This is a genomic window from Dactylosporangium sp. NPDC049742, assembly GCF_040674675.1.
Lineage (GTDB): Bacteria > Actinomycetota > Actinomycetes > Mycobacteriales > Micromonosporaceae > Dactylosporangium > Dactylosporangium maewongense.
Genome location: NZ_JBFANF010000063.1, coordinates 1 through 54,063 on the forward strand (window position 1 = coordinate 1; position 54,063 = coordinate 54,063).

Here is a 54,063-nt window from a genome sequence, read left to right on the forward strand (position 1 = left end):
GACGTCGCGGACCCGACGTACCTCAGCTTCGAGTACACCCGCCGGATCGCGGCGACCTCCGCGAACGCGGCGGCGAGCAGCTCGGCGGCGCCCGGCTCCAGGGCACCGACCGGGTGCCGGAAGGTCAGGTCGGCGCCGCCGTCGGGCCGCGGGACCGCCTCGACGATGAGGTCGAGGCCATGGCCGCCGGGCTCGTGGTGCCACACCTCGGCGGTCAGGCCGGGCCAGTCGCCGAGGGTCGCGCGGTGCGCGTGCAGGTGCAGGGCGACCTGGAACAGCGGGTGGACGCCGGGCCGGCGGACCGGGTTGACCGCCGCGACCAGGTCCTCGAACGGCACCTCGTGCGCGAACGCCGCCGCCACGGTCCGCCCGACGCGCCGCATCACCTCGCCGAGGTCGTCCGCGCCGGTGAGGTCGGTGCGCAGCGCGACCGGGTTGAGGAAGCACCCGACGACCGGCGCGAGGTCGGTGCGTTCCCGCCCTGATGACACGGTGCCGACCGTGATGTCGTCGTGTCGCGTGTACTGGCGCAGCACGCTCGCGAGCACCGACAGCAGCACGACGAACGGGGTCTGCCGCCCGCCGCCGGCCGTCCGGAGCCGGTCGATCGTGCCGGGGGCGAGGGTGGTGCGGACGCTGACGGTCCGGTCCCCGGGCGGGCCGGCGCGGAACGGCAGGTCCAGGTCGGTGAACGGCTGGACCCGCGGGGTGCGGCGCGGCCGGCCCTCGGCCCAGACTGCGTAGTCGGCGTACTGGACGGCGGGTGCGGCGGCGCCCGTCTGCCCTCGCGCGTCCTCGCCGGCGTGCGCCCGCGCGTAGTGGGCGGCCAGGTCCTGCATGACGATCTCGATGGAGCGCTCGTCGAAGGCGATGTGGTGGCCGGCGAAGAGCAGCACGTGGTCGTCCTCGGCGGCGCGCAGCACGGTCAGCCGGGCGAGCGGGCCGGTGGCCAGGTCGAAGCGCTCGCCGGTCAGCGCCTGCGGGTCGGTGGTGGCGTCGGTGACGTCGAGCGGCACGCCGGCCGACGGCAGGACGCGCTGCCGTGGTTGGCCGTCGACCTCCTCGTACACCGTGCGCATGGCCTCGTGACGGGACACGACCGCGTCGAGGGCGGCGCGCAGGGCGTCGATGCGCAGCGGGCCGCGCAGCCGCAGCCCGAAGGTGGCGTTGGGGACCGGGTTGCCGCTCTGCTCGGCCAGCCAGATCCTCCGCTGGGCGGGCGTGCACGGGAAGGTGCGCCCGTCACGCGGCTGCACTGGAATTCCAACGCCCGCCGGATTCCCACCGGCCGCCGCGTCCCGTGCGGCGAGCAGCTTGACCAGGGCGGCGCGGCGTTGCCGGTCCAGCGTTGATCCGATCACGGACGACTCCCCCGTCGATGTCCGTCCGCCCCCGAACAACTTCGGGAGCGCTCCCACGCCTGCCGCACGGTACTGAGAGGGATCGCCGAGCGTCAAGGTCTTTCGTCACTTTGCCGTCACAGGACCGACGCTCGCCGGAAATCGCACCCCGGTGCCATACTGCGCACCCATGTCCGCCTTCCTGCTCGTCACCCACGGCTCGGCCGGCGACGTCCTGCCCTTCGTGCGGATCGGCGCCGAGCTCCGCGCCCGCGGACACGACGTCACGCTGCTGACCCACGCCCCGTTCGCCACCCTCGGTGAGCGCGGCGACCTCGAGTTCGTGGCGATCGACACCGCCGCGCAGCACGAGCTGACGCAGCGGGACTCCGCGGCCCTGCTGTCCGCGCACCGCCCGGCCGACCTGCGCGACTACTACGAGCGGCACGGCCTCTTCGACCAGCTCCGCTTCGAGGTGTCCGCCCTCGCCGACCGGCACCGCCCCGGCGGGACGGTCCTGGTCGGCCGGCACACCTCGGCCCTGTCGGTCCTCGTCGCCGCGGAGCTGCTCGGCGCGCCCGCCGCCTGGGTCGCGGTCGCCCCGGTGCAGCTGATGGTCGCCCCGATCGCCCGGGCCCACGTCCGGCGCGGCCTCGCCCCCGGCATCGAGGCGGTCCGTGGAAGTTTCAGGCTGCCCCCGGTCACGGACTGGCCGGCGTGGCTGACCTCGGCCCCGCTCACCCTCGGCCTGTGGCCCTCATGGTTCGACCGCGCCGGCGTGCCCGCCCCCGCGACGGTCCGGCTGACCGACTTCGTCACCGGCGACGGCTCCGCCACGGGCGCCGCCGTCGCCGCCGACCCCCGCCCGCTGCTGGTCACCGGGGGCACCGGCGAGCTGCTGCACCCGCGCTTCTACCCCGTCGCCATCGAGGCGGCGGCGGCGCTCGACCGCCCGGTCCTGGCCGTCGCGCCGCGCCGCGACCTGCTCCCGGCGCGCCTGCCGTCCACTGTGGAGTGGCACGCCCGCCTGCCGTTCGCCGAGGTCGTGCCGCGGATGGCGGCGATCCTGCACCACGGCGGCATCGGCACGGCCGTCCGCGCCATGCGGGCCGGCACCCCACAGGTCGTCATGGCCCACGGTGCCGACCGCCCCGACAACGCCGCCCGGCTCGCCGCCCACGGCCTCGCCCGCTGGCACCCCGAGCAGGACTGGGACCCGGCCGTCGTGGCCGCCTCCCTGCACGCCGCCGCGACCGGCCCGCGCCCGCCCGCCGGCGGCACCGACGATTCCAGGGGCCCCCGCCTGGCCGCCGAGGCCCTCACGGCCCTGCTGCCGCTTCCCACAGCAACAGCTGCCGGTGGTGGCTGAACCCGTTGCGCGCGTAGAAGTCGACCGCCCGCCGTCCTGAGTGGACGGTCACGTGCAGCAGCCCCCGCGCCTCGGCCTCGGCCAGGATCGCCGCCATCAGCGCGCCGCCGACACCCCGGTTCCGGTGCTCCTCGCGGACCATCACCGACTGCACGTCCCCGAACCGCCGCTCCGGCGCCCCGCTGCCGGGGACGCGCTCCGCGACGCACAGGAAGGCGCACCCGACCACGGCCCCGTCGATCTCGGCGACGAACGGCAGGTGTGTCTCCGTGTGCGCGGCCACCCACCCGGCGAACTCGTCGAACTGGTCCGGCCCGATTCCCCGCAGCTCCGCGAGCGCCGCCACGTCTGCCGGTCCCGCCATCCGCACGATCACCCGGCGGAGTCTATGCGGGCACCGGCGGCACCGGCAGCAGGGCCGGCGCCGCCGGCGCGACCGTGTCGTCAGCAGGGGGTGAAGAACACCTGCCTGATGCCCGAGGTGACGCCCCAGCTGCCGGACGGCTGGCCGCAGCCGGTCCACGACTGCCCGATGACCTGGGTCTTCGCGGCGTCGGCGTAGTAGGCGAAGACGATGAGGAGGTCACCGCCGGGCGGGGGTGGCGGGATCGCCCCGGCGGGGGTGGCGGCGCCGGCGACCACGGCACCGGTGACCAGCAGCGCGAGCATCGTACGACGGATCATGTCCATCCCTTCGACAATGGTCTATGTCGTGACCATCATCGGCGCTCGCGGCCGGCACCACAATGCGTCAGCGCGGGGTGGCGCCCGCGGCGCCGGTCAGCCGGGCGCAGCCCGTCCGGCTTGTCGATGTCCGCGACCGGTGTCGCCAGCACCTCCTCGAAGCACCGCAGCTGGGCGGCGCGGGCGAAGAAGCTGTACCCGACGCGCTCCTCCCACAGGTTGGTCGTGGGCTCCTGGTACACGGTGAGCAGGAACGCCACGTTGGCGTTGACGAGCGCCACCGCGGTCTTCTGGACGCCCGGGTCCAGCTGGTCGTAGGCGCCTGCGGATCGCTGAAGGTGAAGCCGTCGCTGGCGATGTTGCGGAACATCAGCGCGTGCATCAACGGCACGAGTGACTGCAGGTCGACGGTCCCCGGCGCCAGTGAGTTCTGCACGTGCCACCGGCCCGGCGCGTCGAGCGACCCGGTGCCGGCGACGCCGACGGCTCCGGTCGCCCGCCCCTCCGGTGCACCGCTCCACCTGAAACGTGCTTCCCGTCCCGGTTTCCGGGCTCGGGGGCGACCAACCCATCTTCCCAGTTCAGGGGCGTCTTCTCGGTGATTTGACGACATCCCCGCTCCGCGCCCCGCGGAGCGGGCCGCCTACCGGTCCGCGGTCAGCCGGGTCTCGAAGCCGATCCGGTCGCCGCGGTACAGCGAACGGACCCGCTCGATGGGCGTGCCGGTCGGGTCGCGGCTGACCCGCTGCATGAGCAGCATCGGCAGCGCCGGGTTGGTCTGCAGCAGCAGCGCCTCGCGCGGGCTGGCCAGGGCGGTCTCGATCCGCTCGGTCGCCTCGGCCCAGACGACGCCGAGCTCGTCCTGCATGCAGCGGTACAGCGAGCCGCTGGGATCGAGCACGTCCAGCAGGGTCGGGTAGCGCTCGGCCGGCAGGCAGGTGCTCTCCAGGCCGAGCGGTTCGCCGTCGGCGAGCAGCACCCGCTCCAGATGGATGACCGGCGCGGCCGGCGCGATCTCCAGCGTGGCGGCCAGCTCGTCGTCGGCCGGGACCTCGCCGATCGTGACGACGATGCGGGACGGCGTCCGGCCCATGGCCCGCAGCGCCTCGGTGTAGCTGGCGAGGGACAGCGGATGGATGAGCTTGGGCCCGGCGACGAACGTCCCGCGCCCCTGCCGCGCGCCGAGCCGGCCCTCGATGACCAGCTCCGAGATCGCCTGGCGGACCGTGGACCGGGCGACGCCGAACCGGGCGGCGAGGTCACGCTCCGGCGGGAGCAGCGCCCCGACGCCGAGCTCGGCGATCTCGTCGAGGATCCGCGCCTTGACGGCGTAGTACTTCGGGACCCGGCCGTGCGCGGGGATGCCTGAGTGATGCAGGGAGACCGACACGGGGCAACCTTACGGGGCGCCCGCTTCATAACGGAACCATAACAGGTGCGAACCTTTGTGGCTCGTTCGCTGCGAACTACGGCTCGTTGGCGGCCCGTTCACCTGTGCTCCCTACGTTGACGCCGCTGATGAGGAATCCGAACGAACGACTGAACCCGCAGGTCAAGAAGGGTTGAACATGAAGGTCTCCACCCGGGTCGCCCTCGGCGTCGCCGCCGTGGCGGTGCTGCTCGCCGGCACCACCGCGTGCTCCTCCTCCGACGACACCAGCTCCACCGCCGCCGGCGCGTCGGCCGCGGCCGGCAAGTTCGCCAAGGACTCCGGCACGCTCGTGTTCGGCGTCGTGCCGGACACCGCCGCCACGCAGCAGAACTACAAGCCGCTCGAGGACTACATCGCCAAGATCTCCGGGCTCAAGGTCGAGTACCGGGAGTCGTCGGACTACGCCGCCCTCATCGAGGCCGCGGTCTCCGGCAAGGTCGACATCGCGAGCTTCTCCGGCTTCACGTACGTGACGGCGAAGAACAACGGCGCCAAGATCACGCCGTTCGCCTCCATCATCACCAAGAAGGGCCAGGAGCCCGGCTACTACTCCGAGGCGATCGCCCCCGAGGGCTCCTCCATCAGCAAGATCGAGGACTTCAAGGGCAAGAAGGTCTGCTTCGTCAGCCAGACCTCGACCTCCGGCTACCTGTACCCCAGCTACAACCTGCTCAAGGCCGGCATCGACCCGACCAAGGACGTGACGCCGGTCTTCGCCGGCAAGCACGACGCGTCGGCGCTCAAGGTCTCCCAGGGCTCCGAGTGCGAGGCCGGCTTCGCCGAGGACGTCGCCGTCGAGGCCCAGAAGGGCCTGAAGGTCATCAACAAGACCTTCGTCATCGGCGCGCCGATGACCCTCGCCGACGGGCTGCCGGCCGACCTCAAGACCAAGCTGGTCTCGGGCCTGCAGAACGTCACGATCGAGCAGATCCAGGCCGCCGGTGTCGCCGGCGCGGACAGCGACGCCTTCAAGAAGACCTTCTACGCCCTCGCGCCGGTCGACGACGCGAAGTACGACATCATCCGCGATCTGTGCAAGCAGACCAAGGCCGCGGCCTGCGGCAACTGAGGTAGGGACGATGACTGTCAGCGACGCGCCCGCTGTCGAGGTGCACGGGCTCAGCAAGACCTACGGGCAGGTCACCGCGCTGCGGGACGTGTCGCTGACGGTCACCCGCGGGGAGATCGTCGTCCTGCTCGGGCTCTCGGGCTCGGGCAAGACGACCCTCCTGCGCCACATGAACGGCCTCGAGACGCCGACCGCGGGCGACCTGCGCGTCCTCGGCGAGGACCTCACCCGCCTGCGCGGCCGCGACCTGCGCCGGCTGCGCGGCCGCATCGGCATGGTCTTCCAGCAGTTCCACCTGGTCGGCCGGCTCACGGTGCTGGAGAACGTCCTCACCGGCGCCCTCGCCGGGCTGCGCGGCCCGCGGATCGGCGTCGCGTCCTACCCGCGGGAGCAGCGCCGGCGGGCGCTGACCCAGCTCGACCGGGTCGGCCTGCTCGACAAGGCCTACCAGCGGGCCGACACGCTCTCCGGCGGCCAGCAGCAGCGCGTCGCCATCGCCCGGGCGCTGATGCAGCGGCCCGAGATCCTGCTCGCCGACGAGCCTGTCGCGTCGCTGGACCCCGAGTCCAGCGACCAGGTGATGGCCCTGCTGCGCGACATCGCCGCCGAGGACAAGCTGACCGTGATCTGCAGCCTGCACCAGGTGGAGCTCGCGCTCGCCTGGGGCCAGCGCATCGTCGGCATGCGCAGCGGCAGCGTCGTGCTCGACACGCCCGCCGCCGGTCTCACCCGCGAGACGGCGATGCGCATCTACGGCCGGATGACGGCGTCGCTGGCGGAGGTGCAGTGAGCGCCGCCGACCTGCCCGAGATGCCGGTGCTGGACCTGGACTGGGCCGTGAAGCGCCCCGCACCGGCCCCGTCCACGATCGTCGCGGCCGGCCTGCTCGTCGCGCTGCTGGGGTTCGCGGTCTGGTCGCTGAACGAGATCGGCTTCACGGCCGAGACGTTCACCGAGAGCGCCGACAAGGTCGGGCCGTTCCTCGACCGGATGCTGCCGCTGCGCTTCCCGCCGGTTCAGGAGCTGCTGCGCTCGATCGGCGTCACCCTCGGCGTCGTGCTGTGCGGGACCGCGATCTCCGCGCTGCTGTCGGTGCCGGTCGCGTACATCTCGGCCCGCAACACCAGCCCGCTGCCGTGGCTGGTCCCGATCGGCCGGGCGATCGGCGTCGTGGCCCGCGCCGTGCCGGACGTCGTGCTGGCCATGCTGTTCGTGCTGCTCTTCACGCTCGGCTCGCTGCCCGGCATCCTCGCGATCGCGCTGCACTCGATCGGCATGATCTCGAAGCTCTTCGCCGACGCCATCGAGCAGATCGACGAGGGCCCGCGCCAGGCGATCCGCGCGACCGGCGCCTCCCGGGCCCAGGAGTTCTGGTCCGGCATCTTCCCGCAGGTGCTGCCCTCCTGGATCGCCACGACGCTGCACCGCAGCGACATCAACCTGCGCGGGTCGGTCCTGCTCGGCTACGCCGGCATCATCGGCCTCGGCTACGACCTGCGCCTGTCCCTGGAGTCGCTGAACTACCACAAGGCGATGGCGTTCGCCCTGGTCATCTTCGGCCTGTGCGTGCTGTTCGAGATCGTCTCGACCGTGATCCGGGCCCAGCTGCTCGGCGCGGCGCCGACCGGCCGCAGCCTCGGCTCCCGGCTCGCCCGCCGGCTGCCGGCGCCGGACCTCCCCGTCACCGCCACCATCCCTACGACCCATGACCGGGACGCGGCGGTGGCGGCCGCGATGCGCCGCCCGTGGAACGCGGACCGCGTCAGGTCCACGGCGGCCGTCGCCGCCACGGTGGCCGTCATCGTGGCGGCGGTCGTCGGGTCCGAGGCGAAGTGGCTGGACCTGTTCCGCTTCTGGGGACAGATCCCGTTCCTCATCGACCGGACCTGGCCACCCTCGATCGAGCCGCGCACCTGGGCGGACGTCTTCGACGCGCTGCTGGTGACGCTGGAGATCGCGGCGGCGGCCACGCTGCTGAGCGTCGTGTTGTCGCTGCTCGTCGGCCCCCTCGCGGCCCGCAACGCCGCCCCGAACGGCCCGACGCGGGCGGCCGCCCGGCTGCTGCTGCTGGTGATCCGCTCGGTCCCGGAGCTCATCCTGGCCATCGTGCTGATCATCGTCACCGGGCTCGGCCCGCAGGCCGGCACCCTCGCCCTCGGCTTCGTCGGCGTCGGCCTGCTCGGCAAGCTCATCGCGGACTCCCTCGAAGAGGCGGCGCCGGGCCCGCAGGTCGCCGTCCGCTCCGTCGGCGCGAGCCGCACCCAGGTGTTCTTCTCCTCCACCGCGCGGCTGAGCGTGCCCGCGTTCGTCGGCCACACGCTCTACCTGCTCGACTCCAACATCCGCTCGGCGACCGTGCTCGGCATCGTCGCGGCCGGCGGCATCGGCTACTACCTCGTCGACGCCACCCGGGTGTCCCGCTACGACCAGGTCACCGCGTTCGTCATCATCCTGGTAGCCGTCGTGCTGGTGGTCGAGGCCGTCTCCGCCGTCATCCGCCGGGCGCTGCGGTGAGCGCCGCCCCCGCCTTCGACCTCGCCGTCGTCGGCGCCGGGATCGTCGGGCTCGGCCACGCCGCCGCGGCGCACGCGCGCGGGCTGCGGGTCGTCGTCGTCGAACGGTCCACCGCGATCCACGGCGCCAGCGTGCGCAACTTCGGGCACGTCTGCATCACCGCGCAGAGCGGGCAGGCGCGCGAATACGCCGAGCGGGCCCGCGAGCTCTGGCTGCGCTACGCGCGGCGGGCCGGCTTCTGGGCGCGCGAGTCCGGCACCGTGATCGTCGCCCGGGCCGCCGACGAGCTGGCCGTCCTCGAGCAGTGGCGCGAGGACGAACCGGCCATGACCCTGCTGCGCCCGGACGAGGTCACCGACCGGGCGCCGGTGACGGGCGCGGTCGGCGGCGCCTGGCTGCCCCGGGACCTGCAGGTCGACCCGCGGCAGGCCGCCCCGGCGCTCGCCCGGCACCTGGCCGGGGCCGGCGTCGAGTTCCGCTGGCGCACCTCGGCCCTCGGCGTCGACGGCGGCGTGCTGCACACGTCCCGCGGCCCGATCCGCGCCGGCGCGGTCGTCGTCGCCGTCGGGCACGACGTCGACCAGCTGTTCCCGCACGTCGCGGAGGCCGCCGGCGTCGTACGCTGCGGCCTGGACATGCTCCTGGTCGACGCCGGGGTCCTGCCGTCGCCGCTGAGCGCCCCGGTCCTCACCGGATGGTCGCTGCTGCGCTACTCGGCCACCAACGCGACCCCTGCCGCCGCGGCCCTGCGCGAACGGCTCTCGGCCGAGCACCCGGACCTGTACGCGCTGGACCTCAACCAGATGTACACACAGCGCCCCGACGGCACCCTCATCGTCGGCGACACCCACTACCGGGACACCGCGGTCGCGCCGTTCCAGGCGGAGTCGTCCTTCGCCGCGCTCGCCGGCGTCACCCGCGACCTGTTCGGCCTGCCCGGACTGCCGGTCCGCGAACGGTGGCAGGGCGTCTACGCGTCGGCGCCGGAGGAGTTCCTCGTCGCGGCGCCCGCGGACGGGCTGCGGGTCGTGTCGGTCACCACCGGCATCGGCATGACCACCGGCCTCGGCCTGGGCGACGCGACCGTCGCCGACCTGTTCGGAACCACCTCATAGATGGGAAACGAGAACATGCGATTCGAGACCGTGGTGCTGGACCTCGCCGGGACGACCGTCGTGGACGACGGCCTGGTCGAGCTGGGCTTCGAGCGGGCCTTCGACCGGGTGCTGCCCGGCGACCCGGGCCGCGCGGCCGCCGTCGAGCACGTGCGGGCGACGATGGGGCAGTCCAAGATCGAGGTCTTCCGCGCCCTCGCCGACGAGGCCACGGCGCAGCGCCTCAACCAGGCCTTCGAGCAGGCCTACGGCGAGCTGGTCGAAGAGGGCCGGTGCGCCCCCATTCCCGGCGCCGAGAAGGCGGTCCGCGAGCTGCGCGAGCGCGGCCTGGCCGTGGTCTTCACCACCGGCTTCGGCCGCGCCACGGCGGACGCCGTCGTCGGCACCCTCGGCTGGCGGGACCTGGCCGACGCCGTGCTCACCCCCGCCGACGCGGGCCGCGGCCGCCCGGCCCCGGACCTCAACCTGACCGCGCTGCTGCGGACCGGCGCCGGGTCCGTCGACGCCCTCGTCGTGGTCGGTGACACCGAGTCGGACGCCGCCTCCGGCGTCGCCGCCGGGGCCGGCCTGGTCGTCGGCGTGCTCACCGGCGGCCGCGCCGAGCCGGCGCTGCGGGCCGCCGGCGCGCAGCACGTGCTCGGCAGCGTCGTCGAGCTCCCCGCCCTCATCGACGCCGTCATCGACGGCCGGCGCTGACGTGGGCGGCGACGCGGGCGCTGACGTGGGCGGCGACGCGGGCGCTGACGTGGGCGGCGACGCGGGCGCTGACGTGGGCGGCGACGCGGGCGCTGACGTGGGCGGGGACGCGGTGCGGTTCGCCCGCTGGGACGGCGCCGGATCGCCCTTCCGCGTCGTCAGCACCGCGCTGCCGGCGCGGCTGGACGCCGGCGAGGTGCTGGTCGAGGTCGAGCTGGCCACGATCTGCGGCAGCGACCTGCACACCGTCGCCGGCCACCGCCCCACCCCGACGCCGACCGTCCTCGGCCACGAGCAGGTCGGCCGGGTCGTCGCCGCGGCCCCCGGCGCCCAGGTCCGCCCGGGCGACCGGGTGGTCTGGTCGGTGACCGTCTCCTGCGGCGCGTGCCCCCGCTGTACGGGCGGCCTGGAGCACAAGTGCGTGCGGCTGCGCAAGTTCGGCCACGAGCCCGTCGCCGCCGGCTGGACCCTCAGCGGCGGCTTCGCCACCCACGCGGTCCTGCCGGCCGGGACCACGATCGTGCCGGTCCCGGAGGACCTGCCCGACGTCGTGGCCGCGCCGGCGTCCTGCGCGACCGCGACGGTGGCCGCGATGCTGGACGCCGCACCGCCGCTGCCCGGCCGCCGCGTGCTCGTCACCGGCGCCGGCCTGCTGGGCGTCACGGCCGCCGCGATGTGCGCCACGGCGGGCGCCGAGGTCACGGTCAGCGACCCGGATCCGGCCCGGCGCCGGCTCGCCACCCGCTTCGGGGCCGACCGCGTGGCCGCCCCCGGCGAGCCGCTGACCGGCTTCGACGTCGCCCTGGAGCTGTCCGGCTCGGCCACCGCGGTCGAGGGCTGCCTGGCCGCCCTGGACGTCGGCGGCCACGCGGTCCTCGCCGGCTCGGTCTCCCCCGGCCCGCCGGTCACGATCGCGCCGGAGCGCTTCGTGCGCAACCTGCTGACCGTGACGGGCGTGCACAACTACCGCCCCGGCCACCTGCGCCGGGCCGTCGCGTTCCTCACCGGGCACGCCGGCCGCTTCCCGTTCGCCGAGCTGGTCGGCGAACGCTTCGGCCTGGCCGACCTCGACCGCGCCTTCGCGGCGGCCGGCCGGTCACCGGCGCTGCGCCAGGCCGTCGACCCCCGTCGCTGACCACCCGCGCCACCGGACCGGCCTTTCGCCGGACGGGTCGCCACGCCCGCCACGGCAGGCGCTCGCCGGACGCCCGCCGGCCTGCTGCCGGACCGGTCGCGTCGCGATCGCGCCGGGACGCGGCCGGCCCGATGGGTGCCGCGTCAGGCGGCGCGGTCGACCGGGAACACCAGGTGGGTGACCCGGTCGCCCTGGATGCAGACGGTCGGGTCGCCGAGCAGGGCGTCCCCGGCGGCGAGGTCGCCGAAGAACGGCCGGCCCTTGCCCATCACCACGGGCACCAGGTCGACCGCGACCTCGTCGAGCAGGCCGAGCTCCAGGCACTGCCCGGCGATCGTGCCGGCGGTGACCGCCACGATCCGGTCGCCGGCGATCTCCTGGGCCTTCGCGACCGCCGCCGCGACGCCGTCGGTGACGAAGTGGAACGGGGCACCAGGATGCGCCGCCACCCATTCGGCGGGCACCTGATGGGTGACCACCACGACCGGCATGCCCATCGTGTGCTGCCCGCCCCACCCGTCGGTGAAGTCGAAGAGCGTCCGCCCGCAGACCAGCGCACCGATCCGTGAGACCCACTGCGTCCAGTAGTCGGCGCTCGGCCGGCTCACGTGGAACGTGAAGTGCCCGGCCACGGTGGGCAGCTCCACGTCCCCGTTCTGAAACCAGTCGAAGAGACGGCCGATCGTGTTGTCGTCCTTCGCGATGTACCCGTCCAGCGACATCGACGCCGATGCGACGACCTTGCCCATGCATCCTCCTTCGTCCCGGACGCCACCCGAGGACCCAGCATGCACGACGGCCGGCCCGCACCGGCGGCGATCAGCAGGACGATCAGCAGGACAGGGTGCCGCTGCGCAGGGCGTGGCCGTTGTCGTTGCTGTCGTCGGCCCACAGGACCTGCTTCGTGCCGGCCGAGCAGGCGGGGCTGAAGGCGAGGCCCTCGTTGTTGTAGTTCGACATGCCCGAGGGGCGGTTGTAGGTGGCGGTCGGGGTGAAGGTGCCCTGCGCGTTGATGGTCAGGGTGGTGGAGCGGCCGGAGCAGGTGTCGTCGCAGGCGGCCCACAGGCGGCCGGTCGACGGCTCGTACTCGCTCTTGGAGTTGTCCCGCTCGGTCACCACCATGATCCCGTCGGGGGTGACGACGACACCCTCGGCGTCCGGGTCGCCGCTGCCGTTGGCGTAGCGCAGCGTGTACGTGGCGGCCTTCTGCCACGTCGTGCCGTTCGGCGTCAGCCGGTACAGCGTGCCGGCGCCGTTGCGGACCGCCCAGACGACGGACGCGGACTCGTACGACAGGCCGCTGAGGTTCTCCCCGAAGGCGTTGCTCGCGTCGGCGTTGGCGACCGCCGACCCGCCGGGCCAGGCCGCCGGGGGCGGCGGCGGGCACGCGTTCGCGGTACCCTTCGTGGCGGCGCTCGTGGTGACGAAGCTGCCCGTGCCGTTCGGGCAGCGGCCGTACGTGCTGCTCGCGTGGCTCGACCAGGTGTAGGAGTCGGCGAGGGTGCCGCCGGACTCGTACAGGCGGACGCTGTCGGCGCTGCCGAGGCCGAACGCGCTCTCGACGTCGACGGCGAGGTACGCGCCGGGGGCCAGGCTCACGCCGCCGCCGATGACGTACTGGTGGGCGTCGTCGTTGTCCTTGACGACCCATCCGGCGAGGCTGACCGCGGTGGTGCCGGTGTTGGTCAGCTCGACCCAGTCGCCCGGGCTGCCGCCGCTGGACTCGACCTCGTTGATCCGCACGCCGGTCGCCGCCGCGTGCGCCGCGGGGGCGGGCAGCAGCGGGACGGTCAGCGCGGCGACGATGACAGCTGCGAGGGACTGGCGAACACGCACGAAGGACGCTTCAGACATGGACGGGTGTCGAAGTCCGCAGCCTTCCTGACGGCGACGTCGGCCCGTTGAACACGTTGCGAACAGCGCCCGTCACGCCGACAGCTTCTTCGCCGGACTGCCGCCGCGGGTCCCCCAGGGGTGACGGAGGAGATCAGCCGGCCGGGAGCTCCACCGTCAGGTGCGTGCCGCTGCCGGCGGGGCTGTCGAGGTGCAGCAGGCCGCCGAGCGCCGCGACCCGGGCGGCGACCATGACGATCCCGCCGCCGATGACCGGTTGTGCGCCGCCGACGCCGTCGTCCGCCACCGCCACCTGCACCGTCCGGCCGTGCCGCCGGACCGTGACGACCGCCCGCCGGGCCTGCGCGTGCCCGGCGACGTTGGCGAGGGCCTCGCAGATCACCGCGTACGCCGTCGTGGCCACCGCGGGCGCCGGCGCGACGTCCACGGTCACGACGACGCGGAACGGCATGGCCGCGGCGAGCCCGCGCACCGACGCCCCGAGGTCGGGCCCGGCCATGCCGTCGGCGAGCACCAGGTCGCACAGCCCCCGCAGCGCGTGCCGCAGCTCGGTCCCGGCCCGCGCCCGCGCTTCGGGGTCGGTCGCCGCGCGGGCGGCCGCGGCCAGGTCCCGCACCCGGCGGTGAGCGGCGTCGTCCCGCCCGCCACCGGTGCCGTCCGGAGAACGGCCGGTGCGGTCGGGGTCGGCGCCGCCGCCGGAGGTCTCGCCGCGTCCGGCGGCCGCGGACCGCTCGCGCCGCCGGCGCGGTCCGGGCGCGCTGAGCCACAGGCCGAACATTCCCACGCCGTCTCACCCCTCCGCCGGGCGGACAACACCCGTACAGACAAGGGGCGTATCGCCGGCCTGCCGCGTTACCGGCACGGGCGGCCCGGGAGACCCGGGCCGCCCGCGGCGCCGCTCAGCTCAGGCGGCCGGCAGCGTCGTCGTCCACAGCACCGCGCCGTCGAGGTCGCGGAGGCGGACGGTCAGCGCCCGGGTGTGCGGGTCGATGTCGACCTGCCCGAAGTGCTGGAACCCCTCCATCGGCGAGGCGTTCGCGCGCGGCGGGGCGTGCACGAACGCGGCCTGCGGCCCGAACGTCGCGTCGAGGGCGTTCGGCCCGAACGCACCCGCGTTCGCCGGCCCGGACACGAACTCCCAGAACGGCGTGAAGTCCTGGATCGCCGCCCGGGCGGGGTCGTAGTGGTGGGCGGCGGTGTAGTGCACGTCCGCGGTGAGGAAGACGATGCCCCGTACACCGTGACGGTGCGCGGCCTGTAGCACCGACGCGAACTCGAGCTCCCGCCCCAGCGGCGCGCCCGGGTCGCCCTGCGCGACACCCTCCTGCGCCGCGGCGCCGTCGGGGACGACCAGGCCCAGCGGCAGGTCGATCGCGATGACCTTCCACGTCGCCCGCGAGCTGAGCAGCTCCCGGGTCAGCCAGGCCCGCTGCTGCGCGCCGAGCAGGCCGCGGGACCGGTCGGCGTAGGTGTTGCCGTCGTTGGCGTCCTTGAAGGTGCGCATGTCGAGCTTGAACAGGTCCAGCAGCGGGCCGTAGGACACCTTGCGGTACACGGGCCCGGGGCTGATCGGCTGCCACTCGTAGAACGCCTGCCGGGCGCGGGCGGCGAGCACGTCGACGCGCTTCTCGGTGTACCGCGCGTCGTCGAGGATCTGGCCGGGGAACCAGTTGTTGCGGACCTCGTGGTCGTCCCACTGGTTGAGCTGCGGCACCTCCGCGGTGAAGGCGCGCAGGTTGGCGTCGAGGAGGTTGTACGCGTACTGGCCGCGGTACTCCCGCAGCGTCTCGGCGACCTTGCTCTTCGCCTCGGTCGTCACGTTGCGCCACACCCGCCCGTCGGGCAGCGCGACGGTCTCCGGCACCGGCCCGTCGGCGTAGACGGTGTCGCCGCTGCACAGGAAGAAGTCGGGGCGCACGTCCCGCATCGCGCGGAAGATGCGCATGCCGCCGACGTCGGGGTTGATGCCGTAGCCCTGGCCGGCGATGTCACCGGTCCACACGAACCGAACGCCCTCGTGCCGGGCCGGGATGCGCAGCGAGCCGCTGACCGGCTCGCTCACCCGGCCGTGCCCGGCGTCGGCGCGGACGCGGTAGTAGGTGCGGCGCCCCGGCACCAGGCCGTGGATCCGCAGGCTGCCGGTGAAGTCGCTGCCGGCCGCGAGCACGGGGCCGCGCAGCGTCCGCGCGTGCCGGAAGTCGGGGCGGTCGCTGAGCTCCACGAGCATCCGCCCGGCCCGGTCGGCCCGGGTCCAGATGTTCGCCGCCGCGCCGAACGCGTCGCCGCTCTGCACGCCGTGGGTCAGCACCGGCCGCCCGTCGGGCACGAACGCGACGGACGGCGTGGCCGGCAGCGCCGACGCCGTGACGGCACCGGCCGCGACTGCCGCCGAGGTGCCCAGCACCCGCCGGCGGTTCCAGGTTCCAGAAGTCATGCCCTTGGTCTACGCGAGCGGGCCGATCGACCGATGCCATCGACGTGAACGGCTCCGGACCACTTCCCAGCCGCTGCGTTACCGGCGCCGCGGGCGGCCTGCCGCCGAACGGCGCTCGTCAGCGACCCGTGAGGAGCGCCGCGAGGTCGGTCGGGTGGGTCATCGGGGCGTCGTGGTCGCTGTCGATGAGGTGGTACGGGGTGCCGGCGGCGTCGAGGCGGGCGCGGGTGACGGCGGCCGGGTAGCCGGGTGGGGTCGCGGTGCAGAAGATGTGCGTGCGCGGTACCGACGCCGACGCCGCCGTGGGAGCGGGCATGGGGTCCAGGGAGGGGGCGAGCGGGGTCGGGCAGAGGCGGGCGTTCATCCAGGCGGCGGTCTCCTCGTCGAGGCCGGCGCCGGCCTGGAGGGGCTTCGGTTGCAGCCACAGGTCGCGGGGCAGGTCGGGCACGGGCCCGAGGAGGGCGGCGGCGCGCTCGCCCGGCAGGGGCTCGGGCGCGTCGACGAAGACCAGCCGGGCCAGGCGGTCGGCGCACCTGGGCGCCGCGGCGGCGATCGCGATGCCGCCCTGGCTGTGGCCGGCGAGGACGACGTCGTGCAGGTCCTCCTCGGTCAGGAGGTTGGCGACGTCGAGGGCCCAGGTGTCCAGGGAGGGCGGCTCGGCGGTGAGGTGGCGGCGGTCGCCCATGCCGGTCAGCGACGGCGTGTGCACCTCGTGACCGGCGGCCGTCAGCAGGCGGCGGACCCGCGACCACGACCACGCGCCCCGGAAGGCGCCATGGACCAGGACGAACACGGTCACGGCCGGTCCTCCAGCACGACCTCGCCGGTCATGCGGGGATAGGTGTCGTACGGGCGGAGGTGCTCGTACATGGCCTCGGTGTGCTCGACGTAGCCGGGTGTGCGGGTCGCCTCGGCGTAGGACTCCGCCGTGTCGAAGAGGCGGATGTGGGTGAAGTGCGTCGGGTCGTCGGCGTCGCGGACCAGCCAGCGGCCCCGGAAGCCGGGGTGGGCGGCGAAGTAGTCGGCGAACCGCGCGGACAGCGCGACGTACGCGTCGGCGTGGCCCTCCGCGTCACGGGTCCAGGCCTGGCTGACGACGACGTGCATGGGGCTCCCTTCGTTCCGCTGTGAGAACCGATGTTTCCATCTGGACGCGGCGGGCGGAAGCCCCCGGGCTACTCGATGACGTCGGACGGCGGGCGGCGGTTCGTGAAGCACGTCGACGGTGCGTAGCCGAAGCGGAGCACCAGCTGCGGGTCGTGGGACCGGCGCAGGGCGAGCCGCACCTGCTCGCGCACGGCCGGCACCTCGATCGGCTGGGAGAACAGCGCGGCGGTCAGGCCGAGGTCGGCGGCGAGCAGCAGCAGCCGCTGCAGCACGATGCCGGCCCGCAGCTCGTCGGCGGGCCGGTCGCCGGGCACGCCGAGCACGGCGACGACCGGGCCGCGGCCGGGGTCGCGGGTGTCCTCGTGGCCGGGGCCGCCGAAGTCCCGGCGGGTCAGCAGCTCCCCCGGGTGTGGCGTGGCGCCGGCCGCCTGCGGCCCCACACCCTCCACGTCCTGGTCGGCGCCGGAGCTCCAGGCGCGCAGTTCGGCCAGGTACCGGGGGTCCGCGCGCAGCTCCGTGTCGGCCTCATGGGTGAGCGCCGCCAGGGCGTGCAGGGCCGGTCCGTCCTCGACCAGGTCCAGCCAGCCGCCGTCCTGCTCGACCTGCCGCACGAGCTGCGTGGCGATGCCGGCGTCGACGGCGGTGTCGGCGAACGGGGACCGGTTGGTGTGCCGGCGCCAGATCTGCCAGTGCAGGCGGCGCTCCAGCGGCGTCGGCGGCCGCGGTACGGCCGGCGTCAGGTGCACCACACCCGCATGGGTCGCGACGTCCGCGGGCGCCTCGGCGACCGCGAGCGACAGGGCGAGGTTGGCCGCCGCGGCGCCGCACGACACGCGCGCGGCCCGGCCGTCCGGATCCGTGGCCGGCAGCGCCCTCGCCGGGTCGACGCGCACCTCGATGCCGCCCTCCGTGCGGCGGAAGCGCCACGGCTGGCTGTTGTGGATCGACGGCGCCCGCACGGCGTCGCCGACCGCGGAGACGAACGTGTCCTGGTCCCACATGGATGCCCCCGGCGGGTGTGCGCGGTATCTGCCGGATACGACGCTTCCCCGGGACGCCGGGCGACCGCCAGAGGCGAAGGTCCCGTCCACCCGCTCCGCGAGGTCTGGCGGGTGTCAGGCGGGCTTCGGCTGCCCGTGCAGGATCGTCAGGAGCATCGGCTCGGTGTTCAGCGTGACCTGCAGCGTGTGCAGCGGCGTCGTGCCGGGCCACACGATCTTCGCCCGGCCGACCACGACCTGCGGCAGCGACAGGTGACTGGGCTTCGGCAGCAGGCTCTTCACGTTGCCGGCGAGGATGTTGACCAGCTCGCCGAGCGCGTCGGCGCAGTCGTCGGCGTTGGCGCTCGCGGGGTCGACGTCGAGCATCGCGCCGGCGACCACCCCCGCCACCGGCAGCCCGCAGCGCAGCACGGCCAGGCCGTTCCACGCGCCGGCGAGGCCGATGCTGGCCGTCACGTCCGCGGTGTCCGCCGGCGGCTCCGGGGCGGGCGTCACCTCCGGCGCGCAGTTCAGGTACGCCGTCCACACCTGCCAGACGATGCCCCGCACGTCGTCCTCGGACAGCGACGGCTCCGGGTCCACGAGACCACCCCCGGTGGTCCCATCGGCAGGCCTGCGCCCGGCTTGAGGTCCCCCGAACACGGGACTTCCGGCCCGTTCGCACCGGCGCCGCGGCGACAACACTGAAGTCGTCAAGGAAACCGACTGGAGGCCCGAAATGAGCGCCGCATCCGTCCACCACACCCCCGTCAGCCACCTCGAGCGGGTCGAAGCCCCCGGCAGCATGCTCACCAAGACCGCCGCGAAGGCGCTCGCGGTGCTGCGGATCGGCACCGGGTTCGTGTTCCTCTGGGCGTTCCTCGACAAGACGTTCGGCCTCGGCTACGCGACCCCGTCGGCGAAGGCCTGGATCAACGGCGGCTCGCCCACGAAGGGCTTCCTGAGCTCCGTCGACGTCGGCCCGCTGCAGTCGGCGTTCCACGCCATGGCCGGCACCTGGTGGGCGAACTGGCTGTTCATGCTCGGCATGCTCGGCGTTGGCCTGGCCCTCATCGCCGGGATCGGCCTGCGGGTCGCCGCCGCGGCGGGCGCGCTCATCATGTCGATGATGTGGCTGGCGGAGTTCCCGATCGCGCAGCACACCGCGGCCGGCGCCGCGAGCGGCTCGACCAACCCGTTCGCCGACTACCACCTGGTCTACGCGGTGGTGCTGGTCGTCCTCGCCGCCGCGTACGCCGGCCACACCTGGGGCCTCGGCCGCCTCTGGGCCAAGCTCCCCTTCGTCCAGCGCAACCGCTGGCTCATCTGACCACCCTTCGGCGAACGGCCCGGGACCACGCGTCCCGGGCCGTTCGTGTGCCCCGGACATGCCGCCCGGGCTGCACCCGTTCAGGCCCGGCGGATCGGCATGTGCGTCGGCGCCGGTGGCCCGCCGAGGAACGCCGCGACCAGGCCGGTGCACAGCTGCGGCCGCTCGATCAGCAGCGTGTGCGAGGCATGTGGCACCACGGCGAGCTCGGCGCCGGGCAGCCCGCGGTAGAGCTCCAGCGTGTGCTCCAGGGAGACGGCGTCGTCGTCGCCGACGAGCACCAGCGTGCGGCAGCCGACCGCACCCAGGTCGGCCGCGGTCAGCGCCAGGTCTCCCGCCTCGGCCGACTCGGCGATCCGCGCGATGACGGACGCCAGCCGCCCCGGCCCGTCCGGCGACACGCCGGCGTGCTGGTCGTAGATGATCTGCGGGATGTCCGCCGGCGAGGCGGGCGGCAGCACCCAGCCGTCCTGGTGGAACGCGGTGCTGATCAGCACCAGCCGGGACACCAGGTCCGGGCGGGCCAGCGCCGTCAGCAGCGCCACCACCCCGCCCGCGCTGTACCCGACCAGGGCGGCCGCCCCACCCACCACGGTCTCCAGGAACGCGATCATGTCCGCGGCCATCACCTGCGGGCTGAGCGAGCCACCCGGGTCCGCGGTGTGCCCGTGGCCGCGCCGCTCCGGAAGGTAGAGCCGGAACGATCCCGCCAGCGCGTCCAGGTTGCCGGCGAAGCAGCGCGAGTCGACGATCGCGCCGTGCAGCAGCACCACCGGCTCGCCCGAGCCGCGCTCGTCGTGCCACATGCGCATGCCGTCGCCGTCGGCGTATCGCCGCACCAGTCGCTGCACCAGGACCTCCCCCGCCCGTCCGCCCGCGACCGATCATGCCGCACCCCGGCCGATCCCGCGGCCCCGTGCCCCCACCGCCGGAAGGGGTCAGGTGGGGCGGGCGCCGAGCTGCTCGACCTTGTCCGTCGGGCCGGAGACGATCAGGATGTCGCCGCGCTGGATGACGGTGTCGGGCAGGGCGGTCTCGGCCTCCTCGCCGGCGCGTTTGACGGCGACGACGGTGATGCCGTGCCGGGTGCGCAGGGCGAGCTGGGTCAGGGTCTGGCCGATCATGTCGTCGGGCGGGCTGACCTTGGCGATGGCGTACCCGTCGTCGAACTCGATGAAGTCCAGCAGCTTGCCGGTGACGAGGTGCGCGACGCGCACGCCCATGTCGGCCTCGGGGAACACGACGTGCCGGGCGCCGACGCGCTCCAGGATGCGGCCGTGCTTGGCGGAGATGGCCTTGGCCCAGATCTCCTCGATGCCGAGCTCGGTGAGGGCCAGGACGGTCAGGACGCTCGCCTCGATGTCGGTGCCGATCCCGACGACGGCGCGGCTGAACTCGGGGACGCCGATCTGCCGCAGGGCCTCCTCGTCGGTGGAGTCGGCCTGCACGACGTGGGTGAGGACGTTGGCCAGCTTCTGCACGATCTCGGCGTTCTCGTCGATGCCGAGGACCTCGTGGCCGAGCTCGGTGAGCGACTTGGCGACCTGCCCGCCGAAGCGGCCGAGGCCGATGACCACCACGCCGCCCGACGCGTCGCCCTTGCCCATGGAGCCTCCCCGGAAACGTCACCCGATGATCGGCCGCTCCTCGGGCAGGCGGTAGCGCAGCTTCCGGTGCCGCAGGGCGATCGCGGACGCCACCGTGATCGTACCGACCCTGCCGATGAACATCAGCGCGACGAGCGTCAGCTGGCCGGCCGGCGGCAGGGACGCGGTGATGCCGGTGGACAGCCCGGCGGTGGAGAACGCGGCGGTCGCCTCGAACAGGACCCGGTCGAACGGCAGCGCGGTGAGCAGCAGCAGGACCAGCGTCCCCAGCGCGACGGTGCCGACGCCGAGCAGGGCGACGGTGACCGCCTGCCGGACCGTCTGCGCCGGGACGCGGCGGGCGCCGACGTTGACGTCGTCCTCGCCCCGGACCTCGGCCCAGATGACGAACGCGAGCAGGAAGAACGTGGTGACCTTGATGCCGCCGGACGTGCCGGCGCTGCCACCGCCGATGAACATGAGGACGTTGGTGAGAGCGAGGGTCTCCGGGCGCGCCGCCGCGTAGTCGATGCTGTTGAACCCGGCGGTGCGGGGGCTGACGCCGGAGAACGTGCCGCCGACGAGGGTCTGCCACCAGTTGAGCGGGCCGAGGGTCGCGGGGTTGGACCACTCGAAGGCGGTGACCGCGGCGGCGCCGACGAGCAGCAGGATCGCCGAGCCCCAGACGGTGAGGCGGGTGTGGATCGACCAGTACCGCGGCTTGCGCCACTCCCGGTAGAGCTCCAGCATCACGGGGAACCCGAGGCCGCCGAGGATGACGGCGACGGCGACGGTGCCGCAGATCCACGGGTCGCCGACGAAGCCCATGAAGCTGTCGGAGTACAGGGTGGTCCCGGCGTTGTTGAAGGCGCTGACCGCGTGGAAGACGCCGTGCCAGAGCGCGGTGCCGAACGAGTCGTCGTAGGTGGTGCGGAAGCGGACGGTCAGCACGGCGGCGACCACCAGCTCGAACCCGACCATCATGGCGAGGACCCGCAGCAGCAGCGCCCGCACCTCGCCGAGGTTGAGCGAGCGGGTCTCGGCCTGGGCGACGAGCCGGGTGCGCAGCGCGAGCCGGCGCGAGACCATCAGCCCGAGCACGGTCGCGAAGGTCATGATGCCGAAGCCGCCGACCTGGATGAGGCCGAGGATGATGCCCTGGCCGGCCGGTGACCAGTAGGTCGCCGGGTCGACGGTGCTCATGCCGGTGATGAACACCGACGACGCGGCGGTGAACAGCGCCACCAGGAACGGCGCGGGCTCCCCGGCGGCGCGGGCCGCGGGGAGCATGAGCAGGCCGGTGCCGACGGCGAGCGCGGCCAGGAACGCCGTCGGCAGCAGGCGGGTCGGGTGCCGCAGGGCACGGAGCATGGGGAAGATCCTATGGCCGCGGGGACGGTCACACGCTGCTCGCCGCCAGCTCCCGGGCGTCGCTGGGCTGCGCCGGCACGTCGTGGGAGACCTCCGGCAGCCAGCCGAGCCAGCGGGGCAGCCACCAGTTGCGCTCGCCGAGCAGGGCCATCGTGGCCGGCAGGAGCACCGCGCGGACGATCGTCGCGTCGAGCAGGACCGCCGCGGCGAGCCCGACGCCGAGCTCCTTGGTGGAGACCAGGGGCAGCGTGGCGAACAGCGCGAACACCGCCACCATGACCGCGGCGGCGCTGGTGATGACGCCGGCGGTCGCGGTGATGCCCTCGGTGACCGCCTGCCGGGTCGGCAGCCCCCGGTCGTGGCCCTCGCGGATGCGGCTGACGACGAAGACGTGGTAGTCCATCGACAGGCCGAACAGGATGACGAAGAGGAACAGCGGCATCCAGTTCGTGATGCCGTCGGCGGCCCGGAAGTCCAGCAGCGACTCGAAGTGGCCGTACTGGAAGACGAACACCAGCATCCCGTAGGCCGCGGCGACCGACAGCAGGTTGAGCACCACGCCGGTGACCGCGACGACGACCGACCGGAACGACACCAGCAGCAGCAGGAACGCCAGCCCCAGCACGAACCCGAAGACCAGCGGCATGGAGCCGGCGAGCTGGTCGTTGAAGTCCTTCGAGCCGGCGGTGCCGCCCGTGACGCCGACCCACGCGCCCGGCTGCTTCGCGAGCGTCGCGGGGATGACCGTCCCGCGCAGGGCCGCCAGGGCCTCCTCGGAGGCGCGGTCGCTGCCGGTACCGGAGAGGCCGACGCTGATGACGGCCACATCGCCGGCGGGGTTGACGGCCACCGTGACCGGCTCGTGCAGCTTGCCCGTGGCGAGCGCCTGCCGCTTGAACTCCGCCACCGCCGCGTCCCACCCGGCGCCGGTGACGGCGGGTGCCTTGACGACGACCTCGGCGGGCCCGGTGCCGCCGGGGAACGCCGCCTGGATCGCCAGGAACGCCTGGGTGATCGGCGCGCTCGGGGACAGGTCCTCGACGCCCTCACCCTTGGTGCGCAGGTCCAGCGCGGGCGCGGCGAGCACGCCGAGCGCGGCGACGGCGACGACGGTGGAGACCAGCGGGCGCTTCAGCACCAGCCGCAGCACCGCACCCCAGACGCGGCCTCCGCCGCCGCGCCGGCGGTACAGGCCGGGGATCTTCCCGAGGTCGACCCGGTCGCCGAGCGCGGACAGCAGCGCCGGCAGGACGGTCAGCGAGCCGAGGACGGCCGTGGCGACGACGAGGATGGTGCCGACGGCGAAGCTGACGAACGTCGTGTCGCGGGTCAGGAACATGCCGGCCATGGCGACGATGACGGTCAGGCCGGAGACCCAGATCGACCGGCCGGACGTCTGCGCGGCGATGACCAGGGCCCGGTGCGGGTCGACGCCGTTGCGCCGTTCGTCGCGCTCCCGGCGGATGTAGAACAGGCAGTAGTCGACGCCGACGGCGAGCCCGACCAGCAGCATGACGTGCATCGTGGTGTCGACGGCCGGCGCGAGGTGGCTGGCGAACGCGAGGAGCCCGACCGCCCCGACGACCGCGGTGACGGCCAGCCCGACGGGCAGCAGCGCCGCGACGATCGCGCCGAACGCGACCAGCAGGATGCCGAGGGTGACCGGGATCGACAGCATCGACAGCCGGTTCAGGCCCTCGTCGAGCTCGTCGCCGATGAGCTTGTCGCCGCTGGCGTCGCCGGCCTCGGCGATGTAGAGCTGGGGGTGCGCGCGCTGCACGCCGGCGACGGCGTCGAGGACCGGCTGGATGCGGTCCTTGGCGGTCTCCGGGTCGCCGCGCACGGTGAACGTGAGCAGCACCGACCTGCCGTCCTCGGAGGTGACCGGCGCCGCGACGGGCTCGGTGGCGCCGGTGCCGTTCACGGCGGCGGTGACCTCCGCGACGGCCGCCTCGAGGTCCGGGTCGTCCACTGTGGACTTGCTGGTGACGATCACCATCTCGCCGGCGCCCTGCTCGGGGAAGCCGGCCTGGGCGACGATCCGGTCGGCGCGGCCCGACTCGCCGTTGCCGAAGTCGCCGCTGGCCGCCTCGACCATCCCGGCCTGCCCGCTGAGCACGGTGACCCCGACGACGAAGACGAGCCATCCGATGATGGCGAGCGCGCGATGGCGGGCGCTCCACACCGCGACCCGCGCCGCGATGCCCTTCACGTTGTCCCTGGATTCCATGCTTGGAACGCTATTGAGGCGGCCACCCCGGATCGATCCGGCGGACCGGCGGACCCGGGGTGGGGCGGGCGGGCGGCGGCCCGGTAGGGACAGCCCTACCGTCCACGGCCGCCACCCTCCGGGTCACCCGGTCCGCTCGACGATGCCGGCGACGCCGGAGCCGGTCCACACGGCGCCGGAGCCCCAGAACGACGCGGTGCCTGGAATGTTGGCGAGGGCGTCGAGGCTCGGGTCGGCCCGGTCGACCTTCGGCCCGTACGTGACGCTCCACCGGCCGCCGGCGTAGCGCAGCAGCAGCGTGCCCGGGTACTCGACGTACGGCGGGATCGGGTTCGTGCCGCTGATCCAGAGGTTGCCGTTCGCGTCGCCGGCGACCGCGTGGACCCAGCCGGCGGCGGCCGGCCCGGCGACCCGCTGCCACGTCACGCCGTCCCAGTGCAGGATCACCGGTTTGGGCGCCGAGTCGTAGTCCTGCGTGCCGACCGCCCAGGCGTCGGTGGCGGAGCGGGCCCACACGCCGGTCAGCTGGGTGGCGGCGACCGTGGGCAGCGTCGCCACCCGCCACGTGCCGCCGATCCGCTGCGCGATCATCGCCTCCGGGTACGGGGCGCCGGCGAGGTACCGCTCACCGGCGGCGAACACGCTGCCGTCGCCGGTGCTCGACACCGCCCGCAGCACGCCGTCGAGCTGCTCCGCCCCCGCGACCGGCACCCGGTCGAACCGCTGGGTGCCGCCCTCCATGACCAGCGGCGCGGAGCCGTCGTGGCCGACCAGCACCGCCCGGCCGCCGCCGGTGGCCGCCACGTCCAGCAGCCCGGCGTAGCCCTCCGGGGTGCCCAGCGGCGCATGCGCCGTCCAGGTCAGGCCGTTGAAGTGCCCGGCGTAGGGGCGGCCGGACTCCCCGAGGCCGACGGTCCAGACGTCCGCGGCGCTCGCCGCGCTGACCCTGGAGAGCGCCAGGGCCTTGTGCGGCAGCCGGCGCTCCGTCCACGCCGTGCCGTTCCACCGCAGCAGCGCGTAGGGCTCGTCGATGGACCATCCCGTGTACGTCGACGCCTGGTACCCGACCGACCAGGCGTTGTCCGGGCCGGTGGCGGCCACGTCGGTCAGCCTGCTGTCCCGGATGAGCGCCGGCACCGTCGCCGTCCACACCGGCGTGGCGGCAGCGGCGGCCGGCTTCTTGGCGGCCGCGGCCGGCGCCGCCGGCAGCAGTAGCGCGCCCACGGCGAGCGTCGCCGCGGTCAGTCTCATGCGCATGAAGGTCCTCCCCGTCGTCGGATGACCTTCAGCCTCACCGCCGTCGATGCGACGCGCGAGCCCGCGGCGGCACCCGTAACAGGGCTGTAAGAACCCGCCGGCCCTACCCGGCGCGCAGCTGGCGGGCGGCCCGGTCGAGCCAGGCGTCGACCGCGGCCCGGTCGAAGCCGCGGAACGCGACCGGCAGGCGCGTGTCGCCGATCGCTCGCAGCGCGTCGGCCCGCCGGGCGGCGTCGCCGCTCGCGATCGCCCCGGCGACGAGGGTGAGCAGCGCGTCGGTCTCCGCGGGGCGGTACCCGCGCAGCACGATCGGCAGCTCGACGGCCGCCGCCCAGACCGGGCCGGGGCCGGGGCCGGGGCCGGAGCCGGAGCCGGAGCCGGGATCCGGCTCGGCGGCGCGGGAGGCCGCCAGCCAGGCGTCGACCTGGACCGGCGAGTAGCCGCGGAGCACCACCGGCAGCGGGCCGGCCGCGCGCACCGCGGCGGCGACCCGGTCCCGGTCGCCCGCGGCCGCCTCGACCGCCCGCACCAGGGCGTCGACGGCACGCCGGTCGTACCCGCGCAGGACGACCTCGAACGCAACCATGCCCTGCATTGTCGGTGCCCGGGTCAACCACCGCGGCGGAGGGTGCCGGCCAGCACGGCGGCGGTCACCGCGGCGGCGACCCGGGGCGGGAGGTCGTCGGTGAGGGGTTCGCCGCTGACGTACACGCGGTAGTAGAACGGCGCGGCGAGCATGCGGATCACGTCGTCGGCGTCGGTATCGGCGGGGATCTCGCCGCGGGCGACGGCCTCGTCCACGACCGCCGCCGCGCGCTGGATGCGGGCCTTGATGGTGCGCGTCAGGACCTGGCGGGCGGCGGGATCGTGGACGGCGGCGGCGGTCAGCGCGTCCATCCACGGCCGGTGCACCGGGTGGCGGTGCAGCTGGACGATGAGGCCGCCGATCGGGCTCGACCGCTTCGTGCTGTACACCTTCGACTTCGGCGGCCCGGTCGGCCTGCGGCTGGCCACCCGGCGGCCCGCCGCCGTCGCGGGCCTCGTCGTGCAGAACGCCAACGCCTACGACGAGGGCCTCTCCGACCTCGCCCGCGCCATGGTCGCCAACCGCCCGGGCGTCGAGGGCGCCGAGGACCGGGTCCGCGAGATCCTCACCCTGCCGGTCACCCGTGGCCAGTACGAGGGCGGCACCGGCGACCCGTCCCTGGTGGCACCGGACGGCTGGACCCTCGACCAGCACTTCCTCGACCTGCCGGGGCGCAAGGAGGCCCAGGTCGCGCTCGCCCTCGACTACCACAGCAACGTGGCGCTCTACCCGCGCTGGCAGCGGTGGCTGGCCGAGCACCGGCCGCCGGCGCTGGTCCTCTGGGGCCGCAACGACCCGTTCTTCCCCGAGGCGGGCGCCCACGCGTACCTGCGCGACCTCCCCGACGCCGAGCTGCACGTCCTGGACACCGGCCGCTTCGCCCTCGAGGAGTGCCTGCCGCGGATCGCCCCGCTCGTCGCCGCCTTCCTCGACCGTGCCTGGCCGCCGCCCGGCCCGTGACCCGCTCGCCGTCAGCCGCGCCTGCGGCGCACGACGACCGTGAGCTCCCACGCGAGCAGGGCGACCGTCACCAGCAGGACACCGCCGCCGACCAGCATCGACCTGCTGCCGGCGGCCCCGTCCCCACATCCGCGAGCGCCGACAGCGGCACCGTACATCAATGCGTGCGGCGGTAGGGTCCCCGTCATGACGGTTGTCGCACGCGTCGGCTCGGTCACGCTCGACTGCCCCGACCCGCGGGCCCTGGCCGACTTCTACCAGGCGGTCACCGGCGCGGACCGGGAACACGACAGCGACGACACCGTCGCGCTCGCCGCGGTGCCGCCCGGCGGGATCAACCTGTGCTTCCAGCGCGTCGCCGACCACCGGCCACCGCGCTGGCCGGACCCGTCCGCACCGCAGCAGTTCCACCTCGACCTGTACGCGGAAGACCCGGCCGCCGCGCTGGCCCGCATGATCGAGCTCGGCGCGGCCCTCGCCCCGCACCAGCCGGGCGAGGGCCGCTGGACGGTCCTGCTCGACCCGGCCGGCCACCCGTTCTGCCTCGCCGCCGCGCCGTGATCGGCGGGTGCGGGGCACCGCCACCCTCCGGCGCGTGGACCTCGACCGGCGCCGCCGACGTTGCGTCCTTGCCCCACAGTGGCGGTAGGCGAGCGTGAGGGGACACCATGCAGGAGCTGTCTGCGCTTGCGGGCGCGGTCATCGGCACGGTCCTGGGCTTCATCCTGTCGAATCTCGGTGAACGGGCCCGCTGGCGCAGGGATCAGCGCGTGCGATGGGATGCGGCCCGGCTGGCCGCGTACACGGAGTACTGCAACGCCGTCAAGAAGATGGTCCACCTCTCGACCGGCATGGCTCGCACCCGAGGGCTCCCGCACTCGTCGGACGTGGTGCCGCTGGAACGCGGCCAGGTGGAGCTGGCCGCGGCGGCAGGCCTGCGGGCACAGGTGTGGGAGACAGTTCTCCTGCTCGGCAACCCGGAGACCATCGAGGCCGCGCGCGCCTGGCACCAGAGCGTGTGGCAGCTGGAGTTCTTCGCCCGCGGGATACTGACCGGCAGGGACAACTGGGCGCATGCCCTCGACGAGTTCGAGCTCACCAGAAAGGCGTTCTACCGGGCCGCGCGCACAGACCTCGGGCTCGCCGGGGACATTCCGACCTCGTCCTGGCCGCCGCCATGGCTCGACCGTCTCGAGCCGGAGCAGAGGGCCGCGGTGGTCAGCTCGACCGATCCCCGGTGAGGCCACCCCGTTGTGCCTGGCCTCGCCTTACGTGAGGCCTGCTGATCGTCGGCCTCGTCGCCGGCGCGACGCCCCGCTGACGCTCCAGCCTGCACGAGCGCGACGGGCCGGGGACCCGCACAGGGTCTCCTCGGCCCGCGGGGCGTCGGGGAACCGCTCGGACAGGATGTCGGCCTCGCGCCGCAGTGCCGTGTCGATGTCGCCCAGGTGAGCGACCCCGTCGTGACCGGTCATCATGGCATCGTCCTCTCACTCGTGCCTCTGCCGTCTCATGCCCGCCGGCCGGCGGTCCTACGGTTGACGGGCGGTGAACGCGCTGCCGTCCGGCGCGTGCACGGACAGGTGCGGCGACAGCGCGCGGAGGAAGTCCGGGGCATCGAAGGCGGCGCCGGCCGAGGCGACACCGGCGGTCCTGACGCGGCCGGTGAGGATCCGGTCGACGGCCTCGACCGCCAGGGGCGCGCTGATCGCGTAGATGTCCTGGCCGGTCGCGGTGATGCGGCGCTCCTCGGTGCCGGAGCGGACCACGACGTCGACCATGAACGTCTGCGCGGAGCGGCCCCGCGCGTCGACGGCGGCCGGGGCCGGGGTCTCCGGCGCGGCCAGGTCGGCGGCGGCCGTGGCGGTCATGTACGTGCGCACCTCCGGGACCGCGAGGTGGCTGGGGACGGTGACGACGTCGGCCATCGTGAACTCCCCGATGACGTCGCGCGGACCGAGCGGCGCCGGGAACGGCCACTCCAGGACCGGCAGGGTGCCGGTGTGGTACTGGAGGCGCCCGCCGCTGTAGCGGACCCTGCGCCCGCCCCGCCGCACCCCCGACACGGCGCCCGCGACCCGCGTCCCGGCGGTGGGGTGCCAGCCGCTCAGGCCGTACGCCACGTGCACCTCGCCGGCCGCGGTCCAGTCGCCCATCGCGGTGGTGACGAGCAGGTCCCCGAGCCCGCCGAAGAACGCCATCGCCGGCACCACCGAGGTGTTCCCCGCGCGGTCCTCGAAGTGGCTGAACGTGTCGTGGTTCGCCTCGATCTCGGCGGCGACGTCGACGTACGGGATGCCCGCCCGCAACGCGGCCTCGACCAGCGGCGCGGCGGTCGTGGCGAACGGCCCGGCGGTGTTGATGACGGCCGCCACCCCGTCCAGCGCGCGGTCGAGCGCGGCCGGGTCGTCCACCGCCGCCCGCCACCCGCCGGCCGGCAGCTTGGCGGCGTCGCGGCCCACGTGCCGCGGGGTGTACCCGCGCTCGGCCAGCTCCGCGACGACGAACTTCCCCGTGTGCCCGTAGGCCCCGTACACGGCGACCTCTGCCTTGAAGTGATCCACGCGGATGATCCTGTCCCGGCCCGCGGCACCACACCAGTGTCCGGAACGACGCGACCCGTACAATTTCCGACATGACCTCTGTCGCGGTCGCCGCCACCGACGGGATGCTGCACTTCGAGCTCGCCCTGGCGTGCGAGGTGTTCGGCCCGCCGCCGGACGCGCTCACCGGCCCCTGGTATGACCTCGCGGTGTGCGGTCCGCGGGGCGTGCGGGCCGGCCGCTTCCGGCTGGAGCCCGACCACGGCCTCGACCACCTGGCGCGCGCCCGCACCGTCATCGTGCCGGCGCTCGCCGACGTCGCCGCCGACCCGCCGGCCGACCTGGTCGCGGCGGTGCGCGCGGCCCACGACGCGGGCGCCAGGGTTGTCTCGTTGTGCACCGGCGCCTTTGTACTGGCGGCCGCCGGCATTCTCGACGGGCTCCGCGCCACGACGCACTGGGCGCACACCGACGAGCTCGCCGCGCGCTACCCGAGGGTGGCCGTCGACCCCGACGTGCTGTACATCGACAACGGCCGCGTCCTCACGTCCGCCGGCAAGGCCGCCGCCATGGATCTGTGCCTGCACCTGGTCCGCCTCGACCACGGCTCGACCGTCGCCAACATCGTCGCCCGCCGCCTCGTCGTGCCGCCGCACCGCGCCGGCGGCCAGGCCCAGTTCGTCACCACGCCGGTGCCGGCCGAGGACGGCCACCCCCTGTCCGACCTGCTCCCGTGGGTGATGCAGCGGCTCGACCAGCCGCTCACCGTGGAGGATCTGGCCGCCCGGGCGAACCTGAGCTCCCGGCACCTGGCCCGCCTCTTCCACGCCGTCACCGGCACCACCCCGCTGCAATGGCTGCACACGCAACGCATCCGCCGCGCCCAGCAGCTCCTGGAGAGCACCGACGACGGCATCGACGCCATCGCCTCCGCCGCCGGCATGGGCACCGCCACCACCCTCCGCCGGCATTTCCAGCGGACGCTCGGGGTTCCGCCGGACACGTACCGCCGCACGTTCCGCGCCGTTCCATGACCCGCATCGATCAAGGTCAGCGCGAAGCGGCCGCGGTACGTAAGATCCACAACACGACCGTCCCAACGCCCTACCTGCAGTTCCCCGGAAACGCCCGCGAGGCCCTCACGTTCTACGGCGACGTCTTCGGCTGCACGGTGCAGCTGCACACGTTCGCCGAGTTCAACCGGACCGACGGCCCCGCCGACGCCAACGGCTACCTGACCGGCGGGCCGGTCGCGCTCTTCGCCGCCGACGTGTCGGGGGACGAGGCACCGTTCCGGTGCGAAGGCATGATGCTGTCGCTGCTCGGCGCCGCCGACCCCGCCACCCTGCGCAAGTGGTTCGCCGGCCTCGCCGACGGCGGCCGGGTCGTGGACGACCTGCGGCAGCGGGCCTGGGGCGCGTCCGACGGACAGGTCATCGACCGCTACGGCCTGCACTGGCTCGTCGGCTTCGAGGTCTCCGAGAGCGCCTGACCGCACGCACGGGACGCGCCTGCGGTTCAACCCGCGGCTGTCCTGATGCCGGCTGCACGGCGCCCTCCAGGCAGCCAGCATCGAGCGATGGAAACCCCATCAGGCGACCCGGCGTACGCGCTGGAGCGGTCGCAGGAGGAGTACGAACGACTCGGCCGTCAGGCGCTGTTCCTGCACGGCACCACCGAACGGCTGCTGCGCGACGCGGGCCTCCGCCCCGGCATGCGGGTCCTCGACGTGGGCAGCGGCGCCGGCGACGTGGCACTGCTCGCCGCCGGCATCGTCGGACCGCAGGGCACGGTCGTCGGCGTCGACGTCGACGCGGCGGCGCTGCGGGTCGCCCGGGGGCGGGCCGAGGCCCTCGGGCTGTCCAACGTCGAATTCGTCGAGGGTGACCTGGACACCGCCGACGCCGGGACCGGGTTCGACGCCGCCGTCGGCCGGCTGGTGCTGATGTACCGCGCCGACCCCGTCGCGGCGCTGCGTGCCGTCGCCGCCCGGGTCCGCTCCGGCGGGATCATCGCCTTCCAGGAGCTCGACCTCGACCCCGCGATCGCCGCGCGGTCGCTGCCCGAGGCGTCGCTGTGGAACGACACCGGCCGGCTCACCACCGAAGCCTTCCGCCGCGCCGGCATGCAGGTCCGCATGGGCCGCCAGCTGTTCGCCGCGTACACCGCCGCCGGCCTGCCCGAACCCACGATGCGCGACGAGGCCCTGATCGGCGGCGGCCCCGGCTTCGGCGGCTACGCCTGGCTGGCCGGCGTCACCCGGGCCCTCGCGCCGCTCATCCAGAAGCTCGGCCTCGACCTCCCCGGCGACCTCGACACCCTCGCCGACCGCCTCCGCGCCGACGCCGTCACCAACGGCACGGTCGTCTGGACCCCGTCATTCATCGGCGCCCACGCGACGAAGCCGTAGCACCGGGCTCACGGGAGGCCGGTGCGGCGCGTATCCTCCGCTGGCTGATCAAGCGCGTGGGAGGCACGAAGGCATGGGCACCAGCTACGAAACGCTCATGGTGGTCGGGGAGCTCGCCGCGGTGGTGCCGGCCCTGACAGACCTCGGCGCCGACGCGTGGGTCGTGCCCGCGGCGGCGGGTCGGGTGGCGGTGCTGCCCCGCGAAGGCGAGCACGGCGTCGCCGACGCCGACGGGTTGGCGAGGTCGATCAGCGCGCGGCTGCGCACGCCCGTGCTGAGCCACGTCGTCGTCGACTCCGACGCGGTGCTCATCACCCTCTACCGCGACGGCGACCGCGTCCACGAGTACGTCTCCGACCGGGCAGCGCTCGCCGGCCGGTACACCGGCGGCGGCAGCGAGACCGGAGTCCGCTTCGGCGGCGCCGATCCCGGTGTGTTCGCACCGTTCGGGGTGGGCTCCGTGGACCTGGATCGGCTCGGTGTCACGCTGCGCGGGGAGTTCGGCACCGGGACGAAGGTCTTCGCCGAGTTCCAGCATCGGCTGATCGTCAAGGCGATGAACCTGGACCCGGCCGGCCTCACGACGGCCTTCCGATGGGCCCGGCAGGAAGACCTTCCCGGGGCGGTGCGGGTCAAGCCCGCCGGCCGCGCGCCCCGCGCCGCCGCCGGCTCGACGTCGGTCAAGGTCGCGCTGCCGCTGGACGCCGACGACGTCGCGGCCGGGCAGCTCATCGCCGACGCGACCGGCGGCGGGCCGCTGCCCCTGCGCGCGGTCGTCGGCTGCGCCGGTGTGCTGCACGGCGCGGCCGGTGGCGCCGAGATCTTCATGGCCCACACGCGCGTGCGCCCCCGCGGTGCGACGTACTACATCGAGGTCCACGGCGCCGGCGGGGATCGGCGGCAGATCCTGGACGCCGTCCGGCAGCTCTGGGCCCGGGCCTTGCGCGACCGGTACCAGCTGACCACCGGCCAGGGACCGGAGCTGATCACCCTGACGGACGAGCAGTTCGAGCTCGGCTTCGCCCGCGCCATCGCGTACTGCTCGACCACCTGACATCGTCGGGAAGCCGGCAGCGGTCCGCCGGTCGTAAAGATGACCAAGGCGCGGCCACGCGCCGTTCGCCTGCCTAAACTCCGTCTCCATGCGTGCAATCAAGGTCCTGACCAGCGCGGTCGCTGGGGCAGTCGGCGCCGGTGTCGTCCTGGGTGCGCTGTCGCGCGGGTTCATGCGGCTCCTGACGCTCGCGGGCGGTGGTGAGCCCGGGTTCAGCTGGTCGGGGACCTTCTTCATCGCGCTCATCTACGTCGTCGCGGTGGCGCCGGCGGCACTGGCGGCCGCGATCACGACGCGGTGGTGGCGCTGGCTCGCGGCGGCGGCCGGGGCGCTGTTCCTGATGCTGCCCGCCATCGGCGTCTTCTCCGAAGAGGTCGGTGACGTGAACGGGCTCCCGGCCATGGCCCGGGTCGGCCTCGTCGCGGCGTCGGTCGCCGTGTTCGCCACCGTGTTCGCCGCCCCGGCGGCCGCCATCTGGCTGGTGGATCGGCTCAAGGGCCGTGCGCCCGTCGCCGGCTCCGCGCGGCGGTCCCCCGAACCCGCCCTCGCCGACATCGGCTGACCTCGCACGCCGCCCGCGACAGCGGCATCTGGCGATCTGCTACCGAACGTGCAATGCTCGCTACAACAACAGGAGGGGAGTATTCCCCCGCGGCAGTGTCGTCATCACGGTTGGAGCCCATCCCCGGGTTTCGACCCGGCGCTGCCGGTCGTCCAGGCTTCGCGGACGGCGGAAGAGACCTCCGGTATCAGCTGCATGCTCACGTTCGGCCCAGCGCCGAACGCAGGCTGCCGTGTCTGCCGGAGGTACCGCAATGGGCGCGCTGCCCGCGTTCGCTTTCCTCGTCCCTGCCGCCTGCGCGGCGATCTGGGCAACGGCTCGCGTTGTCCTCGTGCTCATCGTCCTGCGCGGCACGAAGCCGGAGGAACGCGCCGAGCTCCTTCGCGCCATGTCGCACCTCAGCCACCCACCCGCGCTTCCGCGCCCCCGCCCACGATCACCACGTCCGCGCCAGTGACGATCGGGTGCACCGCGCGGACCCGGCCACCGTCCGGCTCGTGCCGCGTCAGAGCGCGATCGGACGGTAGGCCAGTGCGGCGTCGACGATCTGTTCCGCCGTCGCGTCGCGCAGTGCCGGCGGCGGGTGGAAGATGAGGCCGCTCGCGCCGGGCATCACGGTGTTGCGGTCGAACGCGGCGATGGACCAGTCGTCGGCCGGGTCGGCGAGGATGCGACGCACGATCTCGACCAGTTCGTCCCGGGTGACGTCGGGCAGCCGGGCCGGCGGCGCCGCGCACGCCCACTCGATCAGTGCTTCGCGGTCCGGCGCTCCGCAGTGATAGCGGAAGTCGTCGGGCTCGAAGCGGTGGCCGGTCGTCTCATTGAGTGCCGCGACCGCCGCGGCGGCGTCCGCGCCGCTGCCGACGAGCGCCTCGATCCGCTGTACCGCCGCCGTGATCGCGGCTCGGCGCTCGGCCGTGACCGGCCTGCGTCGTAGCGCGTCGCGCAACTCCATGCCGCGGACCCTACCGCCCCGACTGATCGACCGCCGGCCATCTGCCGGCGCCGGGTATCGTTGGCGGCGCACGAAAACACGGCCCCGTTGGTAGTCGGGGCGTCGCCGCTTCGGTGGTGATCCGTCTCCTGCCGGTCGGCTCGCTGACCGGTTGTCCGGTGCAGGACGCATGCTGCCTGCACTCAGGAGACCGTGATGGCGACGTTGACCGTGTTCTTCGACAATCCGTTCTGGGTTGCCGTGCTCGAAGTGCGTGACCCGGAGGGTGTACGGGCTACCCGGCACGTCTTCGGCAGCGAGCCGACCGATGCCGAGCTGTACCAGTTCCTGCTCCGGCACGGCGGCGCCCTGCTCGACCGGGCCGGACGGTCCGCCGCGGTGGCCGGGCAGACGGCGCAGCCCCCGGCCCGCGCCCCGAAGCGGCTGGCCCGGGACGCGGCACGGGCCGCGCAGTCGGCGCGGCCGAGCACCGCGGCGCAGGAGGCGGTCCGCAAGGAGCTGGAGCTGCGCAAGCAGGCGTCCGCCCGGCGCGGCCGCGAGGCGAGGGAGGCACACGCCGAGCACCGCCGCGACGTCCGGCGCGCCAAGGCCCGCGAACGCCGCCGCGGCCACTGACCGCCGGGGTCGTCGGGGGTGTGCCAGTGTCCGGTTTGGACGATGTACCGCGGGGCGCTGGTCAGGCGGTGAGGGTGGTGGCGTAGACGAAGCGGTCGGGGCGCAGGACCGCCAGCTCGGCGCGGTGCTTGGCGAACCAGGCGGTCAGCACGCCGTCGACGTCGACCACCGTCAGCGCGTCTTCCGCCGCGGCCGGGCCTTCTGCCGCGGCGGGGCTGTCCGCCGCGGCGGGGGCTTCTGGCGCGGTGGGGGCTTCTGGCGCGGTGGGGGTGGTGCCGGGTGGCAGGACGCGGATGAGGGTTGCCGGCGGGCCGGGGCGCCGGGTCGTGGCGGTCACGGACGGGCCGATCACCGCGAACCCCGTGCCGAGCACGTCGTCGAGGCGGACGGGTTCGGTGGCGCCGACCGGCAGTACCAGCGGCTGGGGGAACATCGTGCCGATGGGGCCGCGGCGGGTGCCACCGGCGAGCGCGCCCTTGTCCAGGACGGGCGCGGGCTTGAACTCGAAGTGGCGGATGAGGCGGCGCACGCGGGGCACCGCCTGGACGGCCCGCAGGGTGGCGTCGCGCAGGAAGGCGAGCACGCGGTTGCGGACCAGGAAGACGCGGCCGAGGCGGACGCTCATGGCGGCCATCGCGGCGGTGTGGGGGCGTCGTTCGGCCTCGTACGTGTCGAGCAGGTCGTCGCCGGCGGTGCCATCCAGGGCCATGGCGAGCTTCCAGCTGAGGTTCGCGGCGTCGCGGAGGCCGCTGCACAGGCCCTGGCCGAGGAACGGCGGCATCTGGTGGGCGGCGTCGCCGAGCAGGAAGACCCGGCCCGCCCGCCACTGCCGCGCGGCGAGGTGGTGGAAGGTGTACGCGACGGCGCGGGTCACCGTGAAGCGGTCGGGGTCGACGTACGGGGCGACCAGCCGCGCCACCGTCTCCGGCCGGGTCATCTCCTCTGGCGTCTCGGCGGCGCGGAGCATGAACTCGAGGCGGTGCGTGCCGAACGCGCCGGGCGAGACGAACGCGGGGCGGCGCCAGTCGCAGACGAACCTGGTCGTCGGCTGGCGGACGCCGCCCGGCTCGACGTCGCCGGAGATCGCCAGCCACGGCTCGGCGTACGACGTGCCGCTCAACGCGATTCCAACGGCCGCCCGGGTCGCGCTGCGGGCGCCGTCGCAGCCGAGCACGTACCGCGCCCGCAGCGAGCTGACGGCGCCGTTATCCAACGCGCGCAGGAATACCGTGACGCCGTCGGCATCCTGGTCGAGGCCGGTCAGCTCGACGCCGGTCCGCAGCGACACGTGCTCGAACCGCTCGAGGCCGCCGCGCAGCGACGCCTCCAGCCGGGGCTGGTCGAAGAAGTGCAGCGGCTCGCTGCCCAGGCCGAAGTCGACCTCGTCGAGCGCGATCGTGGCGAACGGCCGGCCGTCGCCGCTGACGTACTCGACGAGCGGCGGCGGGTACATGTCGGCGGCGACCTCGTCGCGCAGCCCCGCCTGCTGGTAGATCCGCAGGGCCTCGTCGTCGCACGAGAACGCCCGCGGCTGCCCGTGCGGGGCGGTGCTGCGCTCGACGACGACGGTCCGCACCCCGCGGATGCCGAGCAGGTTGGCGGTGAGCGCGCCGACCGGCCCGCAGCCCACCACGACGACGTCTGTGTCCATCCGGCCAGTGCACCAGCGCGCCGTGGGAACCGTGTGGAACCCGTGTGGAGGTCCCTACCGGCGGCGCAGCGCGGCGTCGAGCAGCGACGGTGGCGTGTCGAACTTCTCCTGCGGCGCCAGGTCCACGCCCGGCGCGACGATCGCGTCGACGGCGTCGAGGACGTCCGCCGGCAGTACCACATCCGCCGCCGCCAACTGGGAGTCCAGGTGCTGCGGCGTCCGCGGCCCGATGATCGCGCTCGTCACGCCCGGGTGTGCGGTGACGAAACCCAACGCGAGTTGGATTAGCGTGAGTCCCGCCGCTTCGGCGACCTTGGCCAGCCGCTCGACGGCGTCGAGCCGGGCCCGGTTCGAGGCGATGCCGAGGTCGAAGCGCTCCGGCAGGATCGCCGACCGGCTGGTGGTGATCTCCCGGCCCGCCCGCACCGCACCCGACAGCCATCCGGACGCGAGCGGGCTCCACGCGAGCACGCCGAGACCGTACTCCTGCGTCACGGGCAGCACGTGCGCCTCGATTCCCCGCTGCAGGATGGAATAGCTGGGTTGTTCGGTCACGTACCGGCCGAGGTGGTGCCGCCGCGCCGCCCACTCGGCCTGCACGATGCGGTGCGCCGGAAACGTCGACGACCCGAAGTAGCGGATCTTCCCGGCGCGCTGGAGGTCGGTGAGCGCCGACAGGGTCTCCTCGTCGCTGGTCGTCGGGTCCCAGCGATGGATCTGGTACAGGTCGACGTGCTCCACCCCGAGGCGGCGCAGGCTGTTGTCGAGCGCGGTGACGAGCCACCGCCGGGACGCGCCGCGGTGGTTGCGCTCGTCGCCCATCGGCATGACCGCCTTCGTCGCGAGGACGATGTCGTCGCGCCGCCCGGCGATCGCCCGGCCGACCATCTCCTCGGACTCGCCCTGCCCGTACATGTCGGCGGTGTCGATCATGTTGATCCCGGCGTCGAGGGCGGCGCCGACGATGGCCGTCGCCTCGTCCTGCGTGGTGCGCCCGATGCTGCCGAAGTTCATCGCGCCGAGCACGAGCGTGCTGACCTGCACACCCGTGCGGCCCAAAGTGCGGTACTGCATGGTCGTCTGGCATCCTTTCCACATAAGCGGAACCTCGTTCCGCTCTTCCGACGATACGGAACACGGTTCCGTTTGCCAAGTTCCTGGAGCGGCAGTGACGCACGAGGCACCACGGAAGCGCGCCGACGCGCGCCGCAACGAGCAGACCCTGCTGGACGCGGCGGCGGCGGCGTTCGTCGCGTCGGGCGTCGACGCCCCGGTCCGCGACATCGCCGCACGGGCGGGCGTCGGCGTCGGCACCATCTACCGCCACTTCCCGACCCGCGCCGACCTGGTCGTCGCCGTCTACCGCCACCAGGTCGAGGCGTGTGCCGCCGCCGGCCCGGACCTCCTCGCCGGCACCGCCTCCCCGCACGCCGCCCTGGCCGCCTGGATCGACCTGTTCGTCGACTTCCTCGTCACCAAGCACGGGCTCGCCGCCGCCCTGCGGTCCGACGACACCACGTTCGAGACGCTGCACGCGTACTTCATCGACCGCCTGCTGCCCGTCTGCGCGTCCCTGCTGTCAGCGGCCGTCACCGCCGGCGAGGCAAGGCCCGACGTGGAGCCGTTCGCCCTCATGTACGCCGTCGGCAACCTCTGCATCGGCGCCGGCCGCGACCCCCGCTACGACGCCCGCCACATGGCACAGCTCCTCGTCGCCGGCCTCCGCCCACCGGCACCACCCGCCGCCTGACGAAGAGCGGTGGCCCCCGCCAACACGATCGCCGAGCCACGCCGGCGATGAACGGTGCGTGTGGACAGTGGAACAATCAGAACAATCAGCCCAGACGTGCCGGGAGGAACGGCTTGCCGCCGAAGCCACGGTATCTTGAGGCTGGTAGCCGATCGCCGTTCAGGAGGTGTGTATGACGGCCGAGATGGTCGCGCCGGCCTGGATGCATGAGCAGGTCACGGCCGAGCAATACGCGACCTGGACAGAAGAGCAATGCGCGGGTATCGAGATCGTGGATGGGATGGTCCTCGTGAGTCCGAGCGCATCCAAGCGGCACAACCGCCTCGCCAGGCTACTGGCGAACGCCTTGGATGTCGCCGCGGGGCCGGACTGGAACGCCGACACCGACTTCGATGTCCGGCTTCAGGACGTGCCGCTGAACAATCGTCGTCCTGACGTGACGGTCTACCGGGCGGAGACCATCGACGTCACTCCGACTCGACCCGAACATGTGCTTCTTGTGGTCGAGGTGGTCTCTCCCGGGTCGGAGACGACCGATCGGATCGTCAAGGCAGATCAGTACGCGAGGGCTGGTATTCAGTTCTACTGGCGCGTCGAGCAGGCCGCCACTGGCGCGCCTCTCCTCTACACGTACGTTCTTGACCCGGCGACCGGACGCTACCGCGAGAGCGAGATCTTCACCGGCGTCGTGAAGCTGACCGCGCCTTTCCTGGTCGAAGTCGACCTTGGCGAATTCTGATTCTGTCTCACCGGGGCGGTCGGCTGAGGCCGCGGTGGACGTGATCGAGGTGCTCCGGGAGCGGGTCGGGACGTTCCGGCGGCTGGCGGTCGAGCACGGCATTCCCGTCGTCATCGGTGCGCCGGAGCCGTTGCCGCGGAATCCGGCGCTGCCGGTCGGGCTGTACGACGTGTTCGACCTGGTCGGCAGCGTCGACACCGGGGATCTCCGGTTCGCGCCGCCCGCGGAGGTGCGCACCGTCGAGGCGTGGCGGGATCGCGTCGTCGACGAGGAGTGTCCGCTGGGCGACCCGCCGGCGATCGGCGAGGGGTACGTCGTGACCGGTGACACCGAGGACGACGTCATCGCCATCGGTGACCTCTCCCTCGACGTCGCCGACGGCAGCGTCTACTACATCGACGGCGACAGCTACCGGTTCTACTGCATCGACGGCTCCGGGCTGGACGAGATCGAGGTCGACGAGTTCGCGCCCGACCTGCCGACGTTCTTCACACGGTACGTGTTCGGGCCCGAGTACCCGCGCCTCGCGGCGACCGTGTGCAACCTCCGGGCGTACCAGACCCGCAAACACCGATACGTCGCCCCTTGGATGCGTCTGCTCGTGGCAGCCGGCCTGATCGAACCGCCCAGCCGTGAACGGCCTCGACCGGGACCGTTCGGCGACGGCGACCCCGACGACCTGTTCCGGACCCGGTCGAAGCCCCGCCGCGGCGCTGCTACGTCAGGATGACCGGGTTGGTGAGTGCCGCCATGTGGCCGGTGGGGTGGCGGACCTCGACGCGGAGGAAGGTGGGCCGGTCGGTGGTGGACCAGGCCACGGTGCCCGCGCCGGAGGGAGGCAGCGCTTCCTGGTGGGACCGGCCGCGGTCGGTGTGGAAGCTGACCGTGCCTGACGGTACGCCGCTCACGTGGACCTCCACCGTGACGGGTTCGCCGGCGGCGGCGGGCAGGCGCTCGCCGATTCCGGCCTCGGACGGACCGGCGGTGGCGACCAGCGTCAGGTGGATCGCGGCGGACCCGGCGATCCAGCAGCGGCCCGCGCGCAGGGCGGCGAGCACGGCGTGCTGGGTGAGGTCCGCGGCGTCGACGACGGTCTGCGGGGTGCCGATCTGGCCGGCCAGGTGGACGTCGCTGTTGCCGATCGCCGGTGTCCAGCGGCCGCGGTGCACACCGATCGCCAGGCCGCGGCCCCACTCCGCGAGGGCGGCCTCGTTGTCGGCGTTCCAGGGCAGGTCGGAGCTCCACTGCCCGTTCCACACCTCGACCGCGTCGAAGCCGTCGAACGGGTACATGAAGGTGCCCGCCGGATACGGGGCGTGCGGGTGCGCCACGACGCACAGGCCGCCGGCCCGCTGGACCCGCGCGACGGCCTGGTCGATCAGGTCGTCGCGGACGCCGTAGCGCCAGTCGGCGACGTGCCCGGGAGCCAGGCCGAGCGCCAGCCAGTGCCCGGTCTCGGTGACGACCTCCTGACCGGGGACGACCAGCAGGCCGTCGCCGGCGAGCCGTGACCACGGGTCCCGGGCGGCGTCCAGGTTGTGTTCGGTCACGGCGATGAAGTCGAGCCCGGCCGCCCGGGCGGCCTCGACGAGCTCCTCCGGCGTGAGCTGCCCACCGTGCGAGCGCCGGGAATGCACGTGGCAGTCACCCCTGAACCAGTGCCGGTCCCCGGCCATACCGGCATCGTAGCCCCGCCGGGGCGTCGCCTCAGACCGCTTGCAGCTTCCGGTTGACGTCGCCGGCGCGGGGGTCGCCGATCGCCTCGAAGTGCTGGAGGGCGCGGCGCCACGACACGGCCGCCCCGGCGCCGTCGCCGGCCGCGTGGTGGCGGTCGCCGGCGGCGACGAGGACGTCGGCGGCGGTGGCGCGGTCGCCGAGCTGCTCGAAGAGCTGGATCGCCTTGTCGTAGCAGCGGGTCGCCTGCTGGTGGTCGCCGAGATGGTCGTGGGCGAGGGCGAGGCTGTCCCACGTGCCCGCCTCGCCGTGCCGGTCGCCGACCTCCTGCAGCAGCTGCAGCGCCCGGCCGGACAGGTCCAGGGTCCGCCGGTGGTCGCCGAGCTGGGCGTGCAGCCATCCGGCCGCGTTCAGGGTGCGGGCCTGCCACAGTACGTCACCCGCCGCCTCGAACAGGTCGAACGCCTGCTCGCTGTGGGCCAGCGCCTCCCGGTGCCGCTGCTGGACCTGCAGCATCCAGCCGATGTTGTGGTGGGTGCGGGCCTGGCCGACCGGGTCGCCCAGGGAGCGGTAGAGGTCGATGGCCTGGTCGAGGTGCGGCGCGGCCTCGTCGAAGCGGCCCAGCCGGGCGAGGGTGCGGCCCAGGTCGCGGTGGACGTGCGCGCGGCCGAGGACGTCGCCGACGCGCAGCAGGGCCGCGAGGGCCGCGGTGGACGTCGCGATGAGGTCGTCGAAGCGGCCGAGCCAGTCGAGGTACGTGGTCAGCGTCCACGCGAGCCGCCACACGTGCTCGTCGAGGCCCTCGGCGGCGCCGCCGTGCACGGCCGCGAGCAGGACCGCGTCCTCGGCGGTGAACCACGCCATCGCCTCGTCGCCGCCGCGGACCTTGAGGACCGTGACGCCGTCGGCGGGGCGCGGCAGCCGCGTGGGCGGGCGGCCGGTGTCCAACTGCATGACCGCCGCGTGCGCGGTGTGCAGGTAGTGGTCGAACATCCTGAGGACGGCGGCGCCCCGGTCCGCGGAGACCTGCTCGGCGGCGTAGCTGCGCAGCAGGTCGTGGAAGCGGAACCGGCCGGGCGTGTGCTCGGTGAGCAGGTTCGCCTCGACGAGCTCGGCCAGCAGCGCCCGCGCCCGCGGCAGCCCGACGCCGGCGAGGCTGGCCGCGGCCGGCACGCCGAGGTCGGGGCCCGGGTGCAGGCCCAGCAGGCGGAACATCCGCGCCCCGTCGTCCGTCAGCGCGCGGTACGACCAGGAGAACACCGCCCGCACGTCGGTGCTCGTGTCGCCGCCGTCGAGGGCGTCCAGCCCGCCGGCCGTGTCGCGCAGCTGGGCCGCGTGCGTGGCGAGCGACGTGCCCGGACGGGTCGCGGCGTGCGCGGCGGCGATGGACAGCGCGAGCGGCAGCCGCGCGCACCGCTGCACGATCTCCGCGACCGCGGCGGGCTCCGCGGCGGTCCGGGCCGCGCCGAGCCGGAGGGTCAGCAGTTCGCGCGCCTCCCCCGCCGTCAGCAGGTCCAGCGCGAGCGGCACCGCGCCCTCGGCCGCGACGAGCGGCGTCAGCTGGTTGCGGCTCGTCACCAGGACCAGGCAGCCGGGCGCGCCGGGCAGCAGCGGGCGGACCTGGTCGGCGTCGCGGGCGTTGTCGAGGATGATGAGGACCCGCTTGCCGGCGAGGATGCTCCTGTACCGCGTGGCCCGGTCGTCCAGCCCGGCCGGGACCTGCTCCCGCGGCATCCGGAACGCGTGCAGGAAGCCGCTGAGCGCCTCCGCCGGGTCCATCACGGCGCCGCGCTGGTCGAAGCCGCGCAGGTTGACGTACAGCTGGCCGTCGGGGAACCGGTCCGCGACCCGGTGCGCCCAGTGCACCGCGAGGCTGGTCTTGCCGACGCCGGGCGGGCCGGACACGGCGCAGACGACCGTGGTCCGCGCTGCCGCCGCCTCCTGCACGAGGGCGTCCAGCCGGGCGAGGCGCTCCGCGTGGCCGGCGAACCCGCGCACCGCCAGCGGCAGCTGCGCCGGCGCGGCCGGGGCGGCGGCGGTGACTCGCGACGCGGTCAGGTCGAGCGCGGGGTCCTGCCGCAGCACGGCCGCCTCGAGGTCGCGGAGGTGCTGGCCCGGGTCCAGCCCGAGCTCGGTCGCGAGCGCCTGCCGCAGCCGCTGGTAGGTGGCGAGCGCGTCGGCGGGGCGGCCCGACCGGTACAACGCGAGCATCAGCTGCCCGTGCAGCCCCTCGTCGAGGGGGTGGTCGCGGGTGAGCCGCTCCAGGTCGGGCACGAGCTGCGCGTGCTCGCCGAGCTGCAGCCGGCACTCGGCGAGCGCCGACTGGGCGTGCAGGCGCAGCACCTCCAGCCGCTCGGCCTCCGCGTCGAGGCCGGTCTGGCCGGCGATGTCCTCGAGCGGCCGGCCGCGCCACAGGGCGAGGGCCTGTTGCAGCACGCGCACCCGCTCGGCGTGCTCGCCCTGCGCGGAACCCTGCGCGGAACCCTGCGCGGAACCTTGCGCGGAACCCTGCGCGGTCCCCTGCCGGATGAGCCGTTCGGCGACCGCGACGTCGGTGGCGTCGTCGCCCGGCAGGGCCAGCACGTAGCCGGGCGGACGGGCCACGATGGTGTCCCGCCCGCCCAGCACCTGCCGCAGGTACGACACGTGCCGCTGCAACGTGTTCATCGCCGTGGCCGGCGGGTCCTCGCCCCAGACGGCGTCGATCAGCCGGTCGGTGCTGACCACCTCGCCCCGGCCCACCGCCAGCGCCGCGAGCACCGCCTTGCGGCGCAGGCCGGGCACCTCGCGGGGCACCCCGGCCTGCGTCACGTCGATCGGCCCGAGGAGCCTGACCTGCATCGCTTCCCCCACACCCCTTCAACGACCGGTAAACGGTAGCCGCAGGTGCGGTGGTGGAGGACCCGTCGGTCGGTGACCGGACAGCCGGTATCAGGCGCCCACGATCCGCCACACCTGCGAGTTGGCCCCGGTCCACGGCCGCGTGACGGCGCGGAAGTCCTGCGCGCTGGACACGTACGCGTCGAGGTACCGGCCGCTGCTCACCTGCTGCACCGTGTAGAACGCACCGCCGTAGTCCTGGAGCCGCCACAGCTGCGTGTTGTCGAACGTCTGCCGCGGCCGCGTCACGACCCGGTAGTCGAGGCTCGCGATCTCGTGCGCGTCGAGGAACCGTCCACTGCTGGCCTGTTGCAGCGTGTACAGCCCACCGCCCACGTCCGTCAGCCACCACTTCTGCGTGTTGTCCGTCTGGTACGGCCTGGTCACCACGTTGTAGTCCTGCGACGCGATCTCGTGCGCGTCGAGCAGCCTGGCCCCGCCGTCCTGCGCGAGGATCACCAGTCTCGGCGCCGCAGCGGCCTGCGCCGCCTGTTTCTGTGTCGCCGCCGATGCGGTGGTCGCCGCCCCGAAGAGCACGGCACCCGCCGCCGCGAGCACGACGGCCACCCGCCAACCGGCGCTGCGCTTCGCCTTCATGGTCCTACCTCCGTCTGGTTCCGCCGGCCGGACCTGCCCGGCCGATCTCCCAGAAGGCTGACCGGCACCCCTGAAACGCTGCTGAAACCCCGCTCACGCCGGTCTCCGCCCGGGCGGCCGGCGGGAGCACCGGACGTCCGCCCCTATGGCGTTTCCGTGGATGGCGGGAGATGATCTTCACCTTGGACACGTCGGCCCGGAGGCGATCATCGCAGCGCGCAAGAGCTCGGTCCTGGAAGTGCCCTACGACCAGCACGGGAACCTGATGTTCTGGGTCGACCACCGGTGGGCCCACTCGTATCTGGGCGAGCGCCTGGTGCCGTACACCATGCGGCCCAACGTCGACTTCGAGGCGACCCTCACCGTCGACTCGATGCGGACGGGGCGCTCCGCGAAGTATCTGGTGTGGCGCGACGCCGACGGGCACCACTACCCGATGTTCATCTCCGACCTGACCGAGATGCTCCCGCTGGTGACCGTGGCCCGGGGCGTTGTCTCCGGCATCTGGCGGGTGCGCAAGAAGGGCCAGAACTACGGGATCGCCCTGGCCGCCACCGCCTGAGCGTTCCGCCGGCACCGGTCATCGCCGGAGGCGGTGCAGGAGGAGGTCGGCGCCCTGGGTGGTGGCGATGCCGGCGCCGGTGCGGAGGTCTTCCTGGTTGGCGGTGGCGAGGCCGCGGACGCGGAGGAGTTCGGCGGTGAGGACCTGCTCGCCCATGGCCGCGGCGGCGGTGAGGCCTTCGGTGGCGAGGGTGGCGGCGGTGGTGCGGTCGCCGGCGGCGAGGTGGGCGTCGGCCATGGCGGCGATGGAGATGGTCCTCGTGGCGCGCAGGCCGAGGTGGTGGATCGCCTCGCCGGTGGTGCGCATCGTGGCGATGGCGGCAGGTGTACCGGTGTGCACGGCCGCCCAGGCCGCCACGAACTCGCCGGTGGTGACGAAGTGGGGCATGCCCTGGCGGGCGCCGATCTCGCGGCAGCGCCGGGCGGCGGCGAGGCCGGCGGGGACGTCGTGCTCCTGCAGGGCGGTCCAGGCGGCGTACAGGGCGGCGTTGGCCCGGCCGTAAGGGTCGTCGCAGCGCTCGGCGAGCGCGGCGGCCGAGGCCAGGTCCTCCCGGGCGGCGGCGGGCCGGCCGCGCAGCGAGCGGACGAGAGCACGGAAGTTGTACGCGGCGAGGGCCGGAGTGCGGCCCGCGTGCGAGCGCAGGTGGCGGGGGTCGACGGCGGCGAGACGGTCGACGGCGGTGCTGAGGTGCTCGTCGGCCTCGGCAAGGCGGCCGGTGAAGTAGCAGGCGACGCCGAGCAGGTACGGGCCGGCGGCGGCGAGCAGCTCGTCCGGCGGCGCGCCGGAGTCGTGCGGCGCCCCCGCGGGTGGGGCGGAGGCGATCAGTTGGCGGGCGAGGTCCTCGGCGACCGTGTACTCGGCACGGTTGCAGGCGACCTCGCCCAGCGTCCACAGCGCGGCGCGCACGTCGGTGCCGGTGCCGGTGTACGGCAGCAGCCACCTGGCCCGGGCGGCCGCCTCGGCGACCGCGTCGCTGCCGACGCCGACCGTGATCTGCAGCAGCGCCGCCCGGCGCAGCTGCACGTCCAGCTCGGCGGCGGCCGCGCCGGGGGACGTGGCGGCGTGCGGCGCGAGCTGGTCGGTGGCGCGGGCGAGATGGGCGAGCGCGTCCTCGTACGCGAGGCGGCGCGCGGCGTCGTCGGCGGCGCGCACCGTCCAGCGCAGGAAGTCGCCCGCGTGGCCCAGGCCGATCGACCGTCCATAGTGGAACGCGATCTCGCCCGCGGTGAGCGCGCCGGGGTACGGGTCGGCGGCCGCGGACGCCAGGCGGGCGTGCAGGGCGGCCCGTCGCGCCGCGGGCAGCTCGGCGTACGCGACCTCGGCGAACAGCGGGTGCCGGAACCGGACCGCCCCGGGACCGGCCTCCGTGACCAGCTGCGCCGCGGCCGGGCCGGCGAGCAGCTCGGCGGCGGGGGCGCCGGTCACGGCGGCGAGGAGCCGCAGCTCCAGGTCCCGCCCGGCGACGCCGAGCACGTCCAGGCACTCGCGGGTGACCGCGTCGCGGACGCCGTCCAGGCGCAGCCGCACGGCGTCGCGGACGCTCGGCGGCAGCCGCTCCCCCGGCGCGCCGAGGACCTCGGTGAGGAAGAACGGGTTGCCGCCGGTGCGCTCCGCGAGCCGCCGCACCACGTCGCCGGGCGCGGGCGCGCCGGTGCGGGCCGCGACCAGGTCGGCGACCCCGGCGGGGTCGAGGCCGGCGAGGCGCAGCTGCCCGGACCCGGCGCCGCGGGCGAGGTCGGCGAGGGTCTCCACGAGGGCGGGGTCGCGCTCGTACGGGCGCAGCGTCGCCACCACGAGCGTCCGTCCCGTGTGGACGGTCGTGGCCAGGAACCGGGTCAGCAGCAGCGAGTCCGGGTCGGCCGCGTGGAGGTCGTCGAGGACGAGCACCAGACCGGAGGGGGCGGCGGCCGCTCGTACCAGCGCCGAGACCGCCTCATAGGCGCGGAACCTCGCCGCGGGGTCGGGTGTGACGTCCACCGTGGACGGTCCGCCGACGAACCCGGTGAGGGCCGCCGCGGGGGGCTCGGCGTGCGGGAGGGTGAGCAGTCCGCGCACGATCTGGCTCCACAGCCAGAACGGCGGCGCCTGCCCGACGGCGGGGCAGCGGCCCCACACCACGGGGACGCCGGCGGCCGCGGCCCGGTCGGTGACGGCGGTGGCGAGGGTCGTCTTGCCGATGCCCGCCTCGCCGACGACGGCGACCATCCGCCCGCCGCCGCGCAGCGCCGCCCCGAGATGCTCGCCGAGGACGGCCAGCTCGGCGCCCCGCCCGACGAAACCGGTCGGCGCGGCCTCCCGCCCGGACTCCCGCCCGGCGAAGCCGGGCGACGCGGCCTCGTGTCCGATGTGGACGGTCGGCTCGACTTCGGGGACCGTGTGGCTGAGGATCCGGTGGTGCAGCTCGCGCAGCGCCGCGCCCGGCTCGACGCCGAACTCGGCGGCCAGGAAGCGGCGCCCCTCGTCGTGGACGGTGAGGGCCTCGGTCTGGCGGCCCGCGCGGTACAGCGCGAGCATCAGCTGCCCGCGCGCCGACTCCCTGGCGGGTTGTTCGGCCACGAACCGCCGCAGGTCGGGCAGGACCGCGAGGTGCCGGCCCGCGGCGACGGCGGCGGTGCAGCGGCCCTCCTCGACCGCCAGGCGGGTCTCGGCGAGCCTGGCCACCTCGGCGTGGACGGCCGACAGGTCCCCGGCGGGCGGGTCGCCGCGCCAGAGCGCGAGGGCCCGCGTGTAGTCGCGTTCGGCGGCGGCGGGGTCTCCGGCGGCGAGGGCCCGGGCGCCCGCCTCGGCGAGCGCGGCGAACTCGGCGGCGTCGACCGCTTCGGGCGGCACGCGCAGCTCGTAGCCGCCGGCGTGGCCGACCACGACCGTGCCCTGCGCCCGCGCGCCGCGGCCCGGCTCGAGCGCCCGGCGCAGCGCGGCGACGTAGCTGCGCAGCGTGACCTGCGCGCTCGGTGGCGGGTCGCCGTCCCACAGGGCGTCGGTGAGCCAGCCGGTGCTGTTCACCCGGTTGGGTCGCAGGAGCAGCAGGGTCAGCAGCGCCTGCTGCTTGGGGCCGCCGACCGGCACGGCCGCGCCGTCGCGGGACACCAGGAGCGGCCCGAGTATCGCGAACCGCACGCTCCCGGACATGACCGGTCGAGCATAGCGGTGTGCCACAATGGGTCGCATGCGACGACTCCGAAAGGCGCATGGCGCGTAACGCCCCGGGCGCCGGCCGCGTGACACCGCGGACGCCCGCCATCGACGGCCTGTCGAGCCGCGCCAACGCGGCGGTCCAGGCCCTGCGCCCCCGCATCGGCGATGTCGGCGGCGCGCTCCGCACCTACCGGCGCGAGATCCGGCAGGCGGGCCGCTGGATCGACCTGGCCGGCCAGTGCCCGAGCCCGAGCTGCGACATCAGCATCCAGCGGGACATCCTCGAGGCGGCGCTGCACGCCCTGCCCCGCGACGCCGCCCGCGAGCTGCGGCGTCTCGTCGCGGCGCTGGACGAGGAGTTCCTGCGCAAGACGCTGCCCGACCCGTGGGCCGCCACCCGCGGCCCCCGGCACACGCGGGCCTGGTGGCGGCAGCGTCTCGAAGACCGGTGACGTCAGCGCGGCTGCAGGACGTCGACCGACGGCAGGTCACGGTTGGCGGCGTGGACCTCGGCGATGCCCGCCAGGGCGTCCCGGCCCAGCGCGCGGTAGGCGCCGGTGAGCAGTTCGAGGGCTTCCCGCCGGTACCGGTCGGCGTCCAGCCAGTGCAGCTCCCGGCCGAGGACGAGCGCGAACGCGGGCCTGCCGGCGGCGAGCTCCGCCGTCGCCTCGGCGACCCAGCCGCGGGTGCGCTCCTCGTCGGCGCGGTACGCGTCGTGGCGCGCCTCCATCTCCCCGACGCGCGGGTCGCCGCTGTCCGGCGGGAGCACCGCGCCGAGCGTCACGCCGCCCGGGGGCCGCGGCGCGTCGGCCCAGCGCGGCGGCCCGTCGGCCGCGCACGCCGCGGCGTCGGCCGCGTCGAACCAGTCGAGCACGGCGCGCAGCGGGTACAGCGTCCAGTACCGCTCGGGGTCCTCGTCGTCCTCGAGCGCGTCGTCGAGCACGCGGCGGATCTGGGCGAGGCCCGTCGGGGCCTTCGCCGTCCACGTCTCCGCCGAGTCCCTCGCGTAGTTGTAGGCGACGAACGAGGGCAGCTCGGCCGGGTCGTCGTACCAGAGGCCGTAATGCAGCCCGTCGCTGCCGCCGCCGAGGATCGTCACCAGCTCGGCCGGGTCGCGGCGGAACCGGCAGTGCAGCCGCTCGTCGAGCCCGTCCCGCCCGGCCCGCTCCAGCCCGCCGTCGGCGAAGTAGTCCAGGACGCCCCAGCCCGACAGCCCGAGCGACTGCAACGCCCGGCGTTCGTGGTCGCCGAGACTGTGCAGCGCCGCCGCGAGGACGGCGACGTGCCGGGGCAGACGCAGCCCGTACACCTGCGAAAACCGCTGCTCGACGGCGGGGAACAATCCGGTCATGACGGTCAGCGACGCGAACCGGCGGGCCTCGTCGGCCTCAGTCGGGGCGAACATCGACTCGTCGAACCGCGCCTCGTCGAGCCCGAGCGTCTCGCTGAGCGACGCGCCGAGCGCGGCCCTGGCGGCGCCGGGCACCTCCAGCCGCGCCACCGCCACCGCGACCCGCTCCCCCGCGTCGTCGCCGAGCACGACGGTCGCGGTGGGCCCGCTGTAGGTCCGCTGGTCGTAGAGCGACACCCGCACCACCAGCCCGAGCCCGTCGACGTACGCCGGCTCCGTCAGCGCGCTGAGCGTGACACCGTCGTCGAACTTCCGGTAGCCGATGAGCCGCATGGCTTCGCTGGTCACGGACCGCGCTCTACGGCCGTACACTTCGCCGGTGACGCTCAGGAGGACGTACCGCTTCGTCGACGGCGAACGGATCGAAGGCACCTGGCGGCCCATCTTCATCCGCAACGGTGACACGTACTTCCTGACCGAGCTGTTCGTCTTCGCCGACGGCGTCATCGACTGCTGGGGCTGGGTCGACCTCGACGGCCTGCGCGAGAAGCTGGCGTCCGGCTGGGTCGCCACGCGGCTCGAGCCCGGTGCGGAGGCCAGCGCCCACGAGCTGGCGGACTGGCGCATCGAGGAGCCGGAGATGTGGGTGACCGCCGAAGGTCTCCTGGGTGAGGTCGCCGACCTGATCGACGAGCTCAACGACCGGCCCGACTCCACCGGCCGCTGCCGGCAGGCGCTGGACCGCTACCTGGAGACGCGGACGGAGGCGGACCGGGTGGCGCTGCGGGAGGCGTACCTGGCCGTCCCGGAACACCTGCGGATGTTCGCCCTGGGCGACATGGACGCGAAGGACTGGCCGCTGCAGGTGCTGTGCACCCAGGTCGGCGAGCGCACACCCCGTGGCACGGTCGTCACGCCGGCGATGCACGCGCAGGCGGACGAGTACTTCGCCGACCGGGCCGGGGCGACGGCCCGGCGGCACGGCGGCCGACCCGTCGACGGCCCGCAGGACGCCACGGTCATGCTGGCATGGCTCCCCGGCACCTGGCCCCAGGCGCCGGCCATCGAATGGCTGCGCAACGAGTACCCGGTGCCGGTCACCGTCGCCGGGTCGACGTACGCCAGCGCGGTGCACGCGTACTGGGCCCTCGCCACCACCGACGAGGCGGCCCGCCACGCGATCGGCGCCGCGGCGACGGCGATGCTCGCGGAACGGACCGCCAGGACCGCGCCGCTGCGCCCGGACTGGCCGCTCGTCCGCGCCACCGCGATGCACGCGGTCCTGCGGGCGAAGTTCACCCAGCACCCCGCCCTCGCCGACGTCCTCGTGGCGACCGGCGACGCCCGCATCGACTACGGCAGCGACTCCTTCGGACCCGGCGACGGCCCCGGCACCCGGAACTGGGTCGGCCGCCTGCTGGAGCTCGTCCGGTCGGAGCTCGTGGCCGAGCGGGCCGGCTTCCTCGGCTCCTCCCCGACCGCCGGGTAGTACAGCCGGACCGGGACGGTGCTCGCACCGGGCTGCTGCGCGGGGCTGGAGAACTGGCGGGACTGGGAAGGGCTGCTGTCCGGCGACCTCCCGTGGCTGGGGCACGCTCCCGAGACGCGGGTCGAGGTCGCCGGGGAGAGCTTCACGCTGCCCCAGGGCGGCGCGTGCGTCGAGGTGCCGCGCCGGGCGCTGCCGGAGCTGCTGGCGGGGGTGCAGCGGAACCTGGCCGGGTTCCTCGACACGCTCGGCGGGTGGGCGGAGCGGACCGGGCTGGGAGCGCGGGGCCCGGCCCTGGTGGCGGCGGCCGACCGGGGCTTCGCGATCACGGCGCCGTTGCTGGCCGCCCCATCAGAACGAGCACTTCCACGAGGCCCTCACCAAGCAGTGGGGAAAAGGTGAAGGCGCAGCAGCACTGAGAAGGCACCGGTCGCGGATCATGTCGGGTGTGACGACGGATTCCGTGCCGCATGAGCGGCCTGTGGGCGACGCGATCAAGATCTGGTTCAAGTTCGTGCCGCGTGAGGGCTGGTTGCCGCATGACACCGAAGGCTTGTGGGCAACCCGGTTGAGCGAGGACACGGCCCGGGTGGACAACGTGGCCTTCCTGCAGAACGGTGTTGCGCAAGGTGACGTCGTCCGGTTCGGGACCGACGCCGAAGGTGTGCGGTGGGCGACCGGCCGGGTACAGGCATCCGGGCATTGTGTTGTCCGTGTGCTTCCGGTGCCTTCCGGGCCGCTGGGCCCGAGCGCCCGGGCCGTCCACGCCGCGTTCAAGCGTTTCGGCCTGGGCGGTGAGGTCTTCAGCGCGGAGTTTCCGCTGGTGGCGTTCGACGTGCCGGTCGACGCCGACTTCGGAGAGATCAAGCGGGTGCTGGTGGAGGGCGAGTCGAACGGCTGGTGGAGGTTCGAGGTGGGCTGCGGCACTGACCGCTGGTGGAACGCGTAGGCCGACGCGTTCAGCTACCGGGGGTCGCGGGACCGTCCCCTCGGAGAAGTTGCAGGTTCCGGATGATCTTGTCGAGCTGATGTCTGCCGACCTGGCTCGCCCGAGCGGGCATATTGATCTTGACTTGGTCGATGATCCGTTGTCGCGGCGGCCAGTCGGGCTGCGGCGGCGTTGGACGTCGTTGCGGGTGTCCGCGGCCGGCGTCGTGGTGCTGGTCCTGGTAGGCGGGTTGATCGGCGCGGCGTTCGGACGCGCTTGGACGCAGTGGGAGCAGCGAAAGCTGGATTCTGCGCGCGTTTCGCTGTTCGTTGCGGTAGCGGATCTTTCGACGACCACGGGCGCCGACGGCCGGGTCTCGATGGAGGGGAGCGTGGCGGTCGCGAACGGTGGCCCGCTGCCGGTGCAGGTGTCGGGTCCTGCGAGCGGGAACTTTCGGGTGTGGGGCCAGCAGCGGGTCGCCGCGGCTGGGGCTGTGCGGTTCCCCGCGAGCGTGGTGGTTGTGTGTGCCGCAGGCGTTGAGCAGCCGCTGCCGCTTGCATTGGTGGTGGTCACGGCCGACGGCGAGCGACGGTCGGTGGAGGTGACGGTCGAGTTGGTCGGGATCTGGAAGGAGATGGTGGCGCAGAACTGTCAATTGCCGAGTTGAGGACCTATGACGCATGGGTAGCTAGCGGATTTCTGGAGGTTGCTGTGCCATCGGATTTCGTGATGGATTCACCGCAGGGCTTGTCCCATCGGGCCACCGCTTTCCTGGCACAGCACGCCGCTCGTGCAGAAGTTGATTGTGGTTTGACGGGCGACGCGCTTCGAACTGCACTGGAAAGCGTCCGCGGAGCGGTAGACGAAGTTCTGATACAAACGCTGGAGGGTCTTCAAGCTCGATACGCCGGCCTCATGTATCGCAGTCGGTTCTTCGACTCGGTAGTCACCTTCGCGCCGGTCTGTGAACCCAACCCGTACGAGGGCGAGGACGAGATCTCCTATGTCGTGGAAACGGGTAGGGACTGCGGCGCGTCGGCGACCCGGACAGGTGAACTGGCGGTGTCGGAAGGTACCGCCAGCACCATCGAATTCGGGTCCGTCGACGCCCTGATCGAAAGCGATGCGATGTTCGAAGCTGCGGTCCACCGATCCGCGCACCGGTCGGTCTATGTGGGCAAGCCGCTGGCCGGGCCGGCCGACATCATGGGGTGGGTCGGCTCGGTGCGACCCGTCGGCCCGGCCAGTGGGCGGTGGACCTGGTGGTTGACTGACGGGACCACCGATATCTTCTACTGTGCCATCTGGTACGAACTGACGAAGATTTCGCTCCCGTGCATCAAGATTTGGACCGACAATCCGGACGTGCTTCAGGTGTTCAACTATCCATTGAGCCATTTTCATTGTGGGTAGTGCCTGGTCTCCACGTGGTGTGGCGCGAGGATGGCTTGCACGATCGTGGTGGCTCGGCGTGGGCAGCAGCGGAGTTTCGCCAGGATCTTCCAGGTTGAGGGTGGCGATCGCGCGTTCGCCGCAGGCCCGGATCTTCGCGTGGTCGCGACGCCGACCTCGAACCCGGCGGCGAGGCGGGTGTAGGTGTCGCCGTTGCGGAGGTGGGCAAGGGCGAGCAGCGCCTGCCGGCCCGGGTCGAGGCGCCGCCATCGAGATCGATGCTGGTTGCGGTGCCGGCGGATGCGGTCTGCGAGGTCGTTGAGGGTACGGCTGGACAGCGGGATCGTGGCGGGGTAAGACAGCGAGGCTCCCGGTCGGGGCATCGGATCTTGGTCGACTGCTGTCTTACCTGGAGCCTCGCCCTCATCGATCCCCGGGGCTGCCTGGCGCACCCGCCCCGAGCTGCCAGGTCAGCTTGAAAATGGCTCTATGTTCTGCCGTCATGTCGGCCGTCCTGCTGGCGTTGGTGGGCTATTCGTGGTGATCGGGTCAGGTCGATGGCTGCCGGTTCGGCTGCTGTGGCCGGCAATTGTGACGGCTGGTCGCCTGTGCGCATGTCGCTCCGTTTTCTGGTGTTGGTCTTGAGTTGTGGTGACCGGCCTGGCAGCGGCGCGTAGCGGTCGAGTAGGTGCCGGACGTTGGGGTTGGGCCAACTGCGCGAGGAGTCGTT

At 73.9% G+C, this 54,063-nt stretch carries 57 protein-coding genes and 1 pseudogene; 27 read left to right on the forward strand and 31 right to left on the reverse strand.

From position 1 onward, the window contains the following. On the reverse strand, positions 1-1,361 hold a 1,361-nt coding region (locus AB0J72_RS46425), incomplete at its 3' end, for a condensation domain-containing protein (RefSeq protein ID WP_363412009.1). 169 nt (positions 1,362-1,530) lie between these two features. On the opposite strand from AB0J72_RS46425, the gene AB0J72_RS46430 reads away from it, so the two are divergent. After that, positions 1,531-2,709: a nucleotide disphospho-sugar-binding domain-containing protein gene (locus tag AB0J72_RS46430; RefSeq protein WP_363412011.1), complete on the forward strand. Its 1,179-nt coding sequence runs from the start codon at positions 1,531-1,533 to the stop codon at positions 2,707-2,709. Here AB0J72_RS46430 and AB0J72_RS46435 read toward each other — a convergent pair. From AB0J72_RS46435 to AB0J72_RS46450, 4 genes are all read right to left on the reverse strand, one after another. Next, on the reverse strand, positions 2,660-3,085 hold the full coding sequence (locus AB0J72_RS46435; protein WP_363412013.1) for a GNAT family N-acetyltransferase: 426 nt from the start codon (positions 3,083-3,085) through the stop codon (positions 2,660-2,662). The genes AB0J72_RS46430 and AB0J72_RS46435 overlap by 50 nt on opposite strands. Before the next feature lie 68 nt (positions 3,086-3,153). Then, positions 3,154-3,393: a DUF6289 family protein gene (locus AB0J72_RS46440; RefSeq protein ID WP_363412015.1), complete on the reverse strand. Its 240-nt coding sequence runs from the start codon at positions 3,391-3,393 to the stop codon at positions 3,154-3,156. A gap of 35 nt (positions 3,394-3,428) precedes the next feature. Continuing rightward, positions 3,429-3,674, reverse strand: coding sequence for a hypothetical protein (locus AB0J72_RS46445; protein ID WP_363412017.1), 246 nt, complete (start codon positions 3,672-3,674; stop codon positions 3,429-3,431). Between the two features lie 362 nt (positions 3,675-4,036). Next, positions 4,037-4,756, reverse strand: a complete 720-nt coding sequence (locus AB0J72_RS46450) for a GntR family transcriptional regulator (protein ID WP_363412176.1) — start codon at positions 4,754-4,756, stop codon at positions 4,037-4,039. A gap of 205 nt (positions 4,757-4,961) precedes the next feature. On the opposite strand from AB0J72_RS46450, the gene phnD reads away from it, so the two are divergent. From phnD to AB0J72_RS46480, 6 genes are read left to right on the forward strand one after another with little or no spacing between them, the layout of a single operon-like run. Next, complete coding sequence (gene phnD, locus AB0J72_RS46455) at positions 4,962-5,894, forward strand: phosphate/phosphite/phosphonate ABC transporter substrate-binding protein (protein WP_363412019.1); 933 nt, start codon at positions 4,962-4,964, stop codon at positions 5,892-5,894. Positions 5,895-5,904: 10 nt separating this feature from the next. Then, positions 5,905-6,684 carry a phosphonate ABC transporter ATP-binding protein gene (gene phnC, locus AB0J72_RS46460; RefSeq protein ID WP_363412021.1) on the forward strand — a complete coding sequence of 260 codons (780 nt, stop codon included), beginning with the start codon at positions 5,905-5,907 and terminating at the stop codon, positions 6,682-6,684. Further along, entirely contained in the window at positions 6,681-8,408 is a 1,728-nt protein-coding gene (phnE, locus tag AB0J72_RS46465) for a phosphonate ABC transporter, permease protein PhnE (RefSeq protein WP_363412023.1), read from the forward strand. Before phnC ends, phnE begins: the two co-directional genes overlap by 4 nt. Next, entirely contained in the window at positions 8,405-9,523 is a 1,119-nt protein-coding gene (locus tag AB0J72_RS46470) for a TIGR03364 family FAD-dependent oxidoreductase (protein ID WP_363412025.1), read from the forward strand. Before phnE ends, AB0J72_RS46470 begins: the two co-directional genes overlap by 4 nt. A gap of 15 nt (positions 9,524-9,538) precedes the next feature. Further along, positions 9,539-10,219: an HAD-IA family hydrolase gene (locus AB0J72_RS46475; protein WP_360568553.1), complete on the forward strand. Its 681-nt coding sequence runs from the start codon at positions 9,539-9,541 to the stop codon at positions 10,217-10,219. 1 nt (position 10,220) lies between these two features. Further along, complete coding sequence (locus tag AB0J72_RS46480; RefSeq protein ID WP_363412028.1) at positions 10,221-11,354, forward strand: zinc-binding dehydrogenase; 1,134 nt, start codon at positions 10,221-10,223, stop codon at positions 11,352-11,354. Positions 11,355-11,497: 143 nt separating this feature from the next. Here AB0J72_RS46480 and AB0J72_RS46485 read toward each other — a convergent pair whose 3' ends face one another. The 8 genes from AB0J72_RS46485 to AB0J72_RS46520 all read right to left on the reverse strand — a co-directional run bounded on the left by AB0J72_RS46485 (position 11,498) and on the right by AB0J72_RS46520 (position 18,332). Continuing rightward, complete coding sequence (locus AB0J72_RS46485) at positions 11,498-12,103, reverse strand: dihydrofolate reductase family protein (RefSeq protein WP_363412030.1); 606 nt, start codon at positions 12,101-12,103, stop codon at positions 11,498-11,500. An 82-nt stretch (positions 12,104-12,185) separates the two neighbouring features. Further along, on the reverse strand, positions 12,186-13,208 hold the full coding sequence (locus AB0J72_RS46490; RefSeq protein WP_363412032.1) for a lamin tail domain-containing protein: 1,023 nt from the start codon (positions 13,206-13,208) through the stop codon (positions 12,186-12,188). 133 nt (positions 13,209-13,341) lie between these two features. Then, positions 13,342-13,992 (reverse strand): hypothetical protein, encoded by a 651-nt coding sequence (locus AB0J72_RS46495; protein WP_363412034.1) that lies wholly within the window; start codon positions 13,990-13,992, stop codon positions 13,342-13,344. Positions 13,993-14,112: 120 nt separating this feature from the next. Beyond that, entirely contained in the window at positions 14,113-15,642 is a 1,530-nt protein-coding gene (locus tag AB0J72_RS46500; protein WP_363412036.1) for an alkaline phosphatase D family protein, read from the reverse strand. Positions 15,643-15,760: 118 nt separating this feature from the next. Continuing rightward, complete coding sequence (locus tag AB0J72_RS46505) at positions 15,761-16,441, reverse strand: alpha/beta fold hydrolase (protein WP_363412038.1); 681 nt, start codon at positions 16,439-16,441, stop codon at positions 15,761-15,763. Beyond that, entirely contained in the window at positions 16,438-16,749 is a 312-nt protein-coding gene (locus AB0J72_RS46510; protein ID WP_354899953.1) for an antibiotic biosynthesis monooxygenase, read from the reverse strand. Before AB0J72_RS46510 ends, AB0J72_RS46505 begins: the two co-directional genes overlap by 4 nt. Before the next feature lie 68 nt (positions 16,750-16,817). After that, on the reverse strand, positions 16,818-17,750 hold the full coding sequence (locus AB0J72_RS46515; RefSeq protein ID WP_363412041.1) for a nitroreductase: 933 nt from the start codon (positions 17,748-17,750) through the stop codon (positions 16,818-16,820). 114 nt (positions 17,751-17,864) lie between these two features. Then, positions 17,865-18,332, reverse strand: a complete 468-nt coding sequence (locus AB0J72_RS46520; RefSeq protein WP_354899959.1) for a chemotaxis protein CheX — start codon at positions 18,330-18,332, stop codon at positions 17,865-17,867. 136 nt (positions 18,333-18,468) lie between these two features. Between AB0J72_RS46520 and AB0J72_RS46525 the strand changes: the two genes are divergently transcribed. Beyond that, entirely contained in the window at positions 18,469-19,059 is a 591-nt protein-coding gene (locus AB0J72_RS46525; protein ID WP_363412042.1) for a hypothetical protein, read from the forward strand. Between the two features lie 80 nt (positions 19,060-19,139). Here AB0J72_RS46525 and AB0J72_RS46530 read toward each other — a convergent pair whose 3' ends face one another. The 7 genes from AB0J72_RS46530 to AB0J72_RS46560 form a co-directional block, all read right to left on the reverse strand. Continuing rightward, entirely contained in the window at positions 19,140-19,910 is a 771-nt protein-coding gene (locus AB0J72_RS46530; protein WP_363412044.1) for an alpha/beta hydrolase, read from the reverse strand. 87 nt (positions 19,911-19,997) lie between these two features. Further along, the gene (locus tag AB0J72_RS46535; RefSeq protein WP_363412046.1) at positions 19,998-20,666 is read right to left on the reverse strand and encodes a TrkA family potassium uptake protein; all 669 of its coding nucleotides are present in this window, start codon (positions 20,664-20,666) and stop codon (positions 19,998-20,000) included. A gap of 18 nt (positions 20,667-20,684) precedes the next feature. Continuing rightward, positions 20,685-22,016: a potassium transporter TrkG gene (locus AB0J72_RS46540; RefSeq protein WP_363412048.1), complete on the reverse strand. Its 1,332-nt coding sequence runs from the start codon at positions 22,014-22,016 to the stop codon at positions 20,685-20,687. A gap of 28 nt (positions 22,017-22,044) precedes the next feature. After that, entirely contained in the window at positions 22,045-24,246 is a 2,202-nt protein-coding gene (locus AB0J72_RS46545; protein WP_363412050.1) for an MMPL family transporter, read from the reverse strand. A gap of 123 nt (positions 24,247-24,369) precedes the next feature. Continuing rightward, positions 24,370-25,497 (reverse strand): hypothetical protein, encoded by a 1,128-nt coding sequence (locus AB0J72_RS46550; RefSeq protein ID WP_363412052.1) that lies wholly within the window; start codon positions 25,495-25,497, stop codon positions 24,370-24,372. Between the two features lie 109 nt (positions 25,498-25,606). After that, positions 25,607-26,089, reverse strand: a complete 483-nt coding sequence (locus AB0J72_RS46555) for a DivIVA domain-containing protein (RefSeq protein WP_363412054.1) — start codon at positions 26,087-26,089, stop codon at positions 25,607-25,609. A gap of 23 nt (positions 26,090-26,112) precedes the next feature. Beyond that, complete coding sequence (locus tag AB0J72_RS46560; RefSeq protein WP_363412056.1) at positions 26,113-26,478, reverse strand: TetR-like C-terminal domain-containing protein; 366 nt, start codon at positions 26,476-26,478, stop codon at positions 26,113-26,115. Between AB0J72_RS46560 and AB0J72_RS46565 the strand changes: the two genes are divergently transcribed. After that, positions 26,438-27,049 carry an alpha/beta fold hydrolase gene (locus tag AB0J72_RS46565; protein WP_363412058.1) on the forward strand — a complete coding sequence of 204 codons (612 nt, stop codon included), beginning with the start codon at positions 26,438-26,440 and terminating at the stop codon, positions 27,047-27,049. The two genes, AB0J72_RS46560 and AB0J72_RS46565, sit on opposite strands and share 41 nt — an antisense overlap. An 11-nt stretch (positions 27,050-27,060) precedes the next feature. Here AB0J72_RS46565 and AB0J72_RS46570 read toward each other — a convergent pair whose 3' ends face one another. Continuing rightward, on the reverse strand, positions 27,061-27,237 hold the full coding sequence (locus AB0J72_RS46570; protein WP_363412060.1) for a hypothetical protein: 177 nt from the start codon (positions 27,235-27,237) through the stop codon (positions 27,061-27,063). Here AB0J72_RS46570 and AB0J72_RS46575 point away from each other — a divergent pair. Continuing rightward, entirely contained in the window at positions 27,236-27,610 is a 375-nt protein-coding gene (locus AB0J72_RS46575; protein ID WP_363412061.1) for a VOC family protein, read from the forward strand. The genes AB0J72_RS46570 and AB0J72_RS46575 overlap by 2 nt on opposite strands. A 107-nt stretch (positions 27,611-27,717) precedes the next feature. Continuing rightward, positions 27,718-28,290, forward strand: a complete 573-nt coding sequence (locus AB0J72_RS46580) for a hypothetical protein (RefSeq protein WP_363412063.1) — start codon at positions 27,718-27,720, stop codon at positions 28,288-28,290. A 291-nt stretch (positions 28,291-28,581) separates the two neighbouring features. On the opposite strand, the gene AB0J72_RS46585 is transcribed toward AB0J72_RS46580, so the two are convergent. Then, entirely contained in the window at positions 28,582-29,613 is a 1,032-nt protein-coding gene (locus AB0J72_RS46585) for an NAD(P)H-binding protein (RefSeq protein WP_363412065.1), read from the reverse strand. A gap of 71 nt (positions 29,614-29,684) precedes the next feature. On the opposite strand from AB0J72_RS46585, the gene AB0J72_RS46590 reads away from it, so the two are divergent. From AB0J72_RS46590 to AB0J72_RS46610, 5 genes are all read left to right on the forward strand, one after another. Continuing rightward, a complete protein-coding gene (locus AB0J72_RS46590; protein ID WP_363412067.1) occupies positions 29,685-30,626 on the forward strand; it encodes a helix-turn-helix domain-containing protein in 942 nt (313 codons plus the stop codon). Then, positions 30,623-31,084: a hypothetical protein gene (locus AB0J72_RS46595; RefSeq protein WP_363412069.1), complete on the forward strand. Its 462-nt coding sequence runs from the start codon at positions 30,623-30,625 to the stop codon at positions 31,082-31,084. Before AB0J72_RS46590 ends, AB0J72_RS46595 begins: the two co-directional genes overlap by 4 nt. A gap of 87 nt (positions 31,085-31,171) precedes the next feature. After that, positions 31,172-32,002, forward strand: coding sequence for a methyltransferase domain-containing protein (locus AB0J72_RS46600; protein ID WP_363412071.1), 831 nt, complete (start codon positions 31,172-31,174; stop codon positions 32,000-32,002). Between the two features lie 73 nt (positions 32,003-32,075). After that, on the forward strand, positions 32,076-33,056 hold the full coding sequence (locus AB0J72_RS46605) for a hypothetical protein (protein ID WP_363412073.1): 981 nt from the start codon (positions 32,076-32,078) through the stop codon (positions 33,054-33,056). A gap of 88 nt (positions 33,057-33,144) precedes the next feature. Next, complete coding sequence (locus AB0J72_RS46610) at positions 33,145-33,618, forward strand: hypothetical protein (RefSeq protein WP_363412075.1); 474 nt, start codon at positions 33,145-33,147, stop codon at positions 33,616-33,618. 505 nt (positions 33,619-34,123) lie between these two features. Here the strand turns inward: AB0J72_RS46610 and AB0J72_RS46615 are convergent. Continuing rightward, complete coding sequence (locus AB0J72_RS46615) at positions 34,124-34,573, reverse strand: hypothetical protein (RefSeq protein WP_363412076.1); 450 nt, start codon at positions 34,571-34,573, stop codon at positions 34,124-34,126. A gap of 195 nt (positions 34,574-34,768) precedes the next feature. Between AB0J72_RS46615 and AB0J72_RS46620 the strand changes: the two genes are divergently transcribed. Further along, positions 34,769-35,188: a YjdF family protein gene (locus tag AB0J72_RS46620; RefSeq protein ID WP_363412078.1), complete on the forward strand. Its 420-nt coding sequence runs from the start codon at positions 34,769-34,771 to the stop codon at positions 35,186-35,188. Between the two features lie 61 nt (positions 35,189-35,249). Here the strand turns inward: AB0J72_RS46620 and AB0J72_RS46625 are convergent, their stop codons facing one another. Both AB0J72_RS46625 and AB0J72_RS46630 read right to left on the reverse strand, forming a co-directional pair. Continuing rightward, a complete protein-coding gene (locus AB0J72_RS46625; protein ID WP_363412080.1) occupies positions 35,250-36,839 on the reverse strand; it encodes a bifunctional 3-(3-hydroxy-phenyl)propionate/3-hydroxycinnamic acid hydroxylase in 1,590 nt (529 codons plus the stop codon). A 54-nt stretch (positions 36,840-36,893) separates the two neighbouring features. Further along, positions 36,894-37,913, reverse strand: a complete 1,020-nt coding sequence (locus tag AB0J72_RS46630; protein WP_363412082.1) for an aldo/keto reductase — start codon at positions 37,911-37,913, stop codon at positions 36,894-36,896. Between the two features lie 94 nt (positions 37,914-38,007). On the opposite strand from AB0J72_RS46630, the gene AB0J72_RS46635 reads away from it, so the two are divergent. From AB0J72_RS46635 to AB0J72_RS46645, 3 genes are all read left to right on the forward strand, one after another. Then, entirely contained in the window at positions 38,008-38,589 is a 582-nt protein-coding gene (locus AB0J72_RS46635; protein ID WP_363412084.1) for a TetR/AcrR family transcriptional regulator, read from the forward strand. Between the two features lie 172 nt (positions 38,590-38,761). Then, positions 38,762-39,328: a Uma2 family endonuclease gene (locus AB0J72_RS46640; protein ID WP_363412086.1), complete on the forward strand. Its 567-nt coding sequence runs from the start codon at positions 38,762-38,764 to the stop codon at positions 39,326-39,328. Positions 39,329-39,362: 34 nt separating this feature from the next. Further along, a complete protein-coding gene (locus AB0J72_RS46645) occupies positions 39,363-40,058 on the forward strand; it encodes a hypothetical protein (RefSeq protein WP_363412088.1) in 696 nt (231 codons plus the stop codon). Here AB0J72_RS46645 and AB0J72_RS46650 read toward each other — a convergent pair. From AB0J72_RS46650 to AB0J72_RS46660, 3 genes are all read right to left on the reverse strand, one after another. Continuing rightward, positions 40,045-41,004 (reverse strand): CehA/McbA family metallohydrolase, encoded by a 960-nt coding sequence (locus tag AB0J72_RS46650; protein WP_363412090.1) that lies wholly within the window; start codon positions 41,002-41,004, stop codon positions 40,045-40,047. The genes AB0J72_RS46645 and AB0J72_RS46650 overlap by 14 nt on opposite strands. 31 nt (positions 41,005-41,035) lie before the next feature. Next, positions 41,036-43,843, reverse strand: a complete 2,808-nt coding sequence (locus AB0J72_RS46655; protein ID WP_363412092.1) for a BTAD domain-containing putative transcriptional regulator — start codon at positions 43,841-43,843, stop codon at positions 41,036-41,038. 90 nt (positions 43,844-43,933) lie between these two features. Then, positions 43,934-44,479: an RICIN domain-containing protein gene (locus tag AB0J72_RS46660; RefSeq protein ID WP_363412094.1), complete on the reverse strand. Its 546-nt coding sequence runs from the start codon at positions 44,477-44,479 to the stop codon at positions 43,934-43,936. 238 nt (positions 44,480-44,717) lie between these two features. Here AB0J72_RS46660 and AB0J72_RS46665 point away from each other — a divergent pair, with 238 nt between their 5' ends. Further along, entirely contained in the window at positions 44,718-45,041 is a 324-nt protein-coding gene (locus tag AB0J72_RS46665) for a hypothetical protein (RefSeq protein WP_363412096.1), read from the forward strand. A gap of 18 nt (positions 45,042-45,059) precedes the next feature. Here the strand turns inward: AB0J72_RS46665 and AB0J72_RS46670 are convergent, their stop codons facing one another. Beyond that, complete coding sequence (locus tag AB0J72_RS46670) at positions 45,060-48,170, reverse strand: BTAD domain-containing putative transcriptional regulator (protein WP_363412098.1); 3,111 nt, start codon at positions 48,168-48,170, stop codon at positions 45,060-45,062. A 59-nt stretch (positions 48,171-48,229) separates the two neighbouring features. On the opposite strand from AB0J72_RS46670, the gene AB0J72_RS46675 reads away from it, so the two are divergent. Next, a complete protein-coding gene (locus tag AB0J72_RS46675) occupies positions 48,230-48,628 on the forward strand; it encodes a hypothetical protein (protein WP_363412100.1) in 399 nt (132 codons plus the stop codon). Positions 48,629-48,630: 2 nt separating this feature from the next. Here AB0J72_RS46675 and AB0J72_RS46680 read toward each other — a convergent pair whose 3' ends face one another. After that, on the reverse strand, positions 48,631-49,875 hold the full coding sequence (locus AB0J72_RS46680) for an ADP-ribosylation family protein (protein WP_363412103.1): 1,245 nt from the start codon (positions 49,873-49,875) through the stop codon (positions 48,631-48,633). A gap of 31 nt (positions 49,876-49,906) precedes the next feature. Here AB0J72_RS46680 and AB0J72_RS46685 point away from each other — a divergent pair, with 31 nt between their 5' ends. From AB0J72_RS46685 to AB0J72_RS46705, 5 genes are read left to right on the forward strand one after another with little or no spacing between them, the layout of a single operon-like run. After that, entirely contained in the window at positions 49,907-51,016 is a 1,110-nt protein-coding gene (locus tag AB0J72_RS46685) for an NADAR family protein (protein ID WP_363412105.1), read from the forward strand. A gap of 18 nt (positions 51,017-51,034) precedes the next feature. After that, positions 51,035-51,415 (forward strand): hypothetical protein, encoded by a 381-nt coding sequence (locus AB0J72_RS46690; protein WP_363412107.1) that lies wholly within the window; start codon positions 51,035-51,037, stop codon positions 51,413-51,415. Positions 51,416-51,461: 46 nt separating this feature from the next. After that, on the forward strand, positions 51,462-51,962 hold the full coding sequence (locus AB0J72_RS46695) for a DUF4265 domain-containing protein (protein ID WP_363412109.1): 501 nt from the start codon (positions 51,462-51,464) through the stop codon (positions 51,960-51,962). A 49-nt stretch (positions 51,963-52,011) separates the two neighbouring features. Further along, positions 52,012-52,608: a hypothetical protein gene (locus AB0J72_RS46700; RefSeq protein WP_363412111.1), complete on the forward strand. Its 597-nt coding sequence runs from the start codon at positions 52,012-52,014 to the stop codon at positions 52,606-52,608. Then, the gene (locus AB0J72_RS46705) at positions 52,605-53,354 is read left to right on the forward strand and encodes a hypothetical protein (RefSeq protein WP_363412113.1); all 750 of its coding nucleotides are present in this window, start codon (positions 52,605-52,607) and stop codon (positions 53,352-53,354) included. Before AB0J72_RS46700 ends, AB0J72_RS46705 begins: the two co-directional genes overlap by 4 nt. A gap of 140 nt (positions 53,355-53,494) precedes the next feature. On the opposite strand, the pseudogene AB0J72_RS46710 reads toward AB0J72_RS46705, so the two are convergent. After that, positions 53,495-53,716: pseudogene (locus AB0J72_RS46710) on the reverse strand (transposase family protein); the annotation flags it as partial. Positions 53,717-54,063 lie beyond the last annotated feature (347 nt).

Bases quoted from the DNA above. Each gene is read 5' to 3' on its own strand.
- AB0J72_RS46430 (WP_363412011.1), top strand. From the start codon at position 1,531: ATGTCCGCCTTCCTGCTCGTCACCCACGGCTCGGCCGGCGACGTCCTG.
- AB0J72_RS46440 (WP_363412015.1), bottom strand. From the start codon at position 3,393: ATGATCCGTCGTACGATGCTCGCGCTGCTGGTCACCGGTGCCGTGGTC.
- phnD (WP_363412019.1), top strand. From the start codon at position 4,962: ATGAAGGTCTCCACCCGGGTCGCCCTCGGCGTCGCCGCCGTGGCGGTG.
- phnC (WP_363412021.1), top strand. From the start codon at position 5,905: ATGACTGTCAGCGACGCGCCCGCTGTCGAGGTGCACGGGCTCAGCAAG.
- AB0J72_RS46475 (WP_360568553.1), top strand. From the start codon at position 9,539: ATGCGATTCGAGACCGTGGTGCTGGACCTCGCCGGGACGACCGTCGTG.
- AB0J72_RS46485 (WP_363412030.1), bottom strand. From the start codon at position 12,103: ATGGGCAAGGTCGTCGCATCGGCGTCGATGTCGCTGGACGGGTACATC.
- AB0J72_RS46490 (WP_363412032.1), bottom strand. From the start codon at position 13,208: ATGTCTGAAGCGTCCTTCGTGCGTGTTCGCCAGTCCCTCGCAGCTGTC.
- AB0J72_RS46500 (WP_363412036.1), bottom strand. From the start codon at position 15,642: ATGACTTCTGGAACCTGGAACCGCCGGCGGGTGCTGGGCACCTCGGCG.
- AB0J72_RS46510 (WP_354899953.1), bottom strand. From the start codon at position 16,749: ATGCACGTCGTCGTCAGCCAGGCCTGGACCCGTGACGCGGAGGGCCAC.
- AB0J72_RS46515 (WP_363412041.1), bottom strand. From the start codon at position 17,750: ATGTGGGACCAGGACACGTTCGTCTCCGCGGTCGGCGACGCCGTGCGG.
- AB0J72_RS46525 (WP_363412042.1), top strand. From the start codon at position 18,469: ATGAGCGCCGCATCCGTCCACCACACCCCCGTCAGCCACCTCGAGCGG.
- AB0J72_RS46535 (WP_363412046.1), bottom strand. From the start codon at position 20,666: ATGGGCAAGGGCGACGCGTCGGGCGGCGTGGTGGTCATCGGCCTCGGC.
- AB0J72_RS46540 (WP_363412048.1), bottom strand. From the start codon at position 22,016: ATGCTCCGTGCCCTGCGGCACCCGACCCGCCTGCTGCCGACGGCGTTC.
- AB0J72_RS46545 (WP_363412050.1), bottom strand. From the start codon at position 24,246: ATGGAATCCAGGGACAACGTGAAGGGCATCGCGGCGCGGGTCGCGGTG.
- AB0J72_RS46550 (WP_363412052.1), bottom strand. From the start codon at position 25,497: ATGAGACTGACCGCGGCGACGCTCGCCGTGGGCGCGCTACTGCTGCCG.
- AB0J72_RS46555 (WP_363412054.1), bottom strand. From the start codon at position 26,089: ATGGTTGCGTTCGAGGTCGTCCTGCGCGGGTACGACCGGCGTGCCGTC.
- AB0J72_RS46565 (WP_363412058.1), top strand. From the start codon at position 26,438: ATGAGGCCGCCGATCGGGCTCGACCGCTTCGTGCTGTACACCTTCGAC.
- AB0J72_RS46575 (WP_363412061.1), top strand. From the start codon at position 27,236: ATGACGGTTGTCGCACGCGTCGGCTCGGTCACGCTCGACTGCCCCGAC.
- AB0J72_RS46570 (WP_363412060.1), bottom strand. From the start codon at position 27,237: ATGACGGGGACCCTACCGCCGCACGCATTGATGTACGGTGCCGCTGTC.
- AB0J72_RS46580 (WP_363412063.1), top strand. From the start codon at position 27,718: ATGCAGGAGCTGTCTGCGCTTGCGGGCGCGGTCATCGGCACGGTCCTG.
- AB0J72_RS46590 (WP_363412067.1), top strand. From the start codon at position 29,685: ATGACCTCTGTCGCGGTCGCCGCCACCGACGGGATGCTGCACTTCGAG.
- AB0J72_RS46595 (WP_363412069.1), top strand. From the start codon at position 30,623: ATGACCCGCATCGATCAAGGTCAGCGCGAAGCGGCCGCGGTACGTAAG.
- AB0J72_RS46600 (WP_363412071.1), top strand. From the start codon at position 31,172: ATGGAAACCCCATCAGGCGACCCGGCGTACGCGCTGGAGCGGTCGCAG.
- AB0J72_RS46605 (WP_363412073.1), top strand. From the start codon at position 32,076: ATGGGCACCAGCTACGAAACGCTCATGGTGGTCGGGGAGCTCGCCGCG.
- AB0J72_RS46610 (WP_363412075.1), top strand. From the start codon at position 33,145: ATGCGTGCAATCAAGGTCCTGACCAGCGCGGTCGCTGGGGCAGTCGGC.
- AB0J72_RS46615 (WP_363412076.1), bottom strand. From the start codon at position 34,573: ATGGAGTTGCGCGACGCGCTACGACGCAGGCCGGTCACGGCCGAGCGC.
- AB0J72_RS46620 (WP_363412078.1), top strand. From the start codon at position 34,769: ATGGCGACGTTGACCGTGTTCTTCGACAATCCGTTCTGGGTTGCCGTG.
- AB0J72_RS46625 (WP_363412080.1), bottom strand. From the start codon at position 36,839: ATGGACACAGACGTCGTCGTGGTGGGCTGCGGGCCGGTCGGCGCGCTC.
- AB0J72_RS46630 (WP_363412082.1), bottom strand. From the start codon at position 37,913: ATGCAGTACCGCACTTTGGGCCGCACGGGTGTGCAGGTCAGCACGCTC.
- AB0J72_RS46640 (WP_363412086.1), top strand. From the start codon at position 38,762: ATGACGGCCGAGATGGTCGCGCCGGCCTGGATGCATGAGCAGGTCACG.
- AB0J72_RS46650 (WP_363412090.1), bottom strand. From the start codon at position 41,004: ATGGCCGGGGACCGGCACTGGTTCAGGGGTGACTGCCACGTGCATTCC.
- AB0J72_RS46655 (WP_363412092.1), bottom strand. From the start codon at position 43,843: ATGCAGGTCAGGCTCCTCGGGCCGATCGACGTGACGCAGGCCGGGGTG.
- AB0J72_RS46660 (WP_363412094.1), bottom strand. From the start codon at position 44,479: ATGAAGGCGAAGCGCAGCGCCGGTTGGCGGGTGGCCGTCGTGCTCGCG.
- AB0J72_RS46670 (WP_363412098.1), bottom strand. From the start codon at position 48,170: ATGTCCGGGAGCGTGCGGTTCGCGATACTCGGGCCGCTCCTGGTGTCC.
- AB0J72_RS46675 (WP_363412100.1), top strand. From the start codon at position 48,230: ATGGCGCGTAACGCCCCGGGCGCCGGCCGCGTGACACCGCGGACGCCC.